This is a genomic window from Harryflintia acetispora (assembly GCA_004340125.1).
Classification (GTDB): domain Bacteria; phylum Bacillota; class Clostridia; order Oscillospirales; family Ruminococcaceae; genus Harryflintia; species Harryflintia acetispora.
Genome location: SLUK01000011.1, coordinates 1 through 57,671, shown reverse-complemented (window position 1 = coordinate 57,671; position 57,671 = coordinate 1). Strand labels below are relative to the sequence as shown.

44 protein-coding genes, 2 pseudogenes and 1 other annotated feature (1 of these 47 running past the window's edge) are annotated in these 57,671 nt (G+C 57.2%); of the genes and pseudogenes, 21 read left to right on the top strand and 25 right to left on the bottom strand.

The genetic code is table 11. The annotated features are described in order from the left end of the window. On the bottom strand, nucleotides 1–19 hold the beginning of the coding sequence (gene glpK / locus EDD78_RS11590) for a glycerol kinase GlpK (protein WP_132085035.1). Its footprint begins 1,469 nt before the window's first position; 19 of the gene's 1,488 nt are visible here — the first part of the coding sequence; it begins with the start codon at nucleotides 17–19; its stop codon lies beyond the left edge, outside the window. Between the two features lie 128 nt (nucleotides 20–147). Between glpK and EDD78_RS11585 the strand changes: the two genes are divergently transcribed. From EDD78_RS11585 to ilvA, 4 genes and pseudogenes are all read left to right on the top strand, one after another. Beyond that, nucleotides 148–846, top strand: a complete 699-nt coding sequence (locus EDD78_RS11585) for a YjjG family noncanonical pyrimidine nucleotidase (protein WP_132085034.1) — start codon at nucleotides 148–150, stop codon at nucleotides 844–846. 341 nt (nucleotides 847–1,187) lie between these two features. Next, a complete protein-coding gene (gene ilvB, locus EDD78_RS11580; RefSeq protein ID WP_132085033.1) occupies nucleotides 1,188–2,858 on the top strand; it encodes a biosynthetic-type acetolactate synthase large subunit in 1,671 nt (556 codons plus the stop codon). 11 nt (nucleotides 2,859–2,869) lie between these two features. Further along, entirely contained in the window at nucleotides 2,870–3,379 is a 510-nt protein-coding gene (ilvN, locus tag EDD78_RS11575; RefSeq protein WP_079699152.1) for an acetolactate synthase small subunit, read from the top strand. Between the two features lie 16 nt (nucleotides 3,380–3,395). Further along, nucleotides 3,396–4,594: pseudogene (gene ilvA, locus EDD78_RS11570) on the top strand (threonine ammonia-lyase). A 101-nt stretch (nucleotides 4,595–4,695) separates the two neighbouring features. Here ilvA and EDD78_RS11565 read toward each other — a convergent pair. Further along, nucleotides 4,696–5,406: a GntR family transcriptional regulator gene (locus EDD78_RS11565; RefSeq protein WP_079699153.1), complete on the bottom strand. Its 711-nt coding sequence runs from the start codon at nucleotides 5,404–5,406 to the stop codon at nucleotides 4,696–4,698. A 17-nt stretch (nucleotides 5,407–5,423) separates the two neighbouring features. Beyond that, nucleotides 5,424–6,146, bottom strand: coding sequence for a GntR family transcriptional regulator (locus EDD78_RS11560; RefSeq protein ID WP_079699154.1), 723 nt, complete (start codon nucleotides 6,144–6,146; stop codon nucleotides 5,424–5,426). A 280-nt stretch (nucleotides 6,147–6,426) separates the two neighbouring features. On the opposite strand from EDD78_RS11560, the gene EDD78_RS11555 reads away from it, so the two are divergent. The 6 genes from EDD78_RS11555 (at nucleotide 6,427) to EDD78_RS11530 (ending at nucleotide 13,275) form a co-directional block, all read left to right on the top strand. After that, the gene (locus tag EDD78_RS11555; RefSeq protein WP_159448969.1) at nucleotides 6,427–7,248 is read left to right on the top strand and encodes a PfkB family carbohydrate kinase; all 822 of its coding nucleotides are present in this window, start codon (nucleotides 6,427–6,429) and stop codon (nucleotides 7,246–7,248) included. Nucleotides 7,249–7,331: 83 nt separating this feature from the next. Further along, entirely contained in the window at nucleotides 7,332–8,714 is a 1,383-nt protein-coding gene (locus EDD78_RS11550) for an ABC transporter substrate-binding protein (protein WP_079699156.1), read from the top strand. 121 nt (nucleotides 8,715–8,835) lie between these two features. After that, complete coding sequence (locus EDD78_RS11545; RefSeq protein WP_242942153.1) at nucleotides 8,836–9,750, top strand: carbohydrate ABC transporter permease; 915 nt, start codon at nucleotides 8,836–8,838, stop codon at nucleotides 9,748–9,750. A gap of 1 nt (nucleotide 9,751) precedes the next feature. Next, nucleotides 9,752–10,582, top strand: coding sequence for a carbohydrate ABC transporter permease (locus EDD78_RS11540; protein ID WP_079699157.1), 831 nt, complete (start codon nucleotides 9,752–9,754; stop codon nucleotides 10,580–10,582). A gap of 246 nt (nucleotides 10,583–10,828) precedes the next feature. After that, nucleotides 10,829–11,824 (top strand): SIS domain-containing protein, encoded by a 996-nt coding sequence (locus EDD78_RS11535; RefSeq protein ID WP_079699158.1) that lies wholly within the window; start codon nucleotides 10,829–10,831, stop codon nucleotides 11,822–11,824. Nucleotides 11,825–11,937: 113 nt separating this feature from the next. Next, a complete protein-coding gene (locus EDD78_RS11530) occupies nucleotides 11,938–13,275 on the top strand; it encodes an MFS transporter (protein ID WP_165873209.1) in 1,338 nt (445 codons plus the stop codon). 218 nt (nucleotides 13,276–13,493) lie between these two features. Here EDD78_RS11530 and EDD78_RS11525 read toward each other — a convergent pair whose 3' ends face one another. From EDD78_RS11525 to EDD78_RS11490, 8 genes are all read right to left on the bottom strand, one after another. Then, the gene (locus EDD78_RS11525) at nucleotides 13,494–14,858 is read right to left on the bottom strand and encodes an aldehyde dehydrogenase family protein (RefSeq protein WP_165873208.1); all 1,365 of its coding nucleotides are present in this window, start codon (nucleotides 14,856–14,858) and stop codon (nucleotides 13,494–13,496) included. Between the two features lie 52 nt (nucleotides 14,859–14,910). Further along, nucleotides 14,911–15,990 (bottom strand): butyrate kinase, encoded by a 1,080-nt coding sequence (buk, locus tag EDD78_RS11520; protein ID WP_132085030.1) that lies wholly within the window; start codon nucleotides 15,988–15,990, stop codon nucleotides 14,911–14,913. 21 nt (nucleotides 15,991–16,011) lie between these two features. Continuing rightward, complete coding sequence (locus tag EDD78_RS11515; protein WP_132085029.1) at nucleotides 16,012–16,926, bottom strand: phosphate acyltransferase; 915 nt, start codon at nucleotides 16,924–16,926, stop codon at nucleotides 16,012–16,014. Nucleotides 16,927–16,963: 37 nt separating this feature from the next. Then, nucleotides 16,964–18,262, bottom strand: coding sequence for an MFS transporter (locus EDD78_RS11510; protein ID WP_132085028.1), 1,299 nt, complete (start codon nucleotides 18,260–18,262; stop codon nucleotides 16,964–16,966). 105 nt (nucleotides 18,263–18,367) lie between these two features. Continuing rightward, a complete protein-coding gene (locus EDD78_RS11505; protein ID WP_132085027.1) occupies nucleotides 18,368–19,561 on the bottom strand; it encodes an iron-containing alcohol dehydrogenase in 1,194 nt (397 codons plus the stop codon). Nucleotides 19,562–19,611: 50 nt separating this feature from the next. Beyond that, nucleotides 19,612–20,208, bottom strand: coding sequence for a TetR/AcrR family transcriptional regulator (locus tag EDD78_RS11500; protein WP_132085026.1), 597 nt, complete (start codon nucleotides 20,206–20,208; stop codon nucleotides 19,612–19,614). 37 nt (nucleotides 20,209–20,245) lie between these two features. Further along, complete coding sequence (locus EDD78_RS11495) at nucleotides 20,246–21,517, bottom strand: MFS transporter (protein ID WP_132085025.1); 1,272 nt, start codon at nucleotides 21,515–21,517, stop codon at nucleotides 20,246–20,248. A 54-nt stretch (nucleotides 21,518–21,571) separates the two neighbouring features. Beyond that, nucleotides 21,572–22,558 carry an MBL fold metallo-hydrolase gene (locus tag EDD78_RS11490; RefSeq protein WP_132085024.1) on the bottom strand — a complete coding sequence of 329 codons (987 nt, stop codon included), beginning with the start codon at nucleotides 22,556–22,558 and terminating at the stop codon, nucleotides 21,572–21,574. Between the two features lie 596 nt (nucleotides 22,559–23,154). Here EDD78_RS11490 and EDD78_RS11485 point away from each other — a divergent pair. Beyond that, nucleotides 23,155–24,546, top strand: coding sequence for an MFS transporter (locus tag EDD78_RS11485; RefSeq protein WP_132085023.1), 1,392 nt, complete (start codon nucleotides 23,155–23,157; stop codon nucleotides 24,544–24,546). Between the two features lie 56 nt (nucleotides 24,547–24,602). On the opposite strand, the gene EDD78_RS11480 is transcribed toward EDD78_RS11485, so the two are convergent. Beyond that, a complete protein-coding gene (locus EDD78_RS11480; protein WP_159448972.1) occupies nucleotides 24,603–25,913 on the bottom strand; it encodes a helix-turn-helix domain-containing protein in 1,311 nt (436 codons plus the stop codon). Nucleotides 25,914–26,121: 208 nt separating this feature from the next. On the opposite strand from EDD78_RS11480, the gene EDD78_RS11475 reads away from it, so the two are divergent. The 5 genes from EDD78_RS11475 (at nucleotide 26,122) to EDD78_RS11455 (ending at nucleotide 34,052) form a co-directional block, all read left to right on the top strand. Further along, nucleotides 26,122–27,045 carry a glycyl-radical enzyme activating protein gene (locus tag EDD78_RS11475; RefSeq protein ID WP_132085021.1) on the top strand — a complete coding sequence of 308 codons (924 nt, stop codon included), beginning with the start codon at nucleotides 26,122–26,124 and terminating at the stop codon, nucleotides 27,043–27,045. Between the two features lie 52 nt (nucleotides 27,046–27,097). Continuing rightward, complete coding sequence (locus EDD78_RS11470; RefSeq protein ID WP_079699170.1) at nucleotides 27,098–29,593, top strand: pyruvate formate lyase family protein; 2,496 nt, start codon at nucleotides 27,098–27,100, stop codon at nucleotides 29,591–29,593. 323 nt (nucleotides 29,594–29,916) lie between these two features. Beyond that, nucleotides 29,917–30,447, top strand: a complete 531-nt coding sequence (locus EDD78_RS11465) for a MarR family winged helix-turn-helix transcriptional regulator (RefSeq protein ID WP_159448973.1) — start codon at nucleotides 29,917–29,919, stop codon at nucleotides 30,445–30,447. Next, nucleotides 30,440–32,164 carry an ABC transporter ATP-binding protein gene (locus EDD78_RS11460; RefSeq protein WP_132085020.1) on the top strand — a complete coding sequence of 575 codons (1,725 nt, stop codon included), beginning with the start codon at nucleotides 30,440–30,442 and terminating at the stop codon, nucleotides 32,162–32,164. Before EDD78_RS11465 ends, EDD78_RS11460 begins: the two co-directional genes overlap by 8 nt. Nucleotide 32,165: 1 nt before the next feature. Further along, nucleotides 32,166–34,052, top strand: a complete 1,887-nt coding sequence (locus EDD78_RS11455; RefSeq protein ID WP_132085019.1) for an ABC transporter ATP-binding protein — start codon at nucleotides 32,166–32,168, stop codon at nucleotides 34,050–34,052. An 84-nt stretch (nucleotides 34,053–34,136) separates the two neighbouring features. Here EDD78_RS11455 and EDD78_RS11450 read toward each other — a convergent pair whose 3' ends face one another. From EDD78_RS11450 to EDD78_RS11435, 4 genes are all read right to left on the bottom strand, one after another. Then, on the bottom strand, nucleotides 34,137–35,561 hold the full coding sequence (locus EDD78_RS11450) for a YfcC family protein (RefSeq protein WP_200806041.1): 1,425 nt from the start codon (nucleotides 35,559–35,561) through the stop codon (nucleotides 34,137–34,139). A gap of 91 nt (nucleotides 35,562–35,652) precedes the next feature. Next, complete coding sequence (locus EDD78_RS11445) at nucleotides 35,653–36,861, bottom strand: YgeY family selenium metabolism-linked hydrolase (RefSeq protein ID WP_079699175.1); 1,209 nt, start codon at nucleotides 36,859–36,861, stop codon at nucleotides 35,653–35,655. Between the two features lie 40 nt (nucleotides 36,862–36,901). Continuing rightward, nucleotides 36,902–38,113 carry a diaminopropionate ammonia-lyase gene (gene dpaL, locus EDD78_RS11440; RefSeq protein ID WP_132085018.1) on the bottom strand — a complete coding sequence of 404 codons (1,212 nt, stop codon included), beginning with the start codon at nucleotides 38,111–38,113 and terminating at the stop codon, nucleotides 36,902–36,904. A 405-nt stretch (nucleotides 38,114–38,518) separates the two neighbouring features. Further along, nucleotides 38,519–40,267 (bottom strand): sigma-54-dependent Fis family transcriptional regulator, encoded by a 1,749-nt coding sequence (locus EDD78_RS11435; RefSeq protein ID WP_207668681.1) that lies wholly within the window; start codon nucleotides 40,265–40,267, stop codon nucleotides 38,519–38,521. Nucleotides 40,268–40,425: 158 nt separating this feature from the next. Between EDD78_RS11435 and sigG the strand changes: the two genes are divergently transcribed. After that, on the top strand, nucleotides 40,426–41,196 hold the full coding sequence (gene sigG, locus EDD78_RS11430; protein ID WP_117507606.1) for an RNA polymerase sporulation sigma factor SigG: 771 nt from the start codon (nucleotides 40,426–40,428) through the stop codon (nucleotides 41,194–41,196). A gap of 57 nt (nucleotides 41,197–41,253) precedes the next feature. Here the strand turns inward: sigG and EDD78_RS11425 are convergent, their stop codons facing one another. The 3 genes from EDD78_RS11425 to EDD78_RS11415 are packed head-to-tail and all read right to left on the bottom strand — an operon-like array spanning nucleotide 41,254 to nucleotide 46,030. After that, nucleotides 41,254–41,748: a GNAT family N-acetyltransferase gene (locus tag EDD78_RS11425; RefSeq protein ID WP_132085016.1), complete on the bottom strand. Its 495-nt coding sequence runs from the start codon at nucleotides 41,746–41,748 to the stop codon at nucleotides 41,254–41,256. After that, on the bottom strand, nucleotides 41,745–43,067 hold the full coding sequence (locus EDD78_RS11420) for a 2-hydroxyglutaryl-CoA dehydratase (protein ID WP_434059184.1): 1,323 nt from the start codon (nucleotides 43,065–43,067) through the stop codon (nucleotides 41,745–41,747). Before EDD78_RS11420 ends, EDD78_RS11425 begins: the two co-directional genes overlap by 4 nt. A gap of 5 nt (nucleotides 43,068–43,072) precedes the next feature. Then, on the bottom strand, nucleotides 43,073–46,030 hold the full coding sequence (locus tag EDD78_RS11415) for an acyl-CoA dehydratase activase (protein ID WP_132085014.1): 2,958 nt from the start codon (nucleotides 46,028–46,030) through the stop codon (nucleotides 43,073–43,075). Between the two features lie 449 nt (nucleotides 46,031–46,479). Between EDD78_RS11415 and EDD78_RS11410 the strand changes: the two genes are divergently transcribed. The 4 genes from EDD78_RS11410 (at nucleotide 46,480) to EDD78_RS11395 (ending at nucleotide 51,166) form a co-directional block, all read left to right on the top strand. Next, a complete protein-coding gene (locus EDD78_RS11410) occupies nucleotides 46,480–47,271 on the top strand; it encodes a hypothetical protein (RefSeq protein WP_079699182.1) in 792 nt (263 codons plus the stop codon). Nucleotides 47,272–47,355: 84 nt separating this feature from the next. Continuing rightward, nucleotides 47,356–48,543 (top strand): FumA C-terminus/TtdB family hydratase beta subunit, encoded by a 1,188-nt coding sequence (locus tag EDD78_RS14275; RefSeq protein ID WP_132085013.1) that lies wholly within the window; start codon nucleotides 47,356–47,358, stop codon nucleotides 48,541–48,543. Nucleotides 48,544–48,603: 60 nt separating this feature from the next. Then, nucleotides 48,604–48,855, top strand: a binding site (T-box leader). Between the two features lie 56 nt (nucleotides 48,856–48,911). Beyond that, on the top strand, nucleotides 48,912–49,499 hold the full coding sequence (locus EDD78_RS11400) for a helix-turn-helix domain-containing protein (protein ID WP_079699183.1): 588 nt from the start codon (nucleotides 48,912–48,914) through the stop codon (nucleotides 49,497–49,499). A 5-nt stretch (nucleotides 49,500–49,504) separates the two neighbouring features. Next, nucleotides 49,505–51,166, top strand: a complete 1,662-nt coding sequence (locus EDD78_RS11395) for an AMP-binding protein (protein ID WP_132085012.1) — start codon at nucleotides 49,505–49,507, stop codon at nucleotides 51,164–51,166. 69 nt (nucleotides 51,167–51,235) lie between these two features. Here EDD78_RS11395 and EDD78_RS11390 read toward each other — a convergent pair whose 3' ends face one another. The 6 genes and pseudogenes from EDD78_RS11390 to EDD78_RS14110 form a co-directional block, all read right to left on the bottom strand. Further along, on the bottom strand, nucleotides 51,236–52,486 hold the full coding sequence (locus EDD78_RS11390) for a DUF4368 domain-containing protein (RefSeq protein WP_207668680.1): 1,251 nt from the start codon (nucleotides 52,484–52,486) through the stop codon (nucleotides 51,236–51,238). Between the two features lie 137 nt (nucleotides 52,487–52,623). Beyond that, nucleotides 52,624–54,621 carry an RNA-directed DNA polymerase gene (locus EDD78_RS11385; protein WP_132085011.1) on the bottom strand — a complete coding sequence of 666 codons (1,998 nt, stop codon included), beginning with the start codon at nucleotides 54,619–54,621 and terminating at the stop codon, nucleotides 52,624–52,626. Between the two features lie 188 nt (nucleotides 54,622–54,809). Continuing rightward, entirely contained in the window at nucleotides 54,810–56,162 is a 1,353-nt protein-coding gene (locus EDD78_RS11380) for an RNA-dependent RNA polymerase family protein (RefSeq protein WP_132085010.1), read from the bottom strand. Between the two features lie 431 nt (nucleotides 56,163–56,593). After that, complete coding sequence (locus EDD78_RS11375) at nucleotides 56,594–57,010, bottom strand: recombinase family protein (protein WP_286170867.1); 417 nt, start codon at nucleotides 57,008–57,010, stop codon at nucleotides 56,594–56,596. Between the two features lie 87 nt (nucleotides 57,011–57,097). Beyond that, nucleotides 57,098–57,274 (bottom strand): transposon-encoded TnpW family protein, encoded by a 177-nt coding sequence (locus EDD78_RS11370; protein WP_434059183.1) that lies wholly within the window; start codon nucleotides 57,272–57,274, stop codon nucleotides 57,098–57,100. 201 nt (nucleotides 57,275–57,475) lie between these two features. Further along, nucleotides 57,476–57,671: pseudogene (locus EDD78_RS14110) on the bottom strand (hypothetical protein); the annotation flags it as partial.

Here is a 57,671-nt window from a genome sequence, read left to right as displayed (position 1 = left end):
CAACGACATATTTTTTCAAAGCCCTTCCTCCCACAAATCAATTGCATAATAGCCAATTTATAGCCATTATACAATAAAATCCGGCCTGTTGAAAGCAAATTCGTGCTTCCTGTGATATAATAAAAGACATTTAAGGGGGAAATTTGGATGCCACGATACGACATTTTGCTGCTGGATGCGGACGGGACCCTGTTCGACTTTGAGCGCGCCGAGCGGGAGGCGCTGTTTGCCGCGCTGCGTGCAAGGGGGATCGTGCCCGGGGAGCGGCACCTCGCCGTCTACCGGGAGATCAACGAGGGTCTCTGGCGGCGTTTCGAGCGCGGGGAGCTGCAAAAAGAGGAGCTGCTGCGGCTGCGCTTTTCCCTCTATTTTGAAGAGATGGGGATCGGCGAAGAGCCGCGGCGCTTTAATAAAGAGTATCTCGACGAGCTCAAAAAGGGGGCGTTCCTGCTGCCGGGCGCGCAGGAGCTCTGCGAGCGGCTGCATGGCTGCTGCCGCCTGTGCCTTGCCACCAACGGGGTGTCCCGGGTGCAGCGCGGGCGCCTGAGGCGCTCGTCCATCGCCCCCTTTATCCACGACCTCTTCGTTTCAGAGGACCTGGGCGCGCAAAAGCCCCAGGCCGCCTATTTTGACAGGGTGTTTGCGAGGCTCGGCCGCCCGCCGCGCGAGCGGGTGATCATATTGGGGGATTCGCTGACCTCGGACATGAGGGGCGGGGTGGATTATGGCATCGCCACCTGCTGGCTGAATTTTGGGAGGCACCGGGCGCCGGGACTGCCGGTGACTTACCAGATCCATGCGCTTGAGGAATTCGTCCCCATTGTGCTGGATGAAAAAAATTCTTGACAAACCGCCGGACTAAGAATAAAATATACAACAATATGAAAATGCGACGATAGGGACGCCGCAGGGGCATACACCCGTTTTCAGAGAGCCGCCGGCCGGTGCGAGGCGGCGACGGGAGCCGCTGTGAAATCACCCTGGAGCAGACAGCTGAAACAGGCTTTGGAGTAAGCAGATCCGGTACCCCGCCGTTATCTGGGGAGCGCATTGTTGGATGCGCGACTAAGAGATCGTTCTCCCTTTCGGGAGGACGGTGAATTAGAGTGGTACCACGGAGGATCAGCCTTCGTCTCTAAATGAGACGAAGGCTTTTTATATTGCATCAAATAAGGAGGCTTATTCATATGAAGCTCACCGGCGCAGAAATCTTGCTGGAATGCCTGCTCGAGCAGCAGGTCGACACGGTGTTCGGCTATCCGGGCGGCGCGGTGCTCAACATCTACGACGCGCTCTACCAGTACGCCGACCGGATTCGCCACATCCGCACCGCGCATGAACAGGGTGCGGCCCACGCCGCGGACGGTTACGCGCGTTCGAGCGGCAAGACGGGGGTATGTATCGCCACCTCCGGCCCCGGCGCTACCAACCTGGTCACCGGCCTTGCCACCGCCTATATGGATTCGGTGCCGATGGTCGCCATCACCGGGAACGTAGCACGGCCCCTGCTGGGGCTGGACAGCTTCCAGGAGGTGGACATTACCGGGATCACCATGCCCGTCACCAAGCACAATTTCCTGGTGCGCGAGGTCGGGGATCTGGCGGACACCGTGCGCGAGGCCTTCGCCATCGCCCAGAGCGGGCGCAAGGGCCCGGTGCTGATCGACATCCCCAAGGACGTCACCGCCGCCGAGTGCGAATACACGGGGCGGGAGCCCCTCCCGCCCGAGGATACCCCCATGCCGAGCGAGCGGCGCATGAAAGCGGCGCTCGAGCTGCTCATGCATAGCGAGCGCCCCTTCATCTACGCGGGGGGTGGGGTGATCCTGTCCGAGGCGGCCGGGGAGCTTCACCGCCTGGCGGCGGCGCTCGACGCGCCGGTGGCCTGCTCGCTGATGTGCCAGGGAGGGTATGACCAATACGACGGGCGCTACGTCGGGATGCTCGGCATGCACGGCACCAAGACGGCGGCGCTGGCGCTGCACGAGTGCGACCTGCTCGTGGCCATCGGCACCCGCTTTTCCGACCGGGTGACCTGCAACGCGGGGCTGTTCGCCAAAAACTGCAAGGTTTTGCATATCGACATCGACACGGCCGAATTCGGCAAGAATGTGGACGCCGCTTTGCGCCTGCGGGGGAACGCCAGGGAAATCCTCGCCGCGCTGCTCCCGGCGCTCCCGCAGCGGGAGCATGGGGACTGGATGGCACGGATCACCCGGTGGCAGCGGGAATATCCCCTCGTCCAGAGCGCGCCGCACCCGGACGCCGTCACCCCCAAGGAGCTGCTTGAGACGCTGGATGCGCTGACCGGTTCGGAGGCCATCCTGACCACCGAGGTGGGACAGCATCAAATGTGGGCGGCGCAGTTTTACCGCTTTCGCCGGCCCCGGCAGTTCATCACCTCGGGAGGGCTCGGCACCATGGGCTTTGGCCTGGGCGCCGCGATGGGCGCGCAGCTCGCAAACCCCGGGAAGCAAGTGGTCAACATCGCGGGGGACGGCAGCTTTTTGATGAACGCCAACGAGCTTTCCACCGCCGCGCGGTACAACATTCCGCTTATCGAGCTGATCCTCAACAACGGCGTGCTGGGGATGGTGCGCCAGTGGCAGAAGCTCTTTTATGAAAACCGCTTCTCCCACACCACCCTGGAAAAGCCGGTGGATTACGAGCTGCTCGCCAAGGCCTACGGCGTGCCTGCCTATACCATCGCAGAGCGCGCACAGATCGAACCGGTGCTGCGCCAGGCGCTCGGGGAGAAGGGTCCGGTGCTGGTCAACTGCCTGATCGACATGGACCAGAACGTCCTGCCCATGGTCCCCGCCGGCGCGCCGGTCGAGGACATCATCCTGGAAATGTAGGAGGTCAGCATATGGAAACCAATGAAAAGGAATACGTTGTCTCGGTGCTCGCGCGCAACCATACCGGGGTGCTGCTGCGCATTTCGGGGCTCTTCAGCCGCCGCTGCTACAACATTATGAGCATCGTCGCCGCCCAGACCGAGGATCCCGGCGTCTCGCAGATCATCATCGTGGTGCGCGGGGACGAGCGGATCATCCGCCAGGTGGACAAGCAGCTGGGCAAGCTCTACGACGTCATCGGCGTCAGGGTGCTGGAGAAAGAGGATTCGGTCATCCGGGAGTACCTGCTCTTGAAAGTGGGCGGCAACGCCGGGGAGATCGACGCGATCGTCAACATCGCGAACATGTTCAAAGCCAGCATCCTGGATGTTTCGCAGAATACCCTGATCCTCGAGCTCGCCGGGGATACCCATACCCTCAACTCGTTCATCGAGCTGTTGCGCCCCCACGGCATCCTCAAAATTATCCGCACCGGGCGCACCGCGATGGAGCGCGGCGCGGCAAGTGAGGAAACATTATAAGAAGGAGACCACGATCATGCTGACGCTCGACAGAATCTACCAGGCTTCCTATGTCCTCAAAAACGTGGTGCGCACCACCGACCTCATTCCGGCGCCGAACATCAATCCGCTCTCCAATGTCTACCTCAAACGGAGAATTTGCAGCTGACCGGCTCGTTCAAGGTGCGCGGGGCCTATTATAAGATATCCCAGCTCACCGAGGAGGAGCGTAAAAACGGCGTGATCGCCTGCTCGGCGGGCAACCATGCCCAGGGGGTCGCGCTGGCCGCCAGCCGCAACGGGATCAAATCGCTCATCTGCGTGCCGGACGGCGCGCCGATCTCCAAGGTGGAGGCCTCCAAGCGCTACGGCGCCGAGGTGGTGCTGGTGCCCGGAGTCTACGACGACGCCTACAACCGCGCCCGGGAGCTGCAGAAGGAGACCGGGAGCACCTTTATCCACCCCTTCGACGACCTGGATGTGATCGCCGGGCAGGGGACCATCGGCCTGGAGCTGCTCGACCAGCTGCCGGAGATCGACTGCGTGATTGTCCCGATCGGGGGCGGCGGGCTGATCAGCGGGATAGCCTTCGCCATCAAATCCCTCAATCCGCGCTGCAAGGTCTACGGCGTGCAGGCCGCCGGCGCGCCCTCGATGTACCGCTCCCACCAGGAGCATGGGCCGCTGGCGCTGGATTCGGTCTCCACCGTCGCGGACGGGATCGCGGTCAAGCGGCCGGGGGAGCTGACCTATGAGCTGTGCGAGCAGTACGTCGACGAGATCGTCACCGTCACCGACGATGAGATTTCCACCGCCATCCTGGCTCTGATCGAGCAGCAGAAGCTGATCGCCGAGGGGGCGGGCGCGGTCTCGGTCGCCGCGGCGATGTTTGATAAGGTGGACATCAAGGGCAAGAACGCCGTCTGCCTGGTGTCGGGGGGCAATATCGACGTGACCATCCTTTCAAGGGTGATCAGCCGGGGCCTGCTCAAAACCGGGCGCAGCGCCGAGCTGACCATCGAGCTGGTGGACAAGCCCGGCCAGCTCAAGGGCGTGTCGGACATCATCGCCTCCCTGGGCGGCAACGTGGTCGCCGTGCACCATGACCGGGCGGACGAAAATATGGACATCAACTCCTGCTTTTTACATATCGTCATGGAGACGCGGGACCAGAACCATATCGCGGAGATTTGCAGCGCCCTGAAAAACGCCGGCTACCGCTTCAAGCTGCGCTGAAAGCCGCGTTTCGCCCCGGCGCCCCATCATGTAAAAACATCCTGTCGAAAAAGAAAAAACCGGCCCGTCGGACAAGTTTCGACGGGCCGGTTCCTGTATCCTTATTTTAAGCTGGTGGTAATAATGGTCTTTTGCGGGTTGATTAAGGAGACGGTGTACTCCACCACGCGGTCGCTCTGGTCCATCGTCTGGCAGGTCACCCGGTAGACCGGGTAATCGTCCTCCAAATCGAGCAGGCGCGCCTTGAAGTCGTGGATCAGATAGGAGGAAAGGACCTGCCGGAACTCCTTGAGGGTGATCCCGTTGGCCTGGAATACGTCGTAGAGCGAGGTCACCGAATAGTCGATCGACTCGATCCCGGGGAAGAGGTCGTAGGGCACGTAGGTGTCTTCCAGCCTGAGCGGCTCGTCGTCGCCCAGGCGCAGGCGCACGATGCGAAACAGCGGGGTGCGCCGCTCAACGCCGAAGATTTTGGAAAGCTGGTAGTTGGCCTCCTCCACGCCGGAGAAGATCAGCTTGTCCTTGTGCTCGATCCCCCGCTCGCGCAGCAGGGAGGTGAAGCCCCACCCCTCGACAAAGCTCTGTTTGAACTTGGGGCTGGAGACGAAGTTGCCCTTGCCGTGCACTTTGACGATGTACCCCTGGTTTTCCAGGTTGTTGATCGCACTGCGCACCGTCATGCGGTTGATGCCATAGGTTTCGGCCAGCTTGCGCTCCGAGGGGATGGCCTCCCCAAACTTGTATTCGCCCGAAAGGATCTTATCCTTGATCAGCTTTTCCAGCTGGCTGTAAATCGGCGTATTGTTCTGCATGTCGTTCCACCCCCTCGCTATTCAATGACGGAGATACTCTCGAACTCGAACCGTGAGCCGAGCGTCTTGGAAACCGAGTATTCGATGATCACGCCGTTCTGGTCCGCGGTGCGCCCGAGCTGGACGATCAGCGGCTCCTTGGCGTCGATCCCCAGCAGCTGCATGTCGGCGGGGTTCGGGAAGTCGATCAAAAACTCCTGCTCCTGGGTCAGCGGGATGGTGCCGTATTCCTCCTCGAGCACGCTGTAGAGCGAGGCTCTGGAGAAATCGTGCTCCAGCAGCCTGGGGAAGAGCTTGGCCGGCAAGGCGGCTACCTCGATGACCATCGGCGTGCCGTCCAGGCAGCGCAGCCGGTGCAGCCGGAAAACCGGCGAGCCGAGCGTCAGGTTGAGCGCCGAAGCCTCCTCCTTGGTCGCCTCGGTCATCCCCGCGTAGATCACCTTGTTCTTCGGAGTGAGGCCGAGGGCCCGCATAGTCTTGGTAAAGGAGCGCATCTTCCACATGTTGCGCAGCACTTTGGGCTCAGCGATGATGATTTCGTCGCTGGGGGTCTGCGCGAGCACCCCGAGGTTGATCAGCTCGAAGATCGCCTGATGCAGCGCGGGGCGGCTGACGCCCAGCAGCTCGCTGAGCTTGCGCTCGGAGGGCAGCCGCTCGCGGGGGGGCAGATGATGGATGTCGATGTACTCCATTAGCTTGTCGATCGAATTCTCACTCGTCAGAGTATATTTGTTTTTCAATATTCTCACCAACGGTTTCCAGTATGTAATCCCGCAATTTATGCGGGTTTCGGAACAGTCCAATATGCATTATAGCATATATATTGCACGAAAGCAAAACGATTCTTTGGATATTTTCACTTCTCCAAAAAACTGGTAGAGAGAAAATTAACAAAAAAGATATGGGACATTTATGAAAAATGTCTTAATTAGCCAAAACTCCTGTGCTATAATAAACGAGCACTGGTATGGAAATATACCACAATCCATTGGCGCATGCCGATGAGGAGGTATGGCAAAAATGCTGAAAATTGTTGGGATCGGCGACAACGTGGTCGACCGGTATCTTTACAAGAAAAAGATGTATCCGGGCGGCAATGCGGTGAACGTTCCGGTGCTGGCCCACAAGACCGGGCGGGCCGAAGCGGCTTACATAGGGACGGTGGGCACCGATTACGCGGGCAGCCACATCGTGGATTCCCTCAAAAGGGAAGGGCTGGACGTCTCCCACGTCAAAATCAAGGAAGGGGAGACCGCCTACGCGGACGTCACCCTGGTCGATTCGGACCGGGTGTTCATCGGCGGGATCGACGGGGTTTCCCATGACATCGAGATCACCGAGGAGCTTAAGAAGTACATGGCGGGCTTCAACCTGATCCACACCAGCTGCTACAGCGGGTTGGACGAAAAGCTCCCCGAGCTGCATAAGATCGGCGTGCCCATCGCTTACGACTATTCGGACAAGCCGCATTGGAACAACCTCAAGCGAACCCTGCCGTATGTGACCTATGCGATCTTTTCGGGCGGCAGCGCCAAGGAGGAGGAGCTCAAGGTCCTCATGGAGGGCGTCGGCACCCACGGCCCCAAGCAGGTTCTGATGACCATGGGCTCGCGCGGCTCGATGCTCTACGACGTGGAGAGCAGGAAGTTTTATCAGCAGGGGATCTATCCGGTCGAGAACATCGTGGACACCATGGGGGCGGGGGACAGCTTCATCGCCCGGTATTTCGTGGGGATCTATGACGGCGAGGCGATCGGGGAGAGCATGGAGAACGCGGCCGAGTTCGCCGCGAAGAACTGCCTGGTGAGCGGCACCTTCGGGTATGAGACAGATATCAAATAAGACGCTCGCCAATTTCAATCGTTTTTGTCCAATCCGGCCATAGGGACCGGGGAGGTCAAAATATACAAAATGGAGGTAAAAAAATGAGTAAGTCTCGCAAAATCGTCAGCCTGCTGCTCGCCAGCGCGCTGGCACTTAGCTTCGTAGGCTGCGGCAGCGGCTCCAACACCACCAGCTCTGCGGCTCCCGAGGGTGGCGACAGCGCCCCCGCCAGCAGCGACGCCGGCGAAGCGACCCCGACCGGGGACAAGGTTCAGCTCAAGCTCCTGCACAAGTGGCCGGATCCTGAGACCAAGGGCCCGTTCTTTGATGTTGTGATCGCCAACTATGAGGAAGCGAACCCGAACATCGATATCGTTGACGAGGCTGTCGGCGACGAGCCGATCAAGGATAAGCTGCGTGTTCTGATGGGCTCCAACGACCGCCCGGACATCTTCTTCTCCTGGTCCGGCGAGTTCGCCAACAAGTTCATCGCCGCCAACGCCGCGTATGATCTGACCCCCGCTCTGGAAGAGAACGACAGCGAGTGGAAAAACTCCTTCATGTCCGCTGGTCTTGAGCCCTTCGCGAAGGACGGCAAGAACTACGGTATCCCGCTGCGTATCGACCCGAAGTACATGATCTACCACAAGTCCATCTTTGATCAGTACGGGCTGACCGCTCCGACCACCTGGGACGAGTTCATGAACGTCTGCAAGACCCTCAAGGACAACGGCGTCACCCCGATCTCCTTCGGCGACCAGTATCCGTGGGCGGCCTGCCACTACATCACCGGCCTGAACCAGCAGTGCGTTCCGCAGGACGTCCGTATGAAGGACTACACCGCGGAGACCGGCGAGTTCACCGATCCCGGTTATGTGACGGCTCTCCAGCTGTTTGCTGACCTTGGCCCCTATTTCAACGAGTTCCCGAACTCCAAGTCCCATGACCAGGCCCGTCAGACCTGGGCTGCCGGCACCGAGGCGATGTTCTACGCCGAGATCGAGGAGTTCAAACAGTGCGATGAGGCCAACCAGACCGGTCTGAACGACGAGTGGGGCTTCTTCCCGCTGCCGACCGTCACCGACCTGAAGGGCGAGGCGAACTACATCACCGGCGCTCCGGACGGCTTCATGGTTTCCTCCACCTCCACCATTCCGGAAGAGGCCATCAAGTTCCTCAAGTACATCACCAACATGGAGAACCAGGAGTTCATGGTCAAGACCCTTGCCTGGCCGAGCCCGGTGATTGGTGCTACCAATGAGAGCGTTGCCCCGACCTACATCATGGAAGGTATGAAGAGACTGGAAGAGGCCGACGGTATGGCCCTCTGGCTCGACACCGACATCAATGCCAAGATTTCCGACGTGTGGCTGCCTGGCCTGCAGGAGATCCTCAACGGCACCATCACTCCTGAAGAGCTCATGAAGAAGGTTCAGGAGATGGCCGCCGAGGTCAAGGGCCTTGCGGAAGCTGGCCAGCTGTAAGCTTTAAGCACTAGTTCCTACGCAAGCAAGTGGGCGGAGAGGGGTCCTGCGCGGCCCCTCTCCGATCCCCCTGATTTCACTAACCGATAAGGATTATGCGGTTTGAAAGGATTGAGTATGGGTGTATAAAGATAAGCGGGGGATGCTACTTTACATATTGCCGGCATTCATATTGATGACCGTGTTTGTCTTCTTTCCGATTATTCTGAACTTTGTCTACAGCCTGTATCGTTGGAGTGCGTTTTCCGATGGGAAAGTCTTCATCGGTCTGGAAAACTACGTAAAAATGTTCTCGGATGAGAACATCCTGATTTCTCTCAAGAACAATACCTGGTATGCAATCGTGTCCGTTATTTGTCAGTGCGGTCTGGGCCTGGTCCTTGCGGCGGTGTTTGAGAGCACCAAGATGCGCAAATTCCAGCCGTTCTTCCGCACCCTCTATTTTATTCCGTCAGTAATTTCCATCACCGTCATCGGCCTTCTGTGGCAGTTCCTCTACAGCCCGACCATGGGTGTCGTCAATCCCTTCTTAAAGGCCATCGGGCTGGGCAGCCTCGCACGCGATTGGCTGGGCGGCGCCAGTACGGCGATGGGTTCCGTCATATTTGTTTCCCAGTGGCAGAACATCGGTTATATCATGCTGTTGTTCATCATTGCCATCCAGAAGATTCCGGAGGACATCTTTGAGTCCGCCAGAATCGACGGCGTCAATCCCTTTACCAACTTCTTCTACATCATCGTTCCGCAGGTCACCGACACCGTGCTGGTGACGGTGGTCACCACCATCATCGGCGCGTTCAAGGTCTTCGGCGAGGTCTATGTTATGACCGGCGGCGGCCCTGGCCATGCGACCGAGGTTCTGGCGGCCTACCTGTACAAGGCGGGCTTCCGTAACGATGAAATGGGCTATGCGGCTGCCATTGCAACGCTAACCTTCCTGATTCTGCTGGTTCTCACCTTGGTTCAGATGAAGATCAACCAGGGGCCCAAGGAACCGAAGGCACCCAAGGTAAAAAAAGTAAAGGAGGCGGCATAACATGAAGGACGTCAAGGGAAAAGTTATTCGCTTTCTGATCCTGATCCCGATCACTCTTTATGGCCTCACGGTTTTATATCCTCTGATCTGGATGATTCTCAGCGGCTTCAAGGACAACCAGCAGCTCATGCTCAGTCCTTTCAAGATGCCTCAGAACCCCAGCTGGGATAACTACTACAAGGCGTGGGAAGTGGGCGTCGGCACCTACTTTATGAACAGTGTCATCGTCACGGTGGTCGCCACCTTCCTGACCGTGCTGTGCTCGGCGCTGCTCGCGTTCGTGCTTGCCCGGTACAAGTTCAAGCTGCACACCCTGCTCTTCACCTGCGTGCTGGGCGGCATGATGCTCTCCCCTGAGGTCAGCATCATCTCGCTGTATAAGCTGCTCCAGATCCTGGGCCTCTACAACACCCGCTGGGCGCTGATCATTCCCTATGCGGCCTTCCACATTCCGTTTACCACCTTCCTGCTTTGGTCCTATTTCCAGAGCCTGCCGCTCGAGGTGGAGGAATCGGCCTACATCGACGGGTGCAACTCCTTCCAGATCTTCTATAAGATGATCCTGCCGATGAGCAAGCCGATCATTGCGACCGGCGCCCTGCTCACCGCGATGGGCGACTGGAACGAGTTCATGTTCGGTCTCGTTTTCATCGAGAGCTCCGCGCTCAAGACCATCCCGGTCGGACTGATGAACCTGCGCGCCGCGCTGACCACCAACTGGGGCGTGTTGATCTCCGGTCTGACGGTCGCCTCGCTGCCGATGATCATCGTTTACCTGATCTTCCAGAAGCAGCTGGTACGCGGTATGACCGCCGGAAGCGTCAAGGGTTAATCTCTGTTTTCCTGCAGCCGCGGTGTGCCTTCGGGCACGCCGCCCGCTTGCAGGTAGGGGAGAGGCGAATGGGCAAAATTTTTAACCGCAACCCCTTGCATAACCCGGAGGGGTGTGGTATGATAATGACAGAACTGGTATAGCACTATACCAGTTGTTCCCCGGGCAAAGGATTTTGCCCGCCTGAGTTTGGCAGTTCGGCCCGAGGGCCGAGAAATAAGCAACAAATGACTAGGAGGAAAAGGTATGTTCAAATTCGACGAAGCGAAGTTTCTTGCGAACGAGAAGAAAGCCATTGAGTTCATTCCGAAGGTCGAGAAGATCGTAGACGAGGTCTGCGAGAAGGGTTACTCCAACATCTTCTTTGTCGGCATCGGCGGCACCATTACATATGAGTGGCAGGTTGAGTCCATCATCAAGTCCATGTCCACCCTGGACCTGTACGTTGAGAATGCGGCTGAGTTCCTGACCGTCGGCAACAAGAAGTTCACCAAGGATTCCATCGTTGTGATCCAGTCCGCTTCCGGCGACACCAAAGAGGTTGTGCAGGCTGTTGATTACGCTCACGAAGTCGGCGCCAAGGTCATCGGCTTTGTTGAGAAAGAGGGTTCCCCGCTTGCGAAGAGCGTTGATTACCTGATCCTCGAAGAGGCGGGCGGCACCTGGTACTTCTGGTACACCCTGGCCGGCCGTTTCATGAAGAACCATGGCGACTTCGCTGACTATGACAAGTTCATGGCCGAGCTCAAGACCATGCCTGAGCTGCTGGTTGACGTCAAGAAGAAGGCTGACGCTCCGGCCGACGCTTATGCCAAGAAGCATCGTGACGACGCGATCCAGTACCTCGTCGGTTCCGGTAACCTCTGGGGCGAGGCTTACTGCTACGCCATGTGCATCATGGAAGAGATGCAGTGGATGAGAACCAAGTCCATCTCCGGCGCTGACTTCTTCCACGGCACCCTCGAAGTCATCGGCAGAGATGACAGCGTCATCCTCTTCAAGGGCGAGGATGCTGCCCGCAAGCTGATGGACCGTGTTGAGAACTTCGTCAACACCATCTGTGCGAACGTCACCGTGTTCGACACCGCCGACTACGAGCTCAAGGGCATCAGCAAGGAGTTCAGAGGCATGATGAGCCCGATCGTGATGGCCAACGTGACCGAGAGAATCTCCAAGTACCTCGAGGAGTACGGCAAACATCCTCTGGCGATCCGCAGATACTACAGAAGACTGGACTACTAAGATCCGGTTGCTGAAGTAGAAATTAAATAGTACACCACGGTGTATCGCGGCTGGGCAGAATGGCGTGTCGCATACGCCGTGGTGTTTTATTTTGTGGTATCAAAGAGGAAGGGGTGGTCAAATTGGGGATGCTGCGCAGGGTCCAGAACCTGCCCCTCATAGAAAATTTCCGCAAGCTCGAGGGAAACACCCGCATCAGTGTCATCTTCGAGTTCTTTTTCAGCGTTGCCAACACCCTGTATACATTTTATCTCAGCCTCTATATGAAAGGCTGCGGCGTAACCGACCGGGAAATCGGGCTGGTCGTGGCGGTCAGCTACTTCTTCGGCATCCTTTTCGCCCTCTCCGCCGGGGAGATCGTCAACCGCCTCGGGCGCAAGAAGACGACCACCATCTTCGAGCTCCTGGCCTGGCCCGGCTCCTGCCTGATCTTCCTGTTCGCAAACAACTTTTGGATGTTTGCGCTGGGGAAGATCGTCAACTCCCTGAGCCAAATTTCCAATATGTCCTGGAACTTCATGGTGGTCGAGGACGCGGACGACGACCAGCGGGTCGCCGCCCTCAACATCCTCACCATGCTGCACACCGCCATCGGCGTGATCACCCCAATTGGCGGTCTGCTGGTGACCCGGATCGGGATCATCTCGGCGCAGAAGGTCTTTTTGATCTTTGCGATCGTCGTCTTCGCCACCGAAATGATCATCCGCAACCGGTTTTATACCGAAACCAAGGTGGGGCAGGAAATTTTGGCGGCGGGCCATCCGCCGCTGCGCCTTGGGAACATCAATCCGCTGGGCGGCTTCAAGATCCTTTGGGGCAAGAAGATGATCCTTTCGGCAATCCTGCTCAACGTGATCTATAATGCGATGTATCCTTTGAGCACCCATTTCAGCCTTTATCTCAACGTCTATCTCACCGACGTGATCGGGATCGACCCCGCCGCCGTCTCCCTGGTCGGGGGCTGTAACTCGATCGGGTTGCTGCTGACCTGCCTGCTCGTCATCCCGGTCATCAACCACTTTATCCGCACCCGCGTGGGGATGGGCGGGGCTCTGGTCGCCGGCTTCTTCATCCAGATCCCCTATATGTTTTTGATGATCTTCCTGCCGCACGGCTCGCTGACGTTGGCCTGTGTGGCGGCGCTGGTCTATTCCTCGGGCTATGCGATGTGCAAGACCTTCCTTGATTCGCTGGTCGCGAGCGTGACCGAGGAGGAGGCCAAGAACCGCGGGAAGATTTACGCGGTGATGAACGTGATGATCTCGGCCGGGAGCACCCTGATGAGCAGCCTTTCGGGCGTGATCTACGCGCTGCGCCCGAGTTCGATCTTTTCTCTGTCGGCGGTCATGCTCACCGTCAACCTGCTTATCCTCACCGGCTTTATTATCCGGCAGCGCGCGCTGCAAAAACGGGAAGCAAAGCGGGAAGAGGAAGCCTGCGCCACACTTTAGAGGGAAGATAGAGCGCCGATCCGCGGGGGCTTTCCTCGAGGGAAGATAGAGCGCCGATCCGCAGGGGCTTTCCTCATGGACAGACAGAGTGAGCCGGGGGACAGCCGGTACGGGTTTTTCCCAAAGCTACAAGCGAGGCGGGCGGATTCGAGTTACAAAAAGAGAGCCATCCAGGCAAAGCCTGGATGGCTCTCTTTATATGTCCTTGTGGCCACCCTTCAGTCCGCCATGATTTCTTTTGGGGTGAGGACTTTCCGGTCCTCGAGGATCTCGGAAACGATGGTGTAGTTCAGCATATCCTTGTAGTTGACATTGTGATAGACGCTGTTGCCGCCCCAGTAACCGCAGCCGAGGGACACGGTCTGCCCGAGTCCGTTGTTCTGCCTGCCGCTGCCGTTGGTGGCGGGCTGGTTCACCATGACGCGCCCGGCGGGAATCCGGGAAGCGGCAAAGGCGACGTGCTCCGGATTGTTGCTCCAGATGCAGGATGAATGGCCGGCGCCCTCCATCAGCATATTGGTCCTTGCCCGCTCGACTGCCTCTTCAAACGAATCATAGGGGAAGATGCGGGTAATGGGCGCCAGAATCTCCTTGGCCAGGACTTCCTCTTTGCCACATTTGCCGACTTTCAGGAGCAGCAGGGTCGTATCCTCTGGGATGTCGATTCCGGCCATCTTGGCGATTTTATAAGACGGCTGGCCGACGATCTCCCGGTTGATCGCCCCGTCGACGAACAAGGTCTCGCGCAGCTTCTGAATCTGCGCTTCGTCATCGATGTAGTGGCATTTCATGGAGGCGTAGGTCTTAATCAGCGCATCGAGTTTTGAAGCGGGGCAGTGGACCGTCTGCTCGCCGGTGCAGGGCATGCCATAGTCGACCATGCGGCTGGGCACGATTGCCGAGACCAGCTTCTCCAGGTCGTCATAGTCCTCGTCCAGGATGCACTGCACATTGCCCTGGCCGACCCCGAGGGCGGGCTTTCCGCTGGAATAGGCGGCCTTGACCATGCCCGGGCCCCCGGTCGCCAGAATGAGGTCGACCGCCGCCATCAGGTCCGCCGCATCCTGTACGGTGCTTTCGGGAACGACCTGGACCAGGTCCTCCGGATGCCCGTTCTCCCGAAGCGCCGTGCGCATCAGTTCGACCGTATCTCCGGTCGCTTTTCTGGCGCCGGGATGCGGGCAGACAATCATGGCGTTCCTGGTTTTCAGAACGTTCAGGCCGTTGCCGATGGGGGTGGCGGCCGGGTTGGTGACCGGCGTGATGCAGGCGAGCACCCCGACCGGCTTTGCGTATTTCCAGAGCTTCTTCTTTTCGTCGTGCTCCACCAGGCCGACCGATTTTCTCCCTTTCAGGTACATGTAAACCGAGGCCGTCGTGTTCTCCATCTTGCCCAGCTTGAATTCATAGGTCCCCTTGCCGGTGTCGTCCACGCAAAGCTGCGCAATGCGCTCCCGCTCGGCCCAGCATCTCTTTGCGACAACGCGGACCATGTCGTCGGCCTGTTCCTGGGTGTAATCGGCAACCTGTGCCTGTGCGGCCCTGGCCTTCTGCATCAGGCCTTCAATTTTTTCGTTCGCCATCTTCATTTGCCCCTTTCTTATTACAACTTAAGCTAATCAATCGTTTTGCGCTTCACAGACGGATGGGCTCTTCCGCGCCGGTGAGCACGCGGTAGGCCCCCAGCGCCAGTGCTTCCTGCTCCTTTTCCCCGGGGTAGAGGACAAACGGCGCGAAACCGCTCACATAGGATTCGATGGCGCCGATCAGCTTTTTGCTGTTGGACATGCCGCCGGTGAAAATGATCGCATCCACCTTTCCGCGCAGCGCGGCGTAGCAGGAGCCGATCTCCTTGGCAATCTGATAGGCGAGGGCGTTAAACACCAGCTTGGCCTTTTGCTCGCCCTCAGCGATGCGCCGTTCCACTTCGCGCAGGTCGTCGGTGCCCAGATGCCCTTTCAGCCCGGCCTTTCCGCGCAGCAGCCCATGGACCTCCTGACGGGTCAGCCCTTTGTCGAAGCAGAGTTCGAGCATGATGCTCGTCGCCACCGTTCCCGCGCGGTCGGTCGAGAACGGCCCCCAGCCTTCGCTGCCTTCGTTGCTGTCGATCGCTACGCCGTATTCATGCGCGCCTATGCTGATCCCTCCGCCCAGGTGGCAGATGATCAGCCGCAGCTCGGAATAGGCCCTCCCCACGTCCTGCGCATATTTCCTGGCAATGGCCTTCTGGTTCAGGTAGTGGATGCTGGGCTTGCGCGCATAGCCGGGGAGGCCGGACACATGCGCGACTTCGGAGAATTCGTCCACCATGTCGGGGTCCACCAGATAGACGGGCACGTTGCGCGCGCCGCGCAGCTCGTCGATCAGGGGCAGAACGAAGCGGTTGCCGTGGATGGGCTTCTCATCCGGGTGGTAGTAGGACAAGACAAGCTCCCGGCATCTGCCCTCCACCAGATAGGTGCCGCCCCGGGGTGCGGGGAACGGGGGCGCGCGCAGGACAAAGGTGTCGAAATCGTCCACCTGGTAGTGGTTTTCCCGCAGGAAACCGAGCACGATCTCCTTGCGGTAGGCAACCTGGTCTTTGGACAGGGGGTGGGCGGCCATGTCCTCGGCGCAGTGGGATATGGACTTTGTTACGATATGCCGCTCATCCTCGTAAATCGAAAATTTTGAAGACGTCCCGCCCAGGTTCAGGACAAGAATTTTAAATGCCATCTCGGCGCTCCTTCCTGTGTTTCATCCGCGCCCCAGAACCACGGCGGCGGCCAGGATGATTGACATAAATTTTTCCTCGGGCTCAGAGCCCCGGCTGGACATCACAATGGGACATTTCGCACCGACAATGAAGCCCGCAGTGGCCGCGCCGCCGGTGACGTGCAGCGCCTTGGTGAGGATGTTGCCGGCGTGGATGTCCGGGGCGATGAGGGCGTCGCAGTCGCCGGCACACGGACTATCAAAGCCTTTCAGCCCGGCGATCTCGCGGCTCATGGCGCAGTCGTAGGATACCGGACCTTCCACAATACAGTTTTGGATTTCGCCGGCCCGGTTCATCTGCTTGAGGGCGTCGGCCTCGACGGTCTCCGGCATCTTGGGGTTGACCTTTTCGATGCAGGCCAGCACGCCGACCTTGGGGGATTCATAGCCCAGGTCGCGCAGCGCCCCCACTGTATTTTCGATGATCCCCTTTTTCTGTTCCAGCGTCGGATAGGGGACCATACCGCCGTCCACCACGGCCACCAGCTTGTGGTAGTTGGGCAGCTGCGCCAGCAGAAAAATGCTCATCAAGTTCCCGGTGCCAAGGCCGGTTTCCTTGTTGACGACGGCTTTCAGCAGCACGCCGGTGTCCATTTTGCCCTTCATCAGAAAGTCCGCTTTTCCTTCCCGCACCAGCTCCACGGCTTTTGCCGCCGCCTCGGGAGCCCCGGCCGCATCCACGATGTCCTCTGCGGGAAAGTTTGCGCTTTGCTCTTTGCAGATGCGCAGGATCTCGGCCCTGTCGCCCACCAGGATGGGGGAGACGACCCCTTCCCTGCAGGCGAGGAGGACCGCTTCGAGCGTGTGAGCGTCGCCCGCATTGGCGACGGCCACGCGAAACTGCCTGCGGGAACTTTTCACACGGGCAATCAACTGGTCAAACGTTTGAATTTCCATAAGTACCCTCTTCCTTTATATTGCGCTGTAAAGGGGCTCAGCCCTCTGCGGAAGCGGCCAGCTTTGCGGCCTTTTCCCGCTTCCAGGTCTGCGTGGCTTCAAAAATCGCCTTGCCCCAGCCTTTCCAGTAGATCACGAAAAGGACCATTGCGATGATCGGCAGGAACAGCGCGACAAAGTAGACCTTCGCATAACCGACCGCTGCGATGACGATTCCCCACAGGGTGGGCCCAATGCCGTATCCGACGTCGATGCCGAACAGGTACATGGCCGAGGCGAAGCCCTTGCGGTCCTGCGGGACCGAAGCGACGATCAGCGTGTTGCAGACCGGCGGGAAGGTGCCCCACACGCAGCCATAGAACGGCGCGATGATGAGCAGCGGTACGACAGAGGTGGCTATACTGAACACAAAATAGGATACGATCGCGACCGCCACTGCGAAGGAGACGACCTTCATGGCGCCGATCTTTTCGATCTTCGGTGCAATGAAGCCCTTGCAGATGAACATGCCGATGGTCTGGAGCAGGAAGTAGGAACCGAGGGCCGTGATGCCCCGCTCCTTACCGGAGAGCAGCAAAAACGAGCCGACGCTCTGCTGTGCCATCGCGACGAGCGCCAAGGAGATGATCAGTAGCCATGCGGGCACGGTCATACCCAAAAACGGCTTCATCGGGGGCAGCACGGGACCGTCTTCAAGGACGGCCTGTTTATTTTTGCGGGCCTCGGCCGCGGCGGCCATCTTCGCTTTCCACTCCGGCTTATTCTCATAGCGGATGAAGAAGTTCAGCACGAGGGAATAGACGGCAGTCAAAAGCGTGACGATGTAGAATGCGCTCCAGGAGCCGGTGGCGAGGTAACGGTTTAAGCCCCAGACGCCCACGGCCGGCCCGATGTAGGAGGCAAAGGTCGCCATGTTCTGGAACCAGCCGATGCCAAGCGCCTTGTTGTCCTCCGGCGCGAGATCGGAGGCGGCGGCATAGTTTGCCGCGGAGGTGACCGAGAAGGATATCCCCGCGAGGACACGGGCGATGAACAGCACCATCAGGTCCTTGGCGATGATCATCAGAAGAATGGAAAGGATGGTGCCGTAAAGGCCCCACTCGTTCGAGCGCCGGCGGCCGAACTTTTCGTTCATAAAGCCGGCGACCGGGCGGCAGAACATGGCGACCAGGCTGTAGGTGGAGGCCAGCATGCCGGCCAGGATCACGTTGCCGTCCATGGTGCTGGCGATCGTGGTCAGGGTGGCGTTGTAATAATAGGTTCCCGTTGTACAGCCGCAGTACATCAGGCAGTGCAGAACAAAAAGCTTGCTAAATGGGAATTTTTTATTGCTCATCTTAATACTCCCTTCAAAAATATGGCAGAACAGATTGTATCAGCGTGCACCTAAACAAAGAGCTTTGCGCGCGTCTTTCCATCCGGCGATGCCGGGAAAGGGCGGTCAGATTTTGGCATCCTCCTTTCCAAAACCGATCCGGTAGAGATGTGCCAAGTCCTCCCGTGTCAGCCTGGAGTATCCGCTGACGAGCCCTTCGGGCGTGAGACGGGTTGTAGAGATAAGCGTGGGGACGTCCGCCTCCCGCACGCCCAGCTCGGCAAAATCGCTGGGAATCCCGATGGAGGTATAGAAATCAACCATGCGCCGGATTCCCTCCCGCAGCATATTTTCGGGGTCCAGCATATCCATCTCAACGCCCCAGACCCGATGAAAATAGGTGGTGAATTTTGGGATATTCCGCCTGCACATGAATTTGGCCCAGGCCATCGTGACGCAGCCGCAGCCGATCCCGTGGACGGAGTGGTACATCCCGCCGATCTCAGACTCGATGCAGTGCACGGCGCGGTCGGTTTCCCGTCCGACCTCAAACTGCCCGTTATGGGCGAGCAGACCGGCCCAAAGCATCTGCGCGCGGGCATTGTAGTTGCAGGGCTCCCGCATGGCGACGGGGGTAAATTTGATGATGGTGCGAAGGACCGCTTCGTTGAGCTCGTCGGTAAAATAGTTGTCCGGAGTCGGTGAAAAATAGCGCTCGTGCGCGTGCGCCATGATGTCCGCCGCCCCTGCGGCAGTGAGCTTCGGGGGCAGCGTATAGGTCAGCTCGGGATTGATGATGGCGAACAGCGGACGGATCTTCAGATCGCTCATCGTGCGCTTCAAGGTTCCTTTCCCAATGACGGATTCAGGGGAGTTCTCGCTTCCGCTGGCGACGACGGTGGAGATGGCGCCCAGCATGACCGGGTCCGGCAGGGGCTTTTTCTGGTTGATGTAAAAATCCTCCCAGACGTCGCCCCCGTAGTTGGCGGCGACCGACACATATTTTGCAACGTCGATCACGGCGCCCCCGCCGACCGGCAGCAGGAAATCGACCTGTTCCTGCCGCGCAAGCTCGGCCGCCCTGTCCGCGATTTCGATCTGGGCGCGCTCGATTCCCGTGAAGTCGACGTATGAAAGACCGGCCTGTGAAAGCGACGCCAGAACGCGGCCGTGCAGAGCATTTTCAAATTCCAGCCCCGTCCCGTAATGCAGGACCATGACCTTTTTCGCGCCGTATTCCTTGATGTACTGGCCGGCCAGACATTCCTGCCCCTTTCCGAAAATGAATCGTGTGGCATTGTGATACTGAAAATCTAGCATGTTTTATTGGCTCCTTAAACTCGGTGAGATACTGGAAAAATTGTGTGTAGTCAGGCGGTTTCCCGCGAAACGGGAGGACGGTAGCCGTTGGCGGAAAAGAGCAGTGGGAGCTGCTGGACGAGGTTTCTCAGGAGAGAGCTCCTGCCGGTGATGCTACAGTAGTTCATCGCCCCGAGCGACATGGACAGGACCGTGGAGGCAACCTGGCAGGTGAGCTCCTCCGAGAAGCCGCACTGTTCGATCTCGCGATAAAAATAGGCGTTGAGGGAATCGGTGATTTCACAGGCGAGCTTGTGAAGGCGCGGGCTCACTTCGGCCGTCTCCATGATCAGCATATTGACGGACACGCGGTTGTCACCCCGGTCGATCTCATCCTCCTTTGCCAGGAAATAGCTGCAGATTTCCTGCACGGGGTCCCGCCCCTGAAAGAAAAAGGATTCGAGCCGGCTGATGGATTCCTGATGGATATTGTGAAGGACCGCCTGGGCAAGCTCCTCCTTTCCGCCTGGGAAAAAGTGATACAGGCTGCTGCGGGAAACGCCGCTCTCCGCCAGAATTTCTCCAATGCCAACAGCGGAGTAGCCGTGGGAGCGGAACTTTTTCTTGGCCACGTTCAGGATATTGACATAGGTCTTTGAGAATTTCATGCGGTTGCTCCTTCCTTTTGCAGCGGTAAAACTTGCGTCAGCCCACACTTTCCGCTACGGCCTTATTGTGCAGGAAGATCGCCTTGCCGACCCGTTTCCAGAAGATGATGACCACGAAAATTGCAATGATCGGGCAGATGGCGGCGACGGCAAACACCCCCGCATAGCCGACCGCTTCGATGACCGTCCCCCAGACGATGGACGAGAAGCCGAAGGCCAGGTCCATCGCGAGCAGGTACATGGCGGAAGCATAAGCGCGGCGGGAGGGAGCGACCGCGCTGACCATCAGCGCCTGGGAGGTGGAGGCCATGGTGCCGAACATCGTGCCATAGGGCAGGCCCAGGAGCACGACGGCGAGGCCGCTTTGGGCCATCCCGATCCCCACGAGGGCGGCCGCGCTCAGCGCATAGATCGGCACCGCGACCTTGAGCACGCCATATTTATCGGCGAGACGGGAGAAAACGGCGCGCCCAAGGATCAGGCCGATTGCCACCGTCAGGAAGAACTGCGAAGTGTAACTCTCGATGCCGCGCTTCTGCATGGCCAGCAGGGCAAAGGTGTTGGTGCAGGAATGCGCGGCGGTGATGATGAGCACGATCAGAGCCACGGCCCATGCGGTGGTCTCCATGCCGAAGACGACCTTGCCGGTGGAGCCCCAGGGCGTATCCGTATTCTGCGCGTTTGCCGCGGCTTGTGCGGCTTGCGCTTTTGCCTCCTCCATGCGGGCGATATACTTCGGGTCCTTTTCATACCGCACAAACAGGCTGAACACAAACGCCCACACGCAGGAGAGCAGCGCGCCCATATGCAGGCCTACGAAGCTGCCGGGAGTCCAGGTCACGCAGATCAGCGCGAGGGTGGGGCCGATATACTCGGAAAGCGAGGCTGCATTCTGGAACCAGCCCAGCCCTTCCGCCTTCCGGTTGGCGGAAACCACGTCGGACGCCGAGGCGTAGTTGGCGATGGAGGTGAAGCAAAAGCCGATGCCCATGATTGCGCGCGTGATAAACAGCGCCAGGATGTTGAAGCAGAAGCAGTATGCTACGCAGCAAGCCGCGTTGATGAGGATGCCGATCAGGTTGGTTTTCCAGCGGCCGTATTTGTCGCAGAAGGTGCCGACCAGGTTTCTGAAGAAAATCGGCGAAATGGAATATACGCTGGAGGTGAGACCAGCCAAAACCACGCTGCCGCCCAGCCCGTTGGCAATGCTTGTAATCATGCCGCCGTAATAGTAAAGGCTGAACACATTGCCCAGATACATCAAAATGACGAATAGGTACTCTTTTGTCCAGAGTCTGTCCTTGCTCACGCTTTGTTCCTCCTCAAGATTTTTCTGACCGATGAAGCCGCAGGATGAAAACTGTTATTTTAACTCGCCCTTCACCGTGCGGTAGTAGGCGACCAGCGTATCCAGCCACAGCTGCGGGAAATTGTAGGGGCGCGGGATCGGCGCCGTGTAGTCCGCAAGAATCGGGATTTCTTTCGCGATGTTGTCCATGGCGGGGACGATCAGCTCGGTGAACGGTACGTCTCCCTTGGCGGCTACCGCATCGGCCACGCCGTTCAGCATGATTTCATGAAGCTCCAGATTCTCCTTTAGGAAATGGTCGATCTCCTTCTGGAATTTGACGTTGTTGGCCGTGACTGCATGGGTGCCGCGGTTTTGGAACATATGACCGGTGAGCATCACCTGAAGATCCATCTCCAAAAGTTTTTTTAAGGTGCGTGCAAAGGCGGGCGGGTTCTGGATGATGGGCAGCGCTCCGACGCACTGGCCATAGCCCTGGACCGCGTCGCCGGTAAACATCGCGCCGGCCTCCTCCCAGTAATAACCGACGCTGTGGTCCGTGTGGCCCGGGATGGGGACGACGCGGATATGGACGTCCCGGGCCAGCGCAAAGACCTCATCGTCCTTCACCGGCCGGTCCACCCTGCAAGGCCCGGTGATGTAACCGAGCTTTTCCCGCATACGGATTTCGGGGATCAAATCCGCCTGCCCCAGGGCGCGAAAACTTGGTGCGAAGAAATGGTCGAAGGCGGCGGGCATGTCCTCCAGGTATGGGACCTCGGCCTCCGGCAGCATCAGCGGGATGCCCATTTCATGCAGCTCGATGGCGCCGCCGGCGTGGTCGCCGTGGGCATGGGTGACAAACACGCCGCCCAGATCCTGCAGCGCAATGCCGTGAAATTGCAGTTCCGGCGCGTACTGGTTCGTCGCATCTCCCGGATTGCCGGCGTCAAAGAGGTAGGGCTTATCCGCCGTCAGGCAATACGCACAGGTGTGCATGTTCCCGCCTTCCAGGGAGATGAAGTTGCTGACCAGGGGAATAATCCGGTTTAAAACTCTCATGGTTATTTGCTCCTTTCAGCCTATTTATCTATCTTGATTGCCAGCGGCAATGAGACGATGTGTACCTGAAAAACGCACTTTGCCACATGTCCAAATTGATCACTTTAGAGAAAAATATGACAAAATTGTTCATGTATGAAAATGACATAGTTGGCCGATATGAAGATTACCGCCGGCACGAAAAAGAGATCTGCCGATAAAGAAGGCTCATTTCGATCCTTGTAAATGATCAATAAAAAACGCGGTATATGTGAAAAATATTAGCTGTTTATAAAGAAATCGATCGAATTTTGTGAGAAATATCGCTTGAAAATTCCTTGCTTTTCGCTCATAGAATAGCACGCCGCAGGTATAAAGAAAATGTCAATCAGCACACAAATGTGAACTTTTTTAACAAAATTGAACCGACTGTTACATCTATTTTTAGGAATCTGGTCAAAAAAGGACATGTTTCAACGGAAAAAGGCATTGTGAAAAAAGCGGCCGCGGTGTATTGATTAGACACAGAGATTTTCTTGGACCGTTCGCTTTCGCAAGGGATCCCACACGGCCGATGAACCGTGCAAAAGCGACCTATGAAAGGAGCTGAGTGAATCGTGAATAAACTTCGAAACAGGGACAACCGGATGACCATCAGCGTCTTTGAAAAACTTTCCTATGCGAGCGGCGGCGTCGGCACCTGCATCTGTTTCATGTCCATCGGCGGCTACCTTCTCTATGTGTACACGGATGTGTTTGGCCTTAGCGCCACGACCGCCGCGAACATTTTTCTGCTCACTCGGTTCTGGGACGCGATAAACGACCCCATCATGGGGGCGGTCGTGGACCTGCGCCTCTTCGCAAAAAAATCCAGAGGCGTGTACCGCCCCTGGATTTTGCTCGGACTGCCGTTCCTTGTTTTGTTTTTCATCCTGTGCTTTACCTTGCCCTCCTTCGTCACAACGGAATTTGAAAAAACGATCTGGTGCACCGCGTTCTACGTGCTCTACACCATGGCGCAGACGGTCGTCCAGGTCCCATATGGGGCCATCACAAACTCCATTACGACCAATACGGAGGAGCGGGGCATTTTGGGCTCCTACCGGAATTTCGGTGAAAACATCGGGAACCTGCTGGTTTCCATAAGCATCCTGCCCATGGTGAACCTCTTCGGCAAAAACGGCGCCGATATGGCCGGCGGCTATACCAAATCCATCGCAGTGCTGGCGGTTGTGGCCGCCGTCTTTATCCTGATCTGCTGGAAGACCGTCCGCGAACGCGGCGTCGAAACCGGGCGGGAGGAGCGAAAGAAATTTGAGCTCGCCGGTTCCCTGAAGATGCTTGCGGCGAACCGCCCGGCGCTTTGCATGGTGTTCGCGCTGTTTTTGGCGGCGATCGTCATCAACTTCCGCTTTGCCTACCAGATGTTCTATGTACAGGTCTATGTCGGGGCCGGGCACAATGTAGTGACCATGCTGAACACCGTCCAGACCGCGGTCGCCATCGTCTCCTTCTGGATCGTGAACTGGATGTTCAAACGCATGGAAAAACGCTCGATGCTGCTTATCACCGCCGCCTTGTTTGTGGTGGACGGCGCCATCTTCCTGATCGGCGGCGTGAACATTGCCGCCAACATCGCCGGCAGCGCCCTGTTCGGGTTCCTGATGTCCTGCTCCTTCTCCACCGTCTGGGGCACGATCCCGGACAGTGTGGAATACGGCCTTTGGAAAACCGGCGTCTGCGCGCCCGCGTTTATTTTTGCAGCGGTCACATTCGCCCAGAAATGCGGCATCGGTTTGGCCTCGTGGCTGGCCGCAATGTCCCTGCGGCAGATCGGCTATGTGAAGGGGATGGAAATCACCGAATCGATCCGCATGGGCTTCTATTGGTGGCATGGCGGCGTGCTGGTCCTCGGCGGGATTCTTTTCCTGCTGGTGGCGCTTCCCTACAATCTGAACAAGGAAAAATATTGCGAAATCCTTCAGGCGCTGGACCGGAAAAAACAATAACGCAAAAAAGGACAGAAGGGGCTGCTCACGCAGCCGCCTCTGTCCGGCTCATACGTTTATTCCATCAGTGCATTTTTGCGCATCTCAGAGCAGGTGACGCCGAAATGCTTGGCAAACATCTTGTAGAATCCCCGCATGTCGCTGTACCCGACCGCGGGCCCGATGTCCTTGATCGGGATGTTGGTCTCGAGGAGAAGCTCCTGGGCGTGCTTCATCCGGATGCTGTTGAGCCACCATTTGATGGTGAAATTGGTTTCCTTTTTAAAGATCCGGCTGACATAGGCGGGGGACATGTGGATGCTTTTCGCAATATCCTCCACCTTGATATTGTGCTGATAGTTTTTTTCCAAAAATTCCACGACGGAGATGGCCACCGGACTTTGGCTGATCGCCTGCGGGTCCACCACGCAGTAATACGACATGCTGTCGAAGGCGTCGTCCATCGCCTGCTTGATCCCATCGGCGCTGTCCGCCTCAAACAGCTTCTGCATGGTCTCATAGGTCAGCCGGTAGAAGCGGATGTCATAATTGTCCTTGTTGTAACGGGTCAGCGTGATGATGTGGTACAGCGTCTCGGCGCTGGTGCGCATCAGTACAAGGTTCGGCTCACAGTACGCCATGCTCATCACCTCGTCGTACAGGATGTGCGCCTCCAGAATCCGTTTGGACATGATGTTTGCGAAGATGCTGTTCGCCTTGACCTCAATGCTTTTCCAAAAAATCTCCATTGCGCGGCTGGTAAAGGAATTGCTGTACACGCGCTGCGAGAGGGGATGGTCCCTTGGGAACTCCTCCAAAAGCTCCTCCTCCTCGAAAAACACCGTCTTGCTCGGGTCCCATTTCAGGTCGGAGGGGCGCTCTTTGCCGGCCGGGATGTGAATCCGGCAAAGGTCAAAAAGCAGGCGGGCAAAAAAGCGGACCTGATCCTTCTGGACGACCTGGACCAGTTCGCAGGCCGCTTCAAAGTCCTCTGGCGAGACCGAATAAAAGGTGGAAAACAGGTTCACCTGCGCTTCGAGTTCCTTTTTGCTCTCATCGCTGTTGCATATGGAGCCGGATATAAAATAACCGATCGGGTTCCCGCCGTAAAAGACCGGGACGATCCAGTCCAGAAGCCCTGTGCGGCAGACCACCACCTTCCAGCAGTCATCGGCGATTGCCGCCATCACCGCCGAGGAAATCTGCGTCTGGCAGCTGGAGCTGCCCTGCTTCGTGGAGCGAAACAGCTGGCAGACCCTGCAGCACAGGTCCGGTTGCGCAATTTCGCTTCCGGAGATTTCCAGGCTTTGATAATGGCATTCCAGATGCGTTATTTCCTGATAGACCGAGGCGACGTAGTCGATTTTCTGTTTCAGCTGGGAATCCATCGCGCCCATCCTTTCGTTTTGAAATTCGCGTACGCCTGTTTTACTTAGCGTAACAGAATACGGGAGCAAGATCAATTGCAAATAACGGCTCTTTGAGCATTATGATAAGATTTTTATGGCCGTCCTACGGTCATGGCCATTTTTATTGCCTGCAAATTTTTGATTCCGTGCCGCAGAACGTGCCGGCCAGAAAGGTAGGGGAACCGTCATGCTGAACGTATTTGAGATTTCAAGGATGACCAACCACAACGGTCCCGGCATCCGCACGCTGGTCCATTTTAAAGGCTGCCCGCTGCGCTGCGTCTGGTGCTCGACGCCCGAATCCCAAAGCCGGGAAGCGGAATTGGGCTATAAGGTGCAGCGCTGTATCGGGGACGGGGCCTGTCTGCAGGCCTGCCCTGCGCACGCCATCCGTCCGGCGGCTGCGGGAGAAAAGGGGCTGCTGATCGACCGTGCAAAATGTACGGGGTGCTTTGTGTGCGTCAGGGAGTGCTACGCCCATGCGCTCACGCGCATTGGAAGGGCGTGGAGCGTGGAGGAGCTGCTCAAAGAAATTCGCAAAGACGAGCTGTTTTTCCAAAATTCCGGCGGCGGCGTCACCTTCTCGGGCGGAGAGCCGCTGATGTTCGTGGACGGCGACATGATCGAACTGTACCGCGGGGTGAAGGAGGCCGGCATCTCGATCGGCGTGGACACCACCGGCTTCGTGCCGTGGGAATCCATTGCGGGGGTGCTGCCCTTTGTGGACTTTTTCCTCTGGGATCTGAAGGTGATGGACCGCGAAAAGCATAAGGCGCTCACCGGCGCGGACAACCGGCTGATCCTTGAAAACCTGCAAAGGGTGGAGGGGCTTTTTGCACAGTACGGGACCCGCGTATACGTCCGGTGCATACAGGTCCCGGGCATGACCGACAGCGATGAAAACCTCCTGCAGACCTGTGCATTCCTAAGAGGTATGCGCTGCATCGAGGAAATCGATCTCATCAATTTCCACCACATGGGCAAGAAACGCTATGAATACATCCAGCGCGACTATGCGATGGATGAAGTGGAGCCGATGGAAAAGGCGCGCTTGGAGGAGAAGAAAAAGCTGGTCGAAGCACAGGGGTTCCGCTGCAGGATCAGCTCCTGACGAAAGACAGCCCTGTATAAATCCGTAGAAAAAGTGATAAAGGAGAATCTGTATGAACACCAAGTTTGTCGAAAACACCGCCGAGGTAGGAAGCTGGCAGGAATATTTTGAACGCACCTGCTCCGACCGCGTTAAGGCCGCGGTCGCGCGCGCGGTCCGCACGCCGGAGGTCTGTCTGGAGCACGCTCTCACGGAAATCGAAGTCATGGACGAGGTGCATGGCAAGGTGCCGCATATCATCGAGCGGGCCATGATCTTTAAGCGCTTTCAGGAGACCCGCACCCTGCAAATCCACGAGGGCGAGCTCATCGTGGGCAACGTGAACAGCAAGATCCGCGCTTCCCTCATTTTTGGGTTCCTGCTGGGCAACCAGCTGGATGCCGAGCTGGACCATCCGGTTTATGATTACGAGATCCGCTCGAACGACCGGCATCATATTTCGCAGGAGGAACGAAAAATTATCCGCGAGAAGATCGTCCCATATTTTAAGAACAAATGCATGGAGGACGACATCTATGCCGCCGCCGACGGCGATGTGCGCGACAAGGCGTTTGGCGGCACCGCGAAATGCTCCCACCTGCCCAATTTTGCCGACCTGCTGACCCGCGCGGATGCCGGCCACTCCCTTGCGAACTATCAGAAGGTTCTGGAGATTGGGCTCTCGGGAATCCGCAGGGAGGTGGAGTTCTACCAAAAGAACAACGACGCCGGGTATAACCACTTTTACAAGGCGCGCAAGGCGGACTTTTATAAAGCCTGCCTGATCAGCCTGGAAGGCGCGGAAATCCTCTGCAACCGCTACTCCAAGCTGGCTGCAAAGATGGCGGGGGAGACCGCGGACCCCGTGCGCAAACAGGAGCTGCTGGAAATTTCCCGCATCACCAAAAAGGTTCCGATGCATCCCGCCGAAACCTGGCAGGAGGCGCTGCAGTCGGTGTGGATGACCCAGATCCTGATCCTGGGCGAGCAGATGAACTATGCGGATTCCTTCGGGCGCTTCGACCAGTACCTGTATCCCTTTTATAAATATTCGGTGGAGGAAAAGAAGGAGATTACCCGCGAACAGGCGCTGGAAATGCTGCAGTGCTTCTTTGTTAAGACCGCCGAGTGGACGCAGATTTACGACTACAACTCCGCTTCGGTCCAGGTGGCGTTCCCGATCACCCAGAACCTCTTGATCGGCGGCCAGACCAAGGACGGCCGGGACGCCTGCAACGAGGTGACCATGCTCTGCCTGGAGGCGGAGGAGCAGGTCGGCCTGATCCAGCCCGAGATCGCCATGCGCGTTTGGGAGGGGACCCCCACCAAGTATCTGCGCAAGGCTGCGGAGGTTGTGCGGCTCGGCCGCGGCAAGCCCAAATTCTATGGCGACCGGAAGGCCATTCAGATGATGCACCACGCCTACCCGGACATGTCGATCGAGGACCTGCGGGACTATGCCGTGATCGGCTGTGTCGAGATCAGCATGCCGCACATCACCCAGCAGCATTCGGCCGCCGGGATTTTCAACATCGGGAAGATTCTGGACCTGGCCTTACATAACGGCAAATGCTCCATCTGCGGGGAGCAGATCGGCCCCGAAACCGGCGACCCCCGGACCTTCACCTGCATGGAGGAGCTGATAAAGGCCTACCGTGCGCAGCAGGACTATTTCATGGATATCCTCTGCCGGGCCATCACGGTGGAAATGACAGTGCAGTCCAAATGGACCGAGGCTCCGTTCACTTCCTGCCTGCTGGAGGGCCCCCTTCAGAAGGGGACGGACCTGATCCAGGGCGGCTGCTGGAACACCTCGTTTGGCCTGATGCTGGCCGGATCGGCCAACACCGGGGACTCGTTGGGGGTGATCGACACGCTGGTGTTCCGCGAAAAACGGGTCACCTGGGACGAATTGATGGACGCCATTGATCACGATTGGGCCGGATATGACCGGCTGCATCAGATGGTGATCAACGAAGTGCCCAAGTACGGCAACGACGACGATTACGCGGACGGCTGGGTGGCCCTTGTGCAGAACGCCTGGTATGACGCGATCGACCGCTGCAACAAGAACCGCGACAATTTCCCGCAGTACGGCGGATATTTCCGCGGCGCCTCCTGCCTGGGCAATTCGGCTGTCACCGCCGGTATGGCGGTGGGCGCGCTGCCCGACGGCTTTAGGAAGGGGACTCCCATGGCCGACGCCATGTCTCCCACGCAGGGACGGGATATCAACGGGACCACCGCCGTCTTAAAATCCATGAGCAAGCTGCCTTCCGAACGGTTTGAGATGGGCACCCTGCTCAACCAGCGCCTGACCCCGCAGCTTCTGGCGACGGAGGAGGATGTTGACCGGTTCGTGGACTACCTGCGCACCTTTGAGGCGCTGGGCGACTACCATGTGCAGTTCAATATCATCGACGGCAAGACCCTGCGGGCCGCGATGGCGGAACCTCAAAAATATCAGGACCTGCTGGTGCGCGTGGCCAGCTACGTTTCCTACTTTGTCGAAATCGACCCGGTGGGCCAGATGGACATCATCCACAGGAGCGAGCAGAACATCTGGTGACGCAGGGTTCAATGAACCGCCACAGGAGCCGGGCCTTCCAGCTATAAATAAAATCTTAAAATGTGGCGGCGGCCGCGGGACATATCTCCCGCGGCCGCCGCTTTTGAAAGCTACCGCACCGATCAAGGAGCAGAAGCGGCTGAGCGGTGTTTTCTGTCCGGCGGCAAAAAAATTCAAGTTGCAAAAAGTTAACAATTGTCCTCTTGTATTGCCGGAAGGGAAGTGATATGATTGCTTATAAAGTTAACCGATTAATTATTAATCGGTTTATCTTGTCCGGAATAGCCAATCATAAAAGAACATTACTATTAAGGAGTGAGCAAGTGGAACGCACGAACCCCAATTTTAACAAATTGGTGCATAGGATGAACCGCCTGCACGTCCTGCACCGGCTGTATATCAACCAGGCTGCGATCGGGAACGGCCTCTATTTCGGCCAGCTTCCGATCCTGGAGCTGGTGGACGAGCACGACGGCTGCACCCAGAAGGAGCTCGCCGACCTGCTGCAGGTGACCGCGCCGGCGGTGGCGACCTCGGTCAAGCGCTTACAGCGGCACGGGCTGCTGCAGAAGATCGCGGACGAGGAGGACCTGCGCTGCAACCGCATCTCGATCACCGAGAAGGGGAGGCAGCAGGCCCGCCGGGTACGGGAGGCCTTCGACGCCGTGGACGCGCGGATGTTTAAGGGCTTTAGCGAGGAGGATTGCGCCGATTTTTGCGCCTACTTCGATCGGGCCATCGGCAACCTGGCGGTCGGGGAATACCAGGGCCGCAGCTTCTTCTCCCTGCTGGAGCAATCCAAGCAGGAGCAGGCACATCATCACAGAACAAGGGAGGAAAGCCTTAGTGATTAAAAAACTGACGCCGTTTTTAAAGAAATATTGGATTTTTTCGATCCTCTGTCCGCTGGCGGTGATCGGGGAGGTGATCCTGGAAATCCAGGTTCCCTTCCTGATGGCCAAGATCGTGGATGTGGGGATTCCCGCCAAGGACATGTCCTACGTCCTGCTGACCGGCGGCAAGATGGTCGCCATGGCGCTGCTGTCCTTGGTCTGCGGGGCGCTGGCCTCCCGCTGCGCCTCGGTGGCCAGCATGGGGATGGGCAGCGAGATACGCAAGGGGCTGTTTGGGAAGATCCAGGAGTTTTCCTTCTCGAACATTGACAAATTCAGCACCCCCTCGCTGGTCACCCGCCTGACCACCGATATCAACAACACCCAGAATGCCTTCATGATGATCATCCGCACCCTGGTGCGCGCACCGGTCATGCTGGTGAGCGCCACCTTGATGGCCTATACCATCAATTCCCGGCTGGTCACCGTCTTCCTGGTCGCCATCCCGATTCTGGCGGTCGCCGTTGGAATCCTGATCTCGATGTCTTTTCCGCGCTTCACCGCCATGCTCAAAAAATACGACAGCATGAACGGCTCGGTGCAGGAGAACCTGATCGCCATCCGGGTGGTCAAGGCGTTCGTGCGCTCGAAGTATGAAAAGGAAAAGTTCCGGGACGCGAACCAGGAGCTGATGGACGCCTCCATCAAGGCGGAAAAGATCATCGTGACCAACGTGCCGGTCATGCAGCTGACCATGTACAGCTGCATCATCGCCATCCTTTGGTTCGGCGGCAACATGATTATCGGCGGGAGCATGCAGACCGGGGAGCTCATCAGCTTCATCAGCTATGTGACCCAGATTTTGATGTCCCTGATGATGATTTCGATGGCCTTCGTCAACCTGGTGCTTTCCCGCGCCTCGGTCGGCCGTATCGTCGAGGTGCTCGATGAGGAGATCGACATCACCGATTCGCACTCACAGGGCGTGCAGGCGCAGGACGGCTCGGTGGTCTTTGAGAACGTCTCGTTCAAGTACAACAAGGATTCAGACGCCAACACGCTGGAGAACATCAACCTTTCGATTTCCTCGGGCGAAACGGTGGGGATCATCGGCGGAACCGGGTCGGCCAAGACGACCCTGGTCCAGCTCATCCCGCGCCTTTACGATGTGTCCGAGGGCCGGGTCCTCGTCGGAGGGCACGACGTACGGGACTATAAGCTCGAGGAGCTGCGGGGGGCGGTCGGCATGGTCCTCCAAAAGAACGTCCTCTTCTCGGGCACCATCAAGGACAATCTGCGCTGGGGCGACGAAAACGCCAGCGACGAGGAAATCAGCGAAATGTGTAAGGCGGCGCAGGCCGACGACTTTGTCCGCTCCTTCCCGGGCGGCTACGACACCGACCTCGGGCAGGGCGGCGTGAACGTCTCGGGCGGGCAGAAGCAGAGGCTGTGCATTGCGCGCGCGCTGATCAAGAAGCCGAAGATCGTCATCCTCGACGACAGCACCAGCGCGGTGGATACCGCCACCGATTCCAAGATCCGCACCGCGCTGCGCGATGGGCTGCGCGGGACCACGACCATCATCATTGCCCAGCGGATCACCTCGGTCTGCGACGCCGACAAGATCATCGTCATGGACGACGGGAAGATCGACGCCATCGGCACCCACGAGGAGCTGCTGGCAAGCAATGAAATCTACCGCGACGTCTATGAATCCCAGCAGAAGGGGGTGGCCTGACATGCCCAGAAAGATGAATTACCAAAAACCGAAGAATGCGGGCCGCACCCTCGGCAGGATCTTCGGCTATATGCTGCATGAAAAATGGCGGCTGATCCTGGTGGCGGTCTTCGTGTGTATCAGTGCCGCGGCCAACGTGACCGGCACCTACCTGCTCAAGCCCCTGCTCAATGTCGGCGTTGTTCCGCTCATCGGGAAAAGCCCCACCGCGGCTGATTTTGCGCCCTTCATCAAGATGGTGTCGGTCATGGCGGTCGTTTACCTGTGCGGCGCGGTGGCGGCGTACACCTACAGCAAGCTGATGGTGAAGCTCTCCAACCATACCCTCAACCGGGTGCGCAACGACCTCTTTGGCAGCATGGAGGACCTGCCGATCCGCTATTTCGACACCCACACCCACGGCGAGCTGATGAGCCGCTATACCAGCGACGTGGATACCTTCCGCGATGCGATCAGCCAGGGCGTGACTCAGCTGCTTTCTTCTTCGATCACCGTGGTCGGCACCTTCATCATGATGCTGATCATTTCGCCGATTCTCACCGCGTTGATCGTGGTGATGCTGATGATCATGCTGCTGGTGGTGCGGAGGATCGGCGGCAAGAGTGCGCGGTACTTCAAGGCGCAGCAAAAGGCGGTCGGCGCGGCCAACGGCTATATCGAGGAGATGATCGAGGGGCAGAAGGTTGTCAAGGTCTTCTGCCACGAGGACAAGGTCAAGGAGGAATTCGCCGTCCTCAATGAGGATTTACGCAAGGCAGCGACCAACGCGAACACCTACGCCAACATCATCATGCCGGTGATGAACAACCTTTCTTACGTCAACTATGCCCTCACCGCGGCGGCGGGCGCGCTGCTGGTGATCGTCGGCAGGATGGACATCGGCTCGATCGCCTCCTTCCTGCAGTACACCCGCTCCTTTGCCCAGCCCATCACCCAGATTTCCCAGCAGTTCAACTCCATCCTGGCGGCGTTGGCGGGCGCCGAGCGGATCTTCGAGATCATCGACGAGCCGCGCGAGGAGGATGACGGCTACGTGACGCTGTGCAACGTCACCGAGGGGCCGGACGGCACGCTGCAAGAGAGCGAGCACTATACCGGCATGTGGGCCTGGAAGCACCCGCACAAGGCGGATGAGACGGTGACCTACACGAGGCTCTGCGGGGACGTGCAGTTCGAGGACGTGACCTTCAGCTACGACGGGGAAAAGACGGTGCTGCACGACGTCTCCCTCTACGCGAAGCCAGGCCAGAAGATCGCTTTTGTCGGCTCGACCGGGGCGGGAAAGACCACCATCACCAACCTGATCAACCGCTTCTACGAGCTGCAGGACGGCAAGATCCGCTACGACGGGATCAACATCGAAAAGATCAAGAAGGACGATCTGCGCCGCTCGCTGGCGATGGTGCTGCAGGACACCCATCTCTTCACCGGCACCGTCAAGGAGAACATCCGCTACGGCAAGCTGGACGCGACCGACGAAGAGATCGTCGCCGCGGCGAAGCTGGCCAACGCCCACTCCTTCATCCGGCACCTGCCGCAGGGGTACGACACCATGCTGGTGGCCGACGGCTCGAACCTCAGCCAAGGCCAGCGCCAGCTGCTCGCCATCGCCCGGGCGGCGGTGGCCAATCCCCCGGTGCTCATTCTGGATGAGGCCACCAGCTCGATCGACACGCGCACCGAGGCGCTCATCGAGCGGGGAATGGACCGCCTCATGCATGGGCGCACCGTCTTCGTGATCGCCCACCGGCTCTCCACCGTGCGCAACTCCGACGCCATCATGGTGCTGGAGAACGGGCGGATCATCGAGCGAGGCAACCACGACGAATTGATCGCCCAGAAGGGGAAGTATTACCAGCTCTATACCGGGCAGTTTGAGCTGTCCTGATCCGGTTATAAAAGCCGGGAGGGCGAAGCGACCGCTTCGCCCTCCCGGCTTTTTTGGATGAGAGTATGGATAGAAAGTGGGAAATCAGAAGGGACCCCACTGGATCGCCTGCGCCACGATGAGGGCGACGGCGGCCAGGGCACTCCAGATGGCGAAGAGCGGGAGGATGAACTTGACCCACTTTTCCCACGGAACCTTGGCCAGGGCCAGGGTCGCCATGAAGTAGCCGGAAACGGGGTAGAGGATGTTCGAGAAGCCGTCGCCGAACTGCAGCGCTAGGATGGCGGTCTGCCGGGTGACGCCCACCAGGTCGGCGAGCGGGGCCATGATCGGCATGGTGACGACGGTCTGGCCGCTGCCGGAGGGGATGAGGAAGTTCATCAGGGTCTGTACAATCAGCATACCGACCGAGGTGATCATCGGGGGCAGCCCCTGCACCAGGTGCGCCAGGCCGTTGATGACGGTGTCGATCAGCTTGGCGTCGGTCATGACGACGCCCACGCCGCGCGCGACGCCCACGATCAGTGCGCCGAGCAGCACGTCCTTACACCCCTCGTAGAAGGCTTCGCAGATTTCGTCGCCCTTCATGCCCGAGATGAGGCCGGCGACCACGCCGATGGCGATGAATATCCCGCCGATCTGCGGCATATCCCAGCCCCATTTGAAGACGCCGACGATCATCAGCGCGAAGAGCAGCACGGCGGAGACGCCGGCGAGCTTCTGGCGTGTGTTGAGGATCACATGCTCGCGGTTGTCGGTATCCAGGTCCTTACGCGCCTCAAGGTCCTGCTCGTACATCGAGCTGGACTGCGGGTTCTTCTTGACCTTGGCGGCGTAGCGCATGACGTAGGCACAGCCGACGGTGACCATTACGATCAGCACGACCAGCCGGAACTGCCAACCGGAATAGAGCGGCAGCCCCGCGATTTTCTGGCCGATCCCGACGGTGAAGGGGTTGGCCAGCGCCGCGGTGAAGCCGGCGGCCGAGCCGCACAGCGCGACGGCCGCAGCCGTCATCGAGTCGAAGCCCAGCGCCAGCATGAGAGGCAAGATGATCGGTACATAGACCATGGTCAGCTCGCACATGCCGATGAAGCAGTCGATGGTCGCGAAGGTGACCATCAGGATCGGGATAATGATGATGCCGCGCTTGGAGAGCTTATTGGAGAGCACGTCGATCGCGCCGTGGATGGCCATGGTCTTCTTGACGACCACGAAGCCGCCGCCGACGCAGAAGGTCAGCACGACCACCCAGCCGGCCTCGACGAAGCCCTGCGGGATGGCGACGAACAGGTCGAGCAGGGAGGTCGGGTTGCTCTCGACGACGTGGTAGGAGGTCGGGTCGATGATCTCCCGGCCGTCCGGCCCCTCGACCCGGACGAACTCGCCCGCCGGGAGGATATAGGTCAGGATCGAGACGATGAGCAGGATGCCGGTCAGGATGATAAAAATATGCGGTACCTTGAATTTCTTCTTGGCTTTGGTGGATTCAGCAGCTGCTGTACTCATGATGATACTCATTCCTTTCTCGAGAACCGGTGCCTCGTCGGCCAGGCCGCATGGGCGCCGGTTCTGTCACCTCTTATTTTGTGCCGCCGTGTTACTTCGCGTATTTTTCCACATAGATGGAAGGGATCGCCGCGTACATGGCGCAGGCGCGCACCAGCTCCTTCTTCCAGGTCTTCTCGTTGGGGAAGTGCGCTTCCTCCTCATGACCCGGCCCGAAGCCGATACAGGGGATTTTGTGCCGGCCCATGATGGCCACGCCGTTGGTGGAGAAGATCCAGGGGGCGACCACCGGCTCGCTTTCAAACAGGCCGCGGTAGGCGTCCACCGCCGTCTTGCAGGCGGGCTCTTCCTTGTCGATCACCCAGGCCGGATAGAACTTCTCGGTCGGATAGACGAGCCCGGTATAGGAGGCTTCCTCATAGGTGTACAGCTCGACGTCGGCCCCGGCCTCCTTGACCTCGGGCAGGTCCTTGATCTGCTGCATGGCGAGCTCGGGCGGCTCGGCCGAATTGAGCCGGCGGTCCAGGGAAATCCAGCAGCTGTCCGCCACCGCGCAGCGGGACGGGGAGGTGGAGGAGATCTCCGAGATGGTGACCGAGCCCTTGCCCAGGACCCCGTCGTCGGTCATCTCGGTGTTGAGCCGCTCGATCGCCTTGATGATGGGGGCCATCTTGTAGACGGCGTTCACCCCGCGTTCGGGCGCGGAGCCGTGGCAGCTGATGCCGTGGGTGGTGACCTTGATCTCCATCCGCCCGCGCTGGCCCTGGCGGATGTTGCCGTTGCAGGGCTCGGTGATGACCGCGAACTCGGGGGTCAGGTGGTCCTGCTCGATGATGTACTGCCAGCACAGCCCGTCGCAGTCCTCCTCCTGTACGCTGCCGACGACCACCAGGGTGTAGTCGCCCTCGAGCCCCAGGTCCTTGATGATCTTGGCCGCATAGACCATGGCCGCCATGCCGCCCTTCTGATCGCTGCTGCCGAGGCCCCCTATGCACTCGTCGTCCTCGTAGCCTTTAAAGGGATCGAACTTCCAGTTTTTGATGTCGCCGTAGGTCACGGTGTCGATGTGCGCATCCATGGCGATGACGTGCTTGCCGTGCCCGACGTAGCCCAGGATGTTCCCCATCGGGTCGATCTGGACCTTGTCGAAGCCGACATGCTCCATCTCTTCCTTGATCCGCAGGATCACGTCGCCCTCGTGCCCGTCGAAGCTCTGGATGGCCACGATGTCCCGCAGGAATTTTGAAATCTCGGGCTGGTATTTCTCCGCCATGCCCATAATTTCTTTGAAGTCTACCATGCTTGTTCCTCCTTATTTATTAAAAAATTAGGCTCTGTGATCAATGGAAGCTGGGATATTTCCCGTCCCAGACAATCTGGCGGTAGTTTTCCTTATCGGTGTCGCCCTCGGTGCTGAAGCAGAGCACCCGGGAGCTTTCATCGAGCTTTAGCTTTTCCTTGAGCCACCGAAGCTCGGGGTCGCCCATCAGGGCGGCCACCAGTCCGGTGGTGACCGCGCCGCTCTCGCCCGAGACCACCCGGCTGTCTTCCCCGGCCGGGTTGCCCAGGGTGCGCATCCCCTTGGCGGCGACATAATCGGGGCAGGAGACGAAGTTGTCCGCCCAGTCGCGCAGCACATTCCAGCCGATGGTGCAGGGCTCGCCGCAGGCCAACCCCGCCATGATGGTGTCCATGTCCCCGGTGACGAAGCGCAGCTTCCCGTCGCCGGCCTCGGCCGTGCGGTAGAGGCAGTCGGCCTGGTTTGGCTCCACGATGGTGATGATCGGCCGCTCCTCGCCGTATAGGGAGGAGAAGAACCCGCACACCGCGCCCGCCAAAGACCCGACGCCCGCCTGCAGGAAGATGTGGGTGGGTTTTTCGCCGATGAGTTCCAGCTGTTGGTGCGCCTCGTAGGCCATGGTGGTATAGCCCTGCATGATCCAGGTCGGGATGTCGGTATAGCCCTCCCAGGCGGTATCCTGCACCATCACCCAGCCATTTTCTTCGGCCATTTGGTTGGCCAGGCGGACCGCCTCGTCGTAGTTGAGGTCGGTGATCGAGGCGTCGGCCCCTTCAGCCTGGATATTATGCAGGCGCTCGGGCGCCGAGCCCTTGGGCATGAGCACCACCGAGCGCTGGTGAAGCTGGTTCGCCGTCCAGGCGACGCCCCGGCCGTGGTTGCCGTCGGTGGCGGTGACAAAGGTGATTTCGCCGAGCCTGGCGCGCACCTCGTCCGAAATCATCCGCCGGTAGGGAAGGGCAAAAATATCCTCGCCCAGGCGGTTTGCGATATATTGGCCGATGGCGTAGGAGCCGCCGAGCACCTTGAAGGCGTTGAGCCCGAAGCGGTAGCTCTCGTCCTTGAGGTAAAAGCTCTTGAGCCCCAGCTGCCCGGCCAGGCCTTGCAGCTCCCGCAGCGGGGTGGGGGAGTAGGCGTCGAAGCTCTTGTGAAAGCTGTGGACCCGCTCGGCGGAGGCCTCGCCCAGGAAGTCGAGCGGATATTTTTCCCCCGGCTTTCGTTGCAGGCTCACGCATTTGAAGTTTTCGGTCATATCGATCGTATCCTTTCATGAATGATAAATCGTCGGTCCCGGCCCAAAGGGCGCGCCTGCTTTCTTCAGGCCGGGGATTGATTCTGCGCCCTTATTGAATGCTTGCGGAAAGGGCCTCACCCTTTTATATTGCAAATATCGTGCCAGGTGAAAGAAAACAAAAAAAGATTGTGGAGAACCGCCAAGCCGTACGCGGCGGCTTTGACGATTCTCCACAAAGAAAGTTGCATTTTTAATCCAGGACAAAAATAAATACCCAATTTTTATTTTCTCAATATTAGAAACTTTCTAATTTTGAGAAAAAATAGTTCAACTGGCTTGATTGAGCCTCGGGATACGGGGAAACTAAAATAACAGACAAAAAACACTTCTCAATCTGAGAAAAATAGAATATCCACACAAAAGCTAAAGGTTCTCCTCCTGCTCCAGCTTGCGGTAAAGGGTTGCCATGCTGATCCCCAGTTCCTTCGCCGCCTGCCGCTTCCCTTCGGTTGTCGCCGGGTGGCGCTGCAAGGCCTTGGCGATCTCCCGCCGCTCAAGCTCGCGCAGGGTCATGACGTCCGGGGAGCGGTTCTGTCCGGAACCGACCGTCTCGCGGATTTCCTTGGGCAGGGTGGAGACGGTGAGTCTGCCGTCCTCCTCCATCATGTTGACCATGAACTCGACGGCGTTTTCCAGCTCCCGGATGTTACCGGCCCAGCGGTGCTCGCGCAGGTACCACATGGTCTGTTCATCGATCCCCGCGTAACATTTGTCGAACAGCCGGACGTACCGCTCGATGAAGAACTGTACCAGGGAGTCGATGTCCTCCTTGCGCTCCCGCAGCGGGGGGATGTGCAGGGGGATTACGTTGAGGCGGTAGTATAGGTCCTCGCGGAACTTCCTTTCCTCGATCATCTGGCGCAGGTCCTTGTTGGTGGCGGCGATGATCCGCACATTGACCGGGATGACCTGGTTGGAGCCGATCCGCATGAGCTTGCGCTCCTGGATCACCCGTAGCAGCTTTACCTGAAGATGGAGCGGCATGTCGCCGATCTCGTCGAGGAAGATCACCCCGCCCTGGGCCAGCTCGAACTTGCCGATCTTCCCGTTCGGGTCCGCCCCGGTAAAGGCCCCCTTGACGTAGCCGAAAAGCTCGCTCTCCAAGAGGCTCTCGGGGATGGCGGCGCAGTTGATGGCCACAAAGCGTTGGTTTTTGCGCTCCGAATCCTGCCAGATGGCGGTGGCGACCAGCTCCTTGCCGGTGCCGCTCTCGCCGGTGATCAGCACGGTGGAGCTCGAGCGGGCGACCTTGTGGATGTCCAGCTTGAGCTGGACGATTTGTTCGCTGGTGCCGATGATGTGCTGGCAGCCGAGTGAAGAGACGGTGGAGGTCATCTCATACAGCTGGGAGTGCAGCTTTTTGCTGTCGGTGAAGAGCAGTACGGTCGCATAATGCGGGTCGCTGCCGCCGATCGAAAAGATTTCCCCCATGACCGTGCGGCTGGTCCCGTCGATGGCGAGCTTGTATTCCTTGGCGTTGCCCAGCGTGTCGCCGGTGAAGGCGATCCCCACCGGACGCCCGAGCAGCCCGCCTCCCAGATGGAGCTGCTGGCGGGCGCTCTCATTGAAGGTGGTGATCTCGCCCTCCTCGCCGAGGATCAGCACCCCCTGGTCCACCTTGTTGATCACGCTGTCGAGCATGCTGATCATCGCCCGGTTGTGGGCGGCCTCGAGCTGCTCGTGCGCCTTGATCCCGATGAAGTCGGAGATTTGGTCGAGGAAGTCGAGATAGTCGTCAAGTTTCCTTTCCAGGCGCAGCTTCTCCTCCTCGTTCTGGCAGGCGAGCCCGATGATCCCGATCACCTGCCCGTCGCAGAGGATGGGAGTGGAAATCTCAAATTTTTCGAGGCAGTGGTTTTGGTGCTGGCAGTGCGTGCAGAGCGGGTCGTTTCCCGGGTCCGAGATGACCTGGCGCTTTCGCGTCTGCAGCACATGCCGGTAGACGAAGCCCTCCGAGGACATGTCCCGGTTGACGCCGGGCGCGAACATCCCCGTCCCCGCCAAGCGGAACAGGTTTCCATCCACGATTTCGACGCTCACATCCAGCACCCTGGAGATGATGGCGGCGTACCGCGCCACGGTATCCTGGATATTGCGCAGAAGCTCGGCCAACCCGAATCCCTCCCATAATCGACGATTTTCATTAGTATAACACAAAAAATGCCGCGAAGCGAGCGGCATCTAGTAACTATTGCCAAGTGGCGAAAAGCTGAATGACCCCCAAAACCGGCGGCCATACTCCTAGCGTAAAAGAAAAGGGGATGGTTGCGGTGTACACAAACAAGGTGGAGATCTGCGGGGTCAATACCTCCAAGCTCAAGGTGCTCAAGGAGAAGGAAAAGATCGAGCTTTTAAAGCGTGTACGCGAGGGGGACAACCAGGCGAGGGAGGAGCTGATCGCCGGGAACCTGCGCCTGGTGCTCAGCGTGGTGCAGAAGTTCACCAACCGCGGGGAAAACCTGGACGACCTGTTCCAGGTCGGATGCGTGGGGCTGATCAAGGCGATCGACAACTTTGACCCCAACCAGATGGTCAAATTTTCCACCTACGGCGTGCCGATGATTCTGGGTGAAATTCGGCGGTATCTGCGGGACAACAATCCCATCCGGGTGAGCCGCTCGATGCGGGACACCGCCTACCGGGCGATGATCGTCAAGGAGCAGTTCATTGCCGAGCACAGCCGGGAGCCGACCATCGAGGAGATTGCAAAGGAGATGGGCTGCCCCAAGTGCGACGTGGTGCTGGCGCTGGAATCCATCGTGGATCCGGTCTCCCTCTATGAGCCGGTCTTTTCAGACGGCGGGGACACCATCTATGTGATGGACCAGGTGGGGGATCAGGGGGACCAGACCGACTGGCTGGACGAGATTTCGCTCAAAGAGGCGATCACGGGGCTGGGCGAGCGGGAGAAGAAAATCCTCTACTGCCGTTTCTTCCAGGGCAAGACCCAGATGGACGTGGCCCAGGAGATCGGCATTTCCCAGGCACAGGTCTCAAGACTGGAGAAGGGCGCGCTGGACAGGATCAAGAACCAGCTTTGATATCAGCTACAAAAATGCCCGGGCCGCGTATGGCGGCCCGGGCGTTTGCTTTTCCGATTATCCTCTGACGTACCGCAGCTCGGTCAGCTGTTTGCCGCCCGCCTCGCTGTGGCAGCGCTCCCCGTTTTGGACGAACCCGTTTTTGCGGTAGAAGCGGCGGGCGCGCCGGTTTTCCCGCAACACCCAAAGGGTAATTTTTTGATACCCATTTTTTTCCATATCCTGCAACACAGCCTGCAACAGGGCCAGTCCATAGCCGCAGCCGATATAGCCGGGCAGCAGGTAGAGGGAGACGATCTCGCCCCAGCCGGCAAAGCGTTCCTCCCTGGCGGCGCCATAGGTACAGCAGCCGACAGGGAGCCCGTCTTCCAACAGCATCAGCGCGTGGTTGCCCGCCGCGAGCCAGGCGCGCAGCATGGGCTCCCAGCGGTCGTCCGAGAGGCTGTCGAGGTATTCCTGCGGCACCATCCCGCGGTAAGCCTCCTTCCAGCTGCGCGCGTGGATCAGGCTGAGCGCGGGGATGTCAACAATCCCCGCCGGGTGGATGGTCATCCCGCCATCACCCGCTCCTCCTGCGGCGCGGCGGGAGAGGGGGTAGGCCCGCTCTTTTCCTCTTCGGCTTGCTGGTGGGCGATGGCGAGCATCAGCTTGATCCGGTTTTCCTGGTTGATCCGGCTGGCGCCCGGGTCGTAGTCCACCGCGACGATGTTCGCCTGCGGATGGTGCTCCTTGATCTTGCGGATCATCCCCTTGGCCACGATATGGTTGGGCAGGCAGCCGAAGGGCTGGGTGCAGACGATGTTGTTGACCCCGCTGTGGATCAGCTCGAGCATCTCGCTGGTGAGCAGCCACCCCTCGCCCATCTTGGCGCCGGTGCCGATGTAGCCCTCGACCAGTTTTTCGAGCTCGGTAAAGGCGGTGGGGGCGCGAAAGGCTCCATGCTCCTTGATGGCGGCGATCATCTGCTTTTGGCGGCTGAGGAGATATCCGCCCGCCACCCGCCAGATCAGCTTCCCGCGCGGGTTGGTGCCGTAGAGGCGGTTGTCGAAGACCCCGTTGCGCAGGCAGTAGAGCATGAAGTCGCTCACCCCCGAGACGACGGGCTCGGCCCCCTGGGAGACGAGGAAGTCCTCGAGAGAATTGTTGCCGAGCGCCGCGTATTTCATATAGATTTCACCGACGATCCCGACCCGGATCGGCTCGCGCTTCACCTGCTCGATGGCGGCGAAATCGCGCAGGATGCGCCTATAATTGCGTTTGACGAAGAAGAAGCGGGGGGAGCGAAACTGCCCCGTCAGCTCGCGGGTCCATTTCTCCACCACCCGCTGGGTCTCGCCGGGATGGCGCTCGTAGGGGCGCACCTGGTTGCGCACCCACATGATCATGTCGCCATAGGTCAGCGCGAAGGCGCATTTGACCAGCGCGCGCAGGCTGATTTTAAAACCGCTGTTCTCTTCGAGCCCCGTAAAGTTGATCGAAATGACCGGGACGTGCGAAAGTCCGGCGTTGGCGAGCGCCTTGCGCAGCAGGCTCAAATAGTTGGAGGCGCGGCAGCCGCCGCCGGTCTGGGTGATGAGCAGGGCCACTTTATTGAGATCGTACTTCCCGCTCTTGAGCGCGTCCATCATCTGCCCGATGACCAGCAGCGCCGGGTAGCAGGTGTCGTTGTGCACGCTCTTTAATCCCTCGTCCACGATCTGGCGGTGGTTGGTGCGCAGCAGCTCGACCTTGTAGCCCTCCTGGCGCAGCACCTCGCAGAGCATCTCGAAGTGGATGGGAAGCATCATCGGCACCAGGATGGTGTGGGTGGCCTTCATTTCAGGGGTAAATTCCGGCTTTGGTACGGTGTATTCGGTATATTCGTTGTTCATGCGTTTCATGCCTTTCCGGTGGGGAGCCTGGATTCCTCCGCCCGCCCGTTCATCGCCGCTTGCAGGCTGCGCAGGCGGATCTTGACGGCGCCGAGATTGTTGATTTCATCGATCTTGATCTGGGTATAGAGCTTGCCGCCGTGGCGCAGCAGCTCGCGCACCTCGTCGGTGGTGATGGCGTCCAGCCCGCAGCCGAAGGAGACCAGCTGGACCATCTCGGTGTCCGGCATGCCTACACACTGCCTGGCGGCGTTGTACATCCTGGCGTGGTAGGTCCACTGGTTGAGCACGTTGACCCGGTGGTATTCGGGCAGGGCGGGCACGCTGTCCTCCGAGAGGATGACGAAGCCGAGCGAGGCGATCAGGTTGTCGATCCCGTGGTTGATCAGCGGGTCGATGTGGTAGGGCCGCCCCGAGAGGATGATGGTCTTGCGGCGGTGGTCCTTGGCGTACTGGATGGCCCGCAGCCCCTCCTCGCGGATGGCGTTGTGGTGGGCTTCCAGCGCGTCATAGGCAGCTGTGGCCGCGTCTGCGACAGCGCGTTTGCCGATGTCCGGCCAGTATTCGCGCAGCACTCCGGTGATCCGTTTTACAAAGAAATCCCGGTCGTTGAGGCTGATATAAGGATAGAGGAAGCGGATGTTGGGCGGCACCGACATGTTGGCGAAGATAACCTCGGGGTAATAGGCGACCACCGGGCAATTGTAGCAGTTGTCGCTCATCCCCTCGTCGAAGTTGTAGGACATGCAGGGATAGAAGATCGAGTCGACCCCCTTGCCGATCAGGTTCTGGATGTGCCCGTGGGTCACCTTGGCCGGGAAGCAGACGGTGTCCGAGGGGATGGTGTGCTGCCCGCTGGAATAGAGCTTGCGGGTGGAGGAATCCGAAACGACCACCTCAAAGCCGAGGCGCCCGAAAAAGGTGTTCCAGAACGGCAGGTTTTCGTACATATTGAGCGCCAGGGGGATCCCCATGGTGCCCCGTTTATTCGGGAACTTGGGCAGGGAGGTGAGCAGCCCGTACTTGAACTGATAGAGGTTGGGCAGGTCGGCGCCCTTCTCACCCGTGACCGGGCGCTCGCACTTGTTGCCGGAGATGAACTTGCGCCCGCCGGGGAAGGTGTTGATGGTCAGGCGGCAATGGTTGGTGCAGCGCTTGCAGGTGACCGGGACGCTTGTGTGGGTGAACTGTTCGAGCTCCTCCCGGGTGCTGATGGTGCTCTGTCCCTTCGAGCGTTCCTTGGCGATCAGGGCCGCGCCATAGGCGCCCATCAGCCCGGCGATCTGGGGGCGCACGACATCGTGGCCCAGCTCCTTTTCAAAGCTGCGCAGCACCGAGTCGTTTAAGAAGGTGCCGCCCTGTACCACAATGTTCTCGCCCAGCTCGTCGGCGCTGTGCACCCGGATGACCTTATAAAGCGCGTTCTTGACCACGCTGATACTCAGCCCCGCCGAGATGTCCTCGACCGGCGCGCCGTCCTTCTGGGCCTGCTTGACCGAGGAGTTCATAAAGACGGTGCAGCGCGTCCCCAAATCCACCGGGGCCTTGGCGAACAGCCCGAGCCGGGCGAATTCCTCGATGGGGTAGCCCATCGAATTCGCAAAGGTCTCAATAAAGGAGCCGCAGCCAGAGGAGCAGGCCTCGTTGAGCAATATGCTGTCGATGGCCCCGTCCTTGATATGGAAGCACTTCATGTCCTGCCCGCCGATGTCGATGATAAAGCTGACGTCGGGGTTAAAGTGCCGCGCGGCGGTGTAGTGCGCCACCGTCTCGACCACGCCCTCGTCCACGTCGAAGGCGCCGAGCATCAGCTCCTCGCCGTAGCCGGTGACCGCACTGCCGAGTACCTTGATCCGGTCCTTTCCCAGGAAATAGATGGTACCCAGCTCCTGCAGCACCACCTCGAGCGGGTTGCCGTTGTTGCGGCAATAGTGGCTGTAGAGCAGGTTGTCCCGCTCGTCGATCACCGCCAGCTTGGTGGTGGTGGACCCGGCATCGATCCCGATATAGACTCCGCCGCAGTACTCGGCGAGGTCAACGCTGTCGACCTTCGCGCTCTGGTGCCGTTTTTGGAAGGCCTCGTATTCCGCATCGCTTTCAAAGAGGGGAGGCAGCCCGCGCGACTCGCTGGGAGCCTTCAGCGCGCGCTCCATGGCGGCGATCAGGTCCCCGTAGCAAAAGCTCTGGGGGAGCCCGCCGGCGTAGATGGCGGCGCCGAGCGCCACGAAATACTGCGCGAGGGGCGTGAAGATCGCGGAGCGCTCGTCCAGCTTCAAGGTCTCGACGAAGCGCTGGCGCAGCCCCTGCAAAAAGGCGAGCGGCCCGCCCAGAAAGAGCACGTTCCCCACGATCGGCCGCCCCTGGGCAAGTCCCGCGATGGTCTGATCCACCACCGCCTGGAAGATGGAGGCCGCCAGGTCCTCCTTCTGGGCCCCCTGGTTGATCAGCGGCTGGATGTCGGTCTTGGCGAACACCCCGCAGCGCGAGGCGATGGGGTAGAGGCAGGTGTGCCGCAGGCTTAGCCGGTCGAGCTCCCCAACGTCCACCGCCAGCAGCGCGGCCATCTGGTCGATGAAGGAGCCGGTGCCGCCCGCGCAGGTGCTGTTCATACGCTCCTCGGGCGTACCTTGCAAAAAGAGGATTTTGGCGTCCTCGCCCCCGAGCTCGATCACCACGTCGGTCTGCGGATAGTAGACCTTGGCCGCCTGCGAGGTGGCGAACACCTCCTGCACGAAGGGCAGCCCGCTCTTGTCCGAGACGCCCAGCCCCGCCGAGCCGGTGATGGAAACCTTGAGCTCGTTCCCCCGCAGCAGCTCCTCAAGTTCGACAAATTTTTCCAGCGTCAGCTGCCGCACGCGGGACATATGCCGCTCATAGCTCTTGTAAAGAATGTTGTCGCTCTCGTCGAGCACGACGCACTTGAGCGTGGTGGAACCAATATCGATACCAATTTTGTAGTGCATGTGAAACCTCCCAGGACCCGGATTCGGCAAAGCGGAAAACCGCTTGGGAATGGGGATTGTCCATTTGTGTAAAGTGAAGTGGCATCACAGATATTTCAGGCCCGGCGGCAGGAAAACCGACTGGTGCAAGAGGGAAATTCCAACGCGGAAAAGGCCGAAAATTGAATCTGGAATAAAACAGTATACATTAATAACTATAATACAAAATCCGCCGCCAGTCAATCGCCGCCGACAGAATGTTTACAATTCGCTGCCCGATTCTCCAAAAAGCGGCGGGAATCCAAAATATTGTGTTTGATTCGCCCTCAAATTATGGTATAATGAGCACAATGGCTGTGCCAAATGGCGCTCCCATCTTTTAAATGGCCGGTATCCCATGCGCTTCGCGCTGGCATAACGGTTCCTTGCCCTATCATATCATGAAGGTACAGTGTTTAGGAGGTATCGTTTTGGAATTTAAAACAGCCGCATTCGGCGGATTCGACAAGCAGTCCGTTTTGACCTATATCGACGAGCTGATCTCTAAGTCCCAGGAGCGCGAGGCCGAGCTGCAAAGGCAGGCGGACGAGGCGTCCTCCTCCCGCGATCTGATGAGTAGCCAGCTGGCCGAGCTGCAGGTGAAGGTCACCTCGCTCGAGGAGCAGCTTTCCAAGAAGGACGAGGCCGTGAACGAGCGCGAGGAGGCCCTTCAAAAGCGCGAGGAGCAGCTCAGCGCCTCCCAGGCGGGCAAGGATGCGCGCATTGCCGAGCTTGAAAGCCAGCTCGCGCAGGCCTGCGAGCGGGTCAACCAGCTGCAGGGGGCTTTGCATCAGGGAGAGGAGAAGAGCCGCCGCTACGACGAGGTCACCGCCCAGGTGGGTGCGGTCATGCTCGAAGCGCAGAAGCAGGCCGACGACATCGTTTCCCGCGCGCGTAGCCAGGCCGAGCAGATCGCCAAGGAATCGATCGATAATATCTATGACATCAACAAGCGGGTTGATGAATTTAAAAATGATATTTACCGGCTGCGCTCCTTCGCGGCCGAGACGCTGCAGGGGCTGGACGACAAGATGTCGGCCATCGACCTGGCGATCAAGGAGGCCGAGGGGCATCTTTACATCAGCGCCGGGAATACCGATTCCGGCGAGCCGGCCTATGAAGAGCCCTATCAGGCGCCTTCCCAGCAGGCGCCGGCGGGCGCTGGATATGAGCCCAGAAGGATGGAGAATCCCGATTTTTTTACGCAACCCTATCAAGGCTGAACCGCGGCATAACAGAAACAAAGCGGCTTTGTAAAAAGGGGTTCACTTCGCTGACACAGCAGGTTTCTAAAAGGTGGGCAAACAGTGATTCAAAGCATATCGGTGGACAACCTGCGCGCGGCGGCAAAGGAGCTGCGCGCAGGCGATAGGATCCTCCTGTCCGGGACGATCTACACGGCGCGGGACGCCGCGCACAAAAGGATTATGGAACTTCTCGAGGGGGGCGAGCGCTCCCCCTTCCCGTTGCGGGATGCGGTGATCTACTTCGCGGGGCCGACCGCCGCGCGGGAGGGGAGCCCTATCGGCTCCTGCGGGCCGACGACCTCCTCGCGCATGGACCCGTTTACCCCGCGGTTGATGGATCTCGGGCTGCTCGCCACCATCGGCAAGGGGGAGCGCTCGCCGGCAGTCTACGAGGCGGTGCGAAAAAATGGCGGGCTCTACCTGTGCGCCATGGGCGGCGCCGGGGCGCTGGCGGCCAAATGCGTGCGCTCCTGTGAGGTAATCGCCTTCGAGGACCTGGGCTGTGAGTCCATCAAACGGCTGGAAGTGGAAGATTTCCCTCTGATCGTCGCGGCGGACAGCTTCGGCGGGCAGATTTTTAACACCGGCGGGGACTATGAGCTCGCCGTCTTCGATCTGGATGGGACGCTGGCCGACACGTTACAGGACCTCGCTGACGCCTGCAACCGGGCGCTGGGGGATCTGGGATACCCGCGGCATTCGCTCGGGGAGTACCGCTATTTCGTCGGCAGCGGGGTCAAGAAGCTGATGGAGCGCATCCTACCCGAGGGGCACAGGGACGAGGAGACGCTGGTCCGTCTCAACGGTCTGTTCGACCGCTATTATGAGGAGTGCTATCTCTGCCATTCCGCGCCCTATGAGGGTGTGCGGCGGATGCTCGCCGCCCTCAGGGGGGCCGGAATCAAGCTTGCGGTGCTCTCCAACAAGCCCCACCCCTTCACGGAAAAAATGGTGGAGCAGCTTTTTCCCGATACCTTTTTTGCCGCCTTCGGCAAGCGGGAGGGGGTCCCGCGCAAGCCTGACCCCACCGCGGTGCATGAGGTGCTGCGCCTGGCGGGGACCAGGCCGGAGCGCGCCGTCTACATCGGGGACAGCGATGTGGACGTGCAGACCGGGCATTATGCGGGGCTCTATGTCATCGGGGTCGACTGGGGCTTCCGGGGCGCGCGGGAGCTTCGGCAAGCGGGCGCGGACAGGATTGTCTTCGCGCCAAACGAAATCCGGGACTTTCTGCTGCCGCGCCAATAATTTCTCCTTTCCCCTTGACAGCGGCTGCCAAGTGCGTTATGATAATCACAATTTAACAGCATAAAGGCGAGGAAAAGGATGGCCGCGGACAGAGGCCCGCCACAGAGAGCCGGCGGTTGGTGCAAGCCGGCGCGGAGCGGTCCGCCATGCCGATCACCTTGGAGCCGGGCGCTGAACACAGGCAGTAGGCGTCCCCGCAAAGACAGCGTTACAAGTCTGGAGTTTGTTGGAACTCGAAAAGAGCGGCCGCGTCCGGCATGGCGCGGCAAACCGGGTGGTACCACGGGCAGGATAGACCGGCTCGTCCCTGTAGAAAACAGGGATGGGCCGTTTTTGTATTTTCAAAATCAATTCAAGGAGGAACCGTCATGGAAGATAAAATTGCGGCCATTGCTCAGCGAATTCGCACGTTGCGGGATATTCTGGAGATTCCGGTCGCCGAGATGGCGCAGACCACCGGGGTCAGCGAGCAGGAGTACCAGGACCTGGAGGACGGCAAGGGGGATTTCTCCTTCACCTTTTTGTACCAGTGCGCCGAGCGCTTCGGGGTGGACCTCGTCGAAATCCTCACCGGGGACAGCCCCAAGCTGAGCTTCTACTCGGTGGTGCGCAACGGGCAGGGTCTGCCCATCGAGAGACGGCGGGGCTTCACCTATAACCACCTGGCCTATCTCTTTGAAAACAAGCTCTGCGAGCCCTTTTTGGTGCGCGCGCCCTATCTGCCCGAGGAGCAGGATCAGCCGATCCATCTCTCCTTCCATGAGGGGCAGGAGTTCGACTATATCCTCAAGGGCAGCTTAAAGGTCGCCATGGAGGACAAGATCGAGGTGCTCGGCGAGGGCGACGCCATCTACTATGACTCGGGCCACGGGCACGGCATGATCGCCACCGGGGGCGAGGAGTGCGTATTTCTCGCGGTGGTGCTCAAGAATCCTCATAAGAAGAAGGAGGACTAAGGGAAATGTCGGATATCGGAAAATTCTATCAGCGCTTCTGCAAGGAGGGCTTTGACAAAAATGGGGTGCTCAATTACTTTGAGCCGATCGTCCCCGAGACTTTCAACTTTGCCTACGACGTGACGGACGAGATCGCCCGCCTGGAGCCGAACCGCCGGGCGATGGTCTGGTGCAACACCCTGGGGGAGGAGCGCATTTTCACCTTCGGGGACCTCAAGCGCGAGAGCGACAAGGCGGCCAACGTCCTGCGGGAGCTCGGAATCTCCAAGGGCGACAAGGTGATGCTCATCCTAAAGCGGCATTACCAGTTCTGGACGGCGATCCTTGCGCTGCACAAGCTCGGCGCCGTGGCCATCCCCGCCACCCACCTGCTGACCGAGAAGGACATCCTCTACCGCTTCCAGCTCGCCGAGGTGGCCGGGATCATCTGCACCGCCGAGGGGGAGACCACCCGCTTTGTGGACGAAGCCTGCCAAGAGTACGGCGGCCTCAAGTGCAAGCTGACCGCGAGAGGGAAAAAGGAGGGCTGGAGCGATTACGACGCGCTTGTTGAGGCGGCGGACGAGCACTTCGAGCGGGTGCCCACCACCTATGACATCGGGATGCTCGCCTACTTCACCTCCGGCACCACCGGCTATCCCAAGATGGTGGTGCACGACCACAGCTACGCCATCGGGCATATCATCACCGCCCGCTACTGGCACAACGTCGATCCCGACGGGCTGCACCTGACGATCTCGGACACCGGCTGGGGCAAGGCGGCCTGGGGAAAACTCTACGGCCAGTGGCTCTGCGCGGCGGGGATTTTCGTCTATGACTTTGAGAAATTTAACAGCCACGAAATCCTCTCGATGATCGAAAAATATAAGATCACCACCTTCTGCGCCCCGCCGACCATGTACCGCTTCTTCATCAAGGAGGGGATGGACGGGTATGATCTGAGCTCCCTGCAGTACGCCACCACAGCGGGCGAAGCGCTCAACCCCGAGGTTTATAACCGCTTCAAGGAGTTTACCGGACTTGAGCTGATGGAGGGCTTCGGCCAGACCGAAACCACCCTGACGCTGTGCAACCTCGTGGGCAGTAAGCCGAAGCCCGGCTCGATGGGCAAGCCCTCGCCGCTCTATCCCACCATGGCGCTGGTGGACGAGGACGGCAACGACGTGCCCAACGGCGTGGTGGGCGAGATCGTGCTGCGCACCGGCGCCGGCCGCCCGGTCGGGATGTTCAAGGGCTACTACCGCAATGAGGAGCTGACCCGTGAAGCCTGGCACGACGACATCTATCATACCGGCGACACCGCCTGGCGGGATGAAAACGGCTACTACTGGTATGTCGGTCGCACCGACGACGTGATCAAATCCAGCGGTTACCGGATCGGGCCCTTCGAGATTGAAAGCGTGCTGATGGAGCATCCGGCGGTGCTGGAGTGCGCCATCACCGGCGCGCCCGACCCGGTGCGCGGGACGGTGGTCAAGGCGACCATCGTGCTGACCAAGAAGTATCAGCCGAGCGACGAGCTCAAAAAGGAGCTGCAAAACTACGTCAAGAAGCAGACAGCTCCTTATAAGTATCCGCGGATCGTCGAATTTGTGGAGGAGCTGCCCAAGACCATCAGCGGGAAGATCCGACGCACCGAGATCCGGCAAAAGGACGGGCAGAAATAAAGAGAGGGACCACCGGAGTGCGGCCGCGAATAAAGAAGTGCTGTCCCAGCGAACGGCATAGTCAAAAGACTATGCCGTTTTGCTGTTTGTCGCGTTGGTATCCGGCAGTTCAATCACACCGACACAGTTATAGCTGATTTCCACCTGCTGCACCCGTTTCCCGGTACTCTTGTCCGGGGCGTGGACGATGATTTTCTCCACGAACTCATTTAAGACGGTGGGCGTCAGCTCTTCTATCTCGGTGTATTTCTTGACGATGGCAAGGAAGCGGTCAAGATTCATGGCCTGTTCCTCCTGCCCCGTCAGCTCCGTTTGCAGGATAGCAACCTTTTCCTGCAGTTCCTTCTGTTCGGCTTCGTAACCGCCGGACAGCTTTGTAAACCGTTCGTCAGAGATTTTCCCGGATACGTTGTCCTCATAGAGCCGCCCAAAAAGCCTGTCCAGTTCCTCCATGCGCCGCTGGGACTGCATGAGCGTCCGACGCTTCGCCGCCAGTTCTTTCTTGCGCTCCGTCACAGACTTGTCACCCATAGAGCGCACAAACTCGCTTTCGTACTCCCGCACATACTGCACTGTCCTTTGCAGATGTTCCAGCACCAGCTTTTCCAGAACCACCGCCCGGATAAAATGAGCGGTGCAACTACCCGTATTGCTCTTGTAATTGGAGCACACAAAGTGGTCTTGCCGTTCCTCAAAATAGTTGCTGGTGCAGTAGTACAGCTTTGCCCCGCAGTCCGCGCACTCTACCAGCCCGGAGAACATATTGTGCTTGCCCGTCTTTGTGGGGCGGCGCTTGTTCTTACGGAGTTCCTGCACCCTGTCCCATTGTGCCTGTTCGATGATGGCCGGGTGGGTGTCGCGCAGTATCTGCCATTTTTCCGGCGGATTCTTGATACGCTTCTTGCTCTTATAGGACTTCTTTGTAACTTTAAAGTTCACCGTGTGCCCCAGATACTCCATACGCTCCAGAATAGCCGCAACCGCCTTGTTGTCCCAATGGTACGGGTCGGCGGGAGTAGGATTGCCCACAATCAGCCCGTGAGCTTCCCGGTAGGCGGTGGGGTTCAGCACCTGTTCTTTTTGCAGACGCTTTGCAATCTGCATAGGCCCAAAGCCTGCAATACAGAGGCTGAAAATCTCCCGCACCACCCTTGCGGCTTCCTCATCCACCAGCCAGAGTTCCTTGTCCTCGGGGTCTTTCCTGTATCCATAGGGAGGATTGGTACATAGCCTTTTTCCGGCGCTGCTCTTTGCCTTCCAAACGGCCCGGATTTTCTTGCTGGTGTCACGCGCGTACCATTCGTTCTCGACATTATTCAACGGTTTTCGATTTTTATCACAATTTTAAGCGAGTAATTGATATAAAATGACAAAGGCGCATAGTCCAAATAGTTGATGGACAATATTTCATTTGATAAAATTATTCAGTGATGCTTGTATTAATTATTTCTGATGCTTTAATCAATACTTGCATATAGCCCATATCGTGAGCCTTTGTATTTCTTAAACAATGTTCGTTGGAATGTGCGATACGTAAGCCTTTCACTTATTCTTGTGCTATTGTCCCAATTGAAGAAGCCATCTTTTGTATTAAGAAATTCGCAAATCAATATTGCAATTTTCTTATTGGGAAAGTTTTTTGGATTTATCATTGCATCGTTCTTTATGCAATTAATGACATTCTGTATTTGGCTCTGACAACTCACATCAAGCAATGTACAGTTGTGAAATATCAGCACATACCAAAATTCATCTTGGAGCATCTGCTCATGAGGCGATATTCTGTCAATCCTGTCCTTGATAATTAAATTTACTTTTTCCCTTATAGTTTCAAAAAAAGGTTGATAATAATGAGAGTAAATTAAAATATTCGCCCAAATTATTGGATTATCAATATCCTCTGCGGTTTTAATTATTGCATCCTCCGTTTGTGAATCCAAAGAAATATTGAAATCGTTAAACAAAACGAACCAATCGCAGATATCGGGTAGGTTAGCCCGCTGGAAAACAAAGGCGTATCGGTTAATCGCCCGTTGGAGTTTATCATTTTCACTGCTGTTTTTTCTGGAGAAACCGACTTCATCATCCATGTACACTAATAAGGATATAATTTTTCTAGTGTTGTCAAAACAAGGGCAAAAAGCATACATGAACAATGCAAATTCCACGAAAAGCATAGCCTTGCCAGTTTTATTCTCGCAAAAAAGTCTATATCCTGCACATGACATGGCAATTTTGTTTAGTAAGGTCGACAGTAAGAAAGAGATTATGGTTCGCTTATCATTGGGATACTCCTTAATAAGAGTGATGAATTCATCCTTCATTCTGTCCACAGGTATGTATTCATCATGCTTTGTAAGGCACTGTTGTTCTGCATCTAGTACTTTATATTCAGCTTTGCTGTGAAAACTTTTGTCAATTTTATCTGCAAGTATCCGTGTCTTTTCAATCCAGTTACTAAATGTTGCAGGAGTATCACACTCGATGTATTTCAGTTCATTAAGATTTAACATGTATTTGCCACTCACGTTTCGGTAGTTCCTTACAATTGACTCTCTAGCTTGTGGAATATTGGTAAAGATATATAGATCATCAACATAGCGAAAAACTCTGTAGTCCTTCTTCCACTCATACCCCTCCTGCGTAAGCGCAAGGAATACCTCATTGTCAATCTGCTCAAGTAGAATTTCTGCAATTAAACGAGAGTATTCCGGTCCGACAACAATGCCATTCGAAGCTTTACCATTAATATTCATCAACATTCTATCAATGGTCAGAAATAGGCTTGAATTACTGGCACTCTTAGAGTCCACGACATTACGCTCCATGATCCATGCAAAGACATGGGAGTAAATACTATCAAAACAGGATTTATAATCTATCTTCGCAAAATACTTGTATTCATAATTACACATACGCCAATTTCGGGAAGCAGTAAATGAGTTGACAGAATCAAAGGGATATACTTTGAAGTAACTCCCAGTCTGTTGCAAAACACTTTTCCCAAGTTTTCGAGTGACGTTCTGTACATATCGCGTAGTTTTACTGGAACGAGTCTTGTAATATAAATCATTGCATTTCCGATGGTAACGAATTGAAAATCGATGATTTTCCTCAAAAAAATATAAAATATCTTTTTGGAAGCATTCCATAAAAAGGTATATATTCAAAGCGGAAAATGGCTGAATAAGGCTCATACGCCTCAGAGAATCGTTCCCCTTAAGGATATTATATCTTAGAGGCATTGTTCCCCATTCGTTTTCAAAAATTTTCTGATCGCTTTTTGCACATGCCTTTTTCATCTGATCTGCAATTTGTTTCAGTTCGTCCTGTTGTTTTTTCTGTAACAAAAAGTCATAGAATGGTTTAAAGGAAAATCGTTCTGATAGTTCTACAGGCAATAAATCAGTCAAAATGTAATCTAATTTATTGCGCTCAATTCCGCTCCAAGCCATTGAAAACCACCTCCGTATCTGCTATAATATTTTTGCAAGCTCAATTAGCTTGCAGTGCAGTTTACTGCACACACATCATCGGCGTTTTGCACATCGTCTGTGTTTTTACATAACGATGCGAATTACGTCCAGGCATCTCCCTACGGGGAGTTCCGGCAATAGGGCGAGGACAACCTCGTCCTATTGTTTTAATATCCTACCTTTGTTTTTATCAAATACTCTCGTACCAACGCCCCATACCCCTTCCCAGTAACAGATATACCAATTTTTGTACATAATTTTTCTACACTTGCCTTGTCATATCCGACGTGCTCGACAAGTAACAACGTCCTGTTGATCATCATATTCTTCAATAGATTGTATCCTCGTTGATTACTAGCCTGTCTCAAAAAGTAAGGAATTGGCACAGCATTTCGGGTAAAAGCATCCTCAATCATGTTTTTTAAAAAAGTCTCTGTATCCGGATGTATTAGGCGTGTATCAATTAGAAATCGCAATTCACCGTAGTTGTTTATAAACCCCTTTGCTTTCCAAATGTTATTGCTATACTTTTTACTCACGTAGACAGTGCGCGACGCAAAGGCTAATATTCTATGACGCATAAGTTCTACATCATTGTTTCGTTTATAGTCCTCAATAATTTCATCTATTCGTCCGCTATATTTATTCTGCTTCTCGGCAGTTATTCCGTACTGCATTGCCGTTTTGCCATTTGTGTCCGTTCTGAAAAAAAATTCATAACCTAAGAAATCTACTGATGACCATGCCGTAGTTAAAGAACGCCGGGTTATTAGTTTGAACTTCGATGGATTAAACTTAGTTTTACACGGAACACTAGTCGCAATGCTCGTATCATGATAAACTTGCTGGAGGGAATAGTCCAAGATATTGTTACAGGTAGCCTGTTCCAAGTGATTATTCAGGATAATGATAGTATCATCAATATATCGTTCAAAAAAAAGTAAACCATATTGCGAAAACGCCTGTCGAATTAATTCGTCAAACTTTATTGCAATTATCTCTGAGAACAGATTTGAAGTATTTAGTCCTGCATACGAATATTTCGTCTGCGTAGCGAATGCAGAAATTAGTTCCGTTTCAGCACGATCTGTCATTTGATCTTTTATGCACTTCTCAAAAACATAAATAGATGATACAGAATTAAAATAGTCCTTAAAATCAAATTTAATAATAGTAAACTCTGACATCTGCCTAACTGCTTTAAAGAAATCAAACAATGTGTGCACAGCCTTGTTCCGGTTTGGATACTTTACCTTGAATATCCGATCCAATATCTGCTTGATATACTGGCATAGGATGTTCTCTGTTGAAAAAAGCTTGTACAGTTTAACTTGACGTTTTTTTGTACCTTGCTTAAGTACTATAGAGTCGTAAGTTGAAAAATCATAATTACCTTTATTCAAATCATCAATGGTTTGCATTACATATGCTTCAATTTGGACATCGTCGATTTTGGCGCTAACTGGAGCACTAGCGTTAAGATACTTAACTGCCCGTTGTATTTCATTCATGATTCTCATAGCAATCCCCCCAATTTTATTCCTCATGACAAAAGTCTATAAGTTGGTTCCCTTTGTCGTTTATAAAAATAGTTTTACATTATTGCCCTAACATCTGTTTGACCATCAAGTCTTAGGCAATCCGCTAGTGTAATAAACATTTTTTAATTGATCATTATTGTTAAACTCTATCGCAAGGATGAAATATCTACCAGTGTATATGAGGCCATTATACCAAATGCACATAAATAAATCCACATTCAAACAACTAGAACATCGTTGTCGATGAAAAGAGAGGACAAGCTTTTTCTTGGAGCTTGTCCTTTCTGCCGTTTCAATCTGTGCAGGCTGTTCCGCCCGCTTTCCATGTCAATTTGTCTTTGCCGCTAAAATCCGTATGCCAACAAACCTGCATGGTTACTGGATTTCTTGTGCTTTTCCCACACCCTACACTAACAACCTGTGTTCTTGAACAAATCCCGCACCGCCACCATATCGTCCAGCCCCTTGAGGGAATCGATGTTGTCGGTCACAGCGATATAGCGGACATTGTGCTCCTCCAGAATCTCCTCTAAGAGCTGGCCGATCACAAGGCGGTTCCGGCCCAGCCGGGAATGGTCCTTCACAATGATGGCCGTTATCTGCCTGTCCTCCACCAAATCCATCATTTCCTGATAGCCCGGGCGGTCAAAGTTCGTGCCGGAATACCCATCATCCACGAAAAAGCGGGGATTGGGGAAACGGTTTTCTTCGGCGTATCTCCATAAAATCTCTTTCTGATTTACAATACTGTTGCTATCGCCTTGCAGCTCGTCGTCACGGGAGAGTCTGCAATACAAAGCGGTAATCCTGTCTGGCTGTCTGTTCATAGTCGTGTCCTCCTTTATAGGGGACAGCCGGACAAACGGTAATGTACACTACTATTATACCGTGTCCAGCTGTCCGGGGCAACATTGTTACTGGCCGCTGTCGCTCAAAATAAGGCGTTTAACCTTAGCGACCATATCTTCCTTTGCCTGTTCGCTGAAGCGGGAGGACACAATATATGTGGTGCCGCCGATCTGGCGCTTGAGCGTCAGCGGCGGCAACTCTTTGATACGGGTCATGCAAGTTCCGGTCTTGCTATTCTCCATAGAAATCCTTTCTTAGTATCTATATGAAATGCCGCATGAGCGGCGCTTAATTTGTTTTGTAGAATCTTTTATATTTCGTCGCTGCTCTCGGCCCCCTCCTGCGGACGGTTAGAAGCGGATTTTCGGGGGTGGGCGTGAAACAATACCGCCCACCCCCGAATACCGTCCGCAAAGCCCTGTAAAATGAGGCCTTGTAGGCCCCTATTTGTCCGTGTTGTTCCGTCTCTTTCTGTCGCTTTGGTTCTTCTGCCGCCGATGTACCCTTGCAGCGCAGGCCTCGCAATATTTCGCCCGGTTGGAATGGGGAACGAAAGCCGTTCCGCACTCCGCGCACTGCTTCGCGCCGTCCGAATGAAAAATCTCCGTTTCCAGCGCCTCGTCCTGCGGCAAAATCGCC

What these genes read in the sequence shown, in the direction of transcription:
- EDD78_RS11395 (WP_132085012.1), top strand. Translation starts at nt 49,505, where the DNA reads ATGTCGGATATCGGAAAATTCTATCAGCGCTTCTGCAAGGAGGGCTTT.
- EDD78_RS11385 (WP_132085011.1), bottom strand. Translation starts at nt 54,621, where the DNA reads ATGGCTTGGAGCGGAATTGAGCGCAATAAATTAGATTACATTTTGACT.
- EDD78_RS11525 (WP_165873208.1), bottom strand. Translation starts at nt 14,858, where the DNA reads ATGGCGAACGAAAAAATTGAAGGCCTGATGCAGAAGGCCAGGGCCGCA.
- EDD78_RS11515 (WP_132085029.1), bottom strand. Translation starts at nt 16,926, where the DNA reads ATGGAAATTCAAACGTTTGACCAGTTGATTGCCCGTGTGAAAAGTTCC.
- ilvB (WP_132085033.1), top strand. Translation starts at nt 1,188, where the DNA reads ATGAAGCTCACCGGCGCAGAAATCTTGCTGGAATGCCTGCTCGAGCAG.
- EDD78_RS11445 (WP_079699175.1), bottom strand. Translation starts at nt 36,861, where the DNA reads ATGGTAGACTTCAAAGAAATTATGGGCATGGCGGAGAAATACCAGCCC.
- EDD78_RS11450 (WP_200806041.1), bottom strand. Translation starts at nt 35,561, where the DNA reads ATGAGTACAGCAGCTGCTGAATCCACCAAAGCCAAGAAGAAATTCAAG.
- EDD78_RS11565 (WP_079699153.1), bottom strand. Translation starts at nt 5,406, where the DNA reads ATGCAGAACAATACGCCGATTTACAGCCAGCTGGAAAAGCTGATCAAG.
- EDD78_RS11420 (WP_434059184.1), bottom strand. Translation starts at nt 43,067, where the DNA reads ATGAACAACGAATATACCGAATACACCGTACCAAAGCCGGAATTTACC.
- EDD78_RS11500 (WP_132085026.1), bottom strand. Translation starts at nt 20,208, where the DNA reads ATGAAATTCTCAAAGACCTATGTCAATATCCTGAACGTGGCCAAGAAA.
- EDD78_RS11480 (WP_159448972.1), bottom strand. Translation starts at nt 25,913, where the DNA reads ATGGATTCCCAGCTGAAACAGAAAATCGACTACGTCGCCTCGGTCTAT.
- EDD78_RS11475 (WP_132085021.1), top strand. Translation starts at nt 26,122, where the DNA reads ATGCTGAACGTATTTGAGATTTCAAGGATGACCAACCACAACGGTCCC.
- EDD78_RS11375 (WP_286170867.1), bottom strand. Translation starts at nt 57,010, where the DNA reads ATGAACAGACAGCCAGACAGGATTACCGCTTTGTATTGCAGACTCTCC.
- ilvN (WP_079699152.1), top strand. Translation starts at nt 2,870, where the DNA reads ATGGAAACCAATGAAAAGGAATACGTTGTCTCGGTGCTCGCGCGCAAC.
- EDD78_RS11455 (WP_132085019.1), top strand. Translation starts at nt 32,166, where the DNA reads ATGCCCAGAAAGATGAATTACCAAAAACCGAAGAATGCGGGCCGCACC.
- EDD78_RS11535 (WP_079699158.1), top strand. Translation starts at nt 10,829, where the DNA reads ATGTTCAAATTCGACGAAGCGAAGTTTCTTGCGAACGAGAAGAAAGCC.
- EDD78_RS11510 (WP_132085028.1), bottom strand. Translation starts at nt 18,262, where the DNA reads ATGAGCAATAAAAAATTCCCATTTAGCAAGCTTTTTGTTCTGCACTGC.
- dpaL (WP_132085018.1), bottom strand. Translation starts at nt 38,113, where the DNA reads ATGACCGAAAACTTCAAATGCGTGAGCCTGCAACGAAAGCCGGGGGAA.
- EDD78_RS11555 (WP_159448969.1), top strand. Translation starts at nt 6,427, where the DNA reads ATGCTGAAAATTGTTGGGATCGGCGACAACGTGGTCGACCGGTATCTT.
- EDD78_RS11370 (WP_434059183.1), bottom strand. Translation starts at nt 57,274, where the DNA reads ATGGAGAATAGCAAGACCGGAACTTGCATGACCCGTATCAAAGAGTTG.
- EDD78_RS11470 (WP_079699170.1), top strand. Translation starts at nt 27,098, where the DNA reads ATGAACACCAAGTTTGTCGAAAACACCGCCGAGGTAGGAAGCTGGCAG.
- buk (WP_132085030.1), bottom strand. Translation starts at nt 15,990, where the DNA reads ATGGCATTTAAAATTCTTGTCCTGAACCTGGGCGGGACGTCTTCAAAA.
- EDD78_RS11540 (WP_079699157.1), top strand. Translation starts at nt 9,752, where the DNA reads ATGAAGGACGTCAAGGGAAAAGTTATTCGCTTTCTGATCCTGATCCCG.
- EDD78_RS11550 (WP_079699156.1), top strand. Translation starts at nt 7,332, where the DNA reads ATGAGTAAGTCTCGCAAAATCGTCAGCCTGCTGCTCGCCAGCGCGCTG.
- EDD78_RS11490 (WP_132085024.1), bottom strand. Translation starts at nt 22,558, where the DNA reads ATGAGAGTTTTAAACCGGATTATTCCCCTGGTCAGCAACTTCATCTCC.
- EDD78_RS11415 (WP_132085014.1), bottom strand. Translation starts at nt 46,030, where the DNA reads ATGCACTACAAAATTGGTATCGATATTGGTTCCACCACGCTCAAGTGC.
- EDD78_RS11425 (WP_132085016.1), bottom strand. Translation starts at nt 41,748, where the DNA reads ATGACCATCCACCCGGCGGGGATTGTTGACATCCCCGCGCTCAGCCTG.
- EDD78_RS11505 (WP_132085027.1), bottom strand. Translation starts at nt 19,561, where the DNA reads ATGCTAGATTTTCAGTATCACAATGCCACACGATTCATTTTCGGAAAG.
- EDD78_RS11585 (WP_132085034.1), top strand. Translation starts at nt 148, where the DNA reads ATGCCACGATACGACATTTTGCTGCTGGATGCGGACGGGACCCTGTTC.
- EDD78_RS11380 (WP_132085010.1), bottom strand. Translation starts at nt 56,162, where the DNA reads ATGAGAATCATGAATGAAATACAACGGGCAGTTAAGTATCTTAACGCT.
- EDD78_RS11400 (WP_079699183.1), top strand. Translation starts at nt 48,912, where the DNA reads ATGGAAGATAAAATTGCGGCCATTGCTCAGCGAATTCGCACGTTGCGG.